Below are 41,479 nucleotides of genomic sequence, written 5' to 3'. Positions count from 1 at the left end.
CTGGTGCGATGGGCGCGACGGAGGTTCAAACGGCTCAGGTCGTTCAAAAGGGCCCAGCGATGGTGGAAAGACCTGGTGCAACGTCAACCAGGCATGTTCGCCCACTGGGCGTGGATGACCGAGTTCTAAACGGACTGGATGAGAAGAGCGGAGTGACGGGAGACTGTCACGCTCCGTTCTGTGGGAGCCCCGGGGTGAGACCCCCCGGGGCCACCCGGCGATTCCTTCGGTGCTCGTCCCGCGGCCGGTATGCGGCTAGACCTGTCGGCGCGTGATTGTATGCACCACCCGGCTTGAGAATCACGGATGCGTTCACATCGGCCCGGCCAAGCCCGGTGTCCAAGGACCCGGGGGAGCCGGGCATTACGGCCCTAGCAGGGCCAACGTCGAGCTGGTGGACTCGACTGCGGATTCGTTCAGCTGTATCGGGCCCTGCTGTGGTGGACGTCGAAAGTATCGGCAAGCGATAGGATTTTCGAGGTGGTTGGCGATACGGCAGCTGCGGGCGGCCGGTGGCTGTCGCGAGTTCGCCGACTGATCGAACCGGCACTGGTGGTGTCGACCGTCGGTCTGTTGGCCGCCGGTGGGATCGGCTGGTTGCTCGGTGAACGCGGCGTGGCCGAGGGCACCTGGATCGCGGGTACGGTACTGGCCGTCGTGCCGGCCTCGGTCTGGGTAGTGGCCGCGTTGCGCCGGGGCCGGATCGGCGTCGACGTCATCGCGGTGTTGTCACTGATCGGTACCCTGCTGGTGGGCGAATACGTGGCCGGCGCATTGATCGCGGTGATGCTGGCAAGTGGTCGTGCCCTCGATGCGGCCGCTGAACGCCGCGCGTCGCGCGACCTGCGGTCGCTGCTCGAGCGTGCGCCGCGGTTTGCGCGGCGACGTGCCGGCACGCAGGTGAGCGTTATTCCGTTGGCGGACGTGGTCGTCGACGACATTGTCGTCGTCGGCCCGGGCGAGGTGGTCCCCGTGGACGGGCGCATCGTCGACGTGGTGGCCGTCCTGGACGAGTCCGCGCTTACCGGCGAGCCGCTGCAGGTGGAACGTGCGGTCGGCGAACCGGTCCGCAGCGGTGTGGTCAACGCCGGCAGCGCTTTTGAGCTGCGCGCCACCGCAACCGCCGACGAGAGCACCTATGCCGGCATTGTCCGAATGGCGCAGCAGGCGGGTGCGGAGACCGCGCCGATCGTGCGGTTGGCCGACCGCTACGCGGCATGGTTCCTGCCGCTGTCGTTGCTGCTGGCCGCGGCTGCCTGGCTGGCGAGCGGGTCGGCCGTCCGCGCCGTGGCGGTTCTGGTGGTGGCAACCCCCTGTCCGCTGCTGCTGGCCGCGCCGGTGGCGATCGTCTCCGGCCTGTCCCGGGCATCCCGGGCGGGGGTGGTGATCCGCAGCGGAGTCGCGTTGGAAAACCTCGGGCACGCAACGACTTTGGTGATGGACAAAACCGGCACGCTGACGATGGGACGTCCTGCTGTGGTCGACGTGGTGGCCGCCCCCGGCCGGGACGCCACCGAGACGCTGCGGCTGGCCGCCTCGGTGGATCAGCTTTCCCCGCACGTCCTGGCCGAGGCCATTGTCACCGAAGCGCTCAGCCGGGGTCTGCGCTTGTCACTTCCCACCGATGTCGTCGAAGAGCCGGGCCGCGGTGTCACCGCCAACATCGACGGGCATCGCGTCACCGTCGGCAAGTCGGCCGCCGACGCCCTGACCGGCGCCTGGGTGCGAGCCGCGGTCAACCGGGCCCGGTTGGACAGCGCGGCGATCGCCTGGGTCTGCGTCGACGGTGACCTGGCCGGGGCGGTGTTGCTGCGCGACCCGTTGCGCCGGCAGGCGCCGCGCACCGTGCGCCGATTGCGCGAGGCCGGGCTGACCCGGCTGATCCTGCTCACCGGCGACCGGGCCGAACCGACGCGGGAGGTCGCCGCGATTCTGGGCCTGGACGAGGTCTACGCCGACCAGAGCCCGGCCGACAAGTTCGCCGCGGTGCGCGCCGAATCCGAACGCGCGGTGACGGTGATGGTCGGCGACGGCGTCAACGACGCCCCCGCGCTGGCGGCGGCCACGGTCGGGGTGGCGATGGGCGCCCGCGGAGCCACCGCGTCTTCGGAGGCCGCCGACATCGTCTTGACCACCGATCGGCTCGACCGGCTCGCCGATGCGATGGACATCGCGCGCTGGTCCCGGCGGATCGCCGTGCAGAGCGCGGTCGTCGGTATGAGCCTGTCACTGCTGGCCATGGCGATCGCGGCGCTGGGCTGGCTGCCGCCCGCGGCCGGTGCATTGTTGCAAGAGGGTATCGATATCGCGGTGATCGGCAACGCGCTGCGGGCGTTGCGCGGTAACCCGGACACCGAGCTGCACTTGGCCGCGGGTACCGAGCAGCTGCTGCACCGCTTCGCTGACGAACACGACCAGCTGCGTGACACCATCGGGCTGCTGCGCACCGCCGCCAACCGGGTGGTCGCCGGACCCGATGCCGCGGCGCTGGCATCGTTGGCCGCGGCGCATACCTTGCTGACCGAGCAGATCCTGCCGCACGAACAGGCGGAGGAGGCCCAGCTTTACCCGGCGCTGGCGCGCCCGCTGGGCAGCGGTGAAGCCACCGCCACCATGAGCCGCACCCATGCCGAAATCCAGCGGCTTTCCGATCGGATCGCGACCCACCTGGCGCTGGCGCAGTCGGCCGGGGCTATCCAGCACGACCAGGTCGATGACCTGCTGGCCTGCTTGTACGGCCTGTATGCGCTGTTGCGGCTGCACTTCGTGCAGGAAGAGGAAAGCTACTTCACCCTCGCCGAGGACGACGCCGGGGCCGGCCCGCCACCGCGGCCTACCGCCGCGCAAGCACACAAATCCTGATCACGGTTCGCCGGCGTGGCGCCGAGAGGACGTTCGCCGATTCGGCAATGGCACAAAGTCCTTCGCTACAGGGACGCCGTGCTCTCGTCCGGCCGATGTGATTGCGCGATCGTTGATACGACGAGCCCGCCGACCGAAAGGAATAACGGCTATGAATGCGCAATTTCCAGATGCCGGCACGGTCCGCACGGTCCTGACGCTGGCCTCTCGGGCGCCATCTGTGCACAACACGCAGCCGTGGTGGTGGCGGGTGGGGGAAGCTTCCCTGCATCTGTACGCCGACACGAGCCTGCAGTTGCCCAACACCGACCCGGAAGGGCGCGACCTGATCCTGAGTTGCGGTGCGGCACTGAACCACTGCGTCATCGCCCTGGCCGCGACGGGTTGGCAAGCCAAAGTGTGTAGGCTGCCCAATCCGGCGGATCCGAGTCATCTTGCCTCGATCGAAGTGTCTCGTCAGAACGCCGACCAGCTGGATATCATGCTGGCCGCGGCGATACCGCGGCGGCGAACCGATCGGCGGCACTACAGTTTCTGGCCGGTGCCGGTCAGCGACATTGCGTTGATGGCTGCGCGAGCCGCCCGCAACGGGGTGACGCTACACCAGGTCGACGCCATGGACAAGCTGAATGCCGTTGTAGCGAAATCGGTTTGGGACCACGAATCCGATGCCGACTCTCTCGCCGAGCTCACGGAGTGGAGCGGCCGGCACGCCTCGGCGGTCGGCGTTCCCGCCCGCAATACGCCCATCCCTGACCCCGCGGCGGCGATACCCAGCCGGCGTTTCGCCGGCCCGGCGCTGGCCATGCCGCCGGACGTCTCACCCGCCGACGACAACGCGGTGATGCTGGCCTTGGGGACGCGCACCGAGGACCGGCTGGCTCAGCTACGCGCCGGTGAGGCCACCAGCGTCGTGCTGTTGAGCGCGACGGCGATGGGACTGGCCAGTTGCCCGGTCACCGAACCGCTGGAAATCGCCGAAACACGTGCGGCGGTTCGTGCCGATGTCTTCGGCGATAGCCAGTATCCGCAGATGCTGCTGCGGGTGGGCTGGGCACCCATCAATGCCGATCCGTTGCCGTCGACGCCACGACGTGACCTCTCGGAGATCGTCGAGTGGATTGCCGACGGCGAGATATCTGTCAACGGATAGGCGTCCGATAACCAATGCCCGCAAGAAGTTTCAGGAAGTTGCGATGGAGACGTTCACGATAGACCCGCGCTGCTGGCGGATTGCCCGCTTGGTCGGTCGCAATCCGCTGCTTCGGCGCACCGACCGTCTCGAAGCCCTGCTGCTGCTGGTCGCTCTGGTCGCGTCGCTTTTCCTGATACCTGCCGCCGCTGTCGTGGGCGCCGGGGTCTTCGACGCCCGGGATCGCCAGTACGCCGCGCAGGCGCAGGCACGGCACCCGGTGACGGCCACGGTCACCGGTGCCACCCGTAACCCGAACTCCGGCGGGATTGTCGTGCACGTGCGCTGGCCGGCGGCGGCCGGTGAGCGCACCGGCTCGTTGGCGCACAGTGCTCCGCTCAGGGTGGGGCAGCGCGTCGAAATCTGGGTGGACCGGGACGGCGATCTGGTCAGGCCACCGACACCGAGGTGGCATGCGGGTGTGGACGCGGTCGTCACCTCGGTGCTGATCGTGCTGACATGCGGTGTCGCGATGGCGTCACTGGTCGCCTCGGTCCGCTCCCGGCTTGACCGGGCACGCGATGCCGGGTGGGAGCGTGACATCAGGTGCCTGCAGGACGACGGTGGTCGGAGGAATCGATATTGAACACCTATGCCGGGACAAGATTCAGATGCCGCAGCATTCGCCAGCGCTCGTGAAATAGGCTGATGACGTGTCGATGACCAGACATGGGGAAGACTCCGATGCTGTATTGCTGGACACCGTCGGGTTGCACCGCCTGGTCGAGGTACTGATTCAGCGGGGCTATCGCGTCATTGGTCCGACGTTGCGTGACAACGCGATTGTGCTCGCCGAACTCGACTCGGCCGACGATCTCCCGTGCGGCTGGGGCGTCGACGTGGCGCCGGGGCACTATCGGGTGCGCCGGCGCGACGACGACGCGCTGTTCGGGCATTCGGCCGGGCCGCAGTCGTGGAAACAGTTCCTGCACCCGCCGCGGCAGCGGTTGTGGGCCGGCACCCGGGACGGTTTCGGCGCCACCGAATCCGAGGATGTTCCGCGGTATGCGTTCCTCGGCGTGCGCGGCTGCGATCTGGCCGCGATCGGGACGCTCGACCGGGTGCTGGGCGGTGCGGCATATGCCGACAGCACCTTCGTCGGCCGCCGGCGGCGGGCTTTCGTGGTCGCGGTGAATTGCACCGAACCGGGCGGGTTGTGTTTCTGTGCCTCGATGGGCACCGGACCGGCGGTCGGCCCCGGTTACGACTTGGCGTTGACCGAGCGCGTCGGCACCGAGGGGGTGACCTACCTGGTGGACGTGGGCAGCCAAGACGGCGCCGACGTGCTTGCGGCGGTGCCGCACCGGCCGGCCGGCGGCGACGAAATCGATTGCGCGCGTGCCGATGTCGAGGCCGCGTCGCATCGGATGGGACGGCAGATGCCGGACACGGATCTGCGTGAGCTACTCGTCCGGTCGCGCGAGTCGCCGCAGTGGGAAGAGGTGGCCAGCCGCTGTCTGACCTGTGGCAACTGCACGATGGTGTGCCCGACCTGCTACTGCACCAGCACCGAAGACGTCACCGATCTGACCGGCGAGCACGCCGAACGCTGGCAGCACTGGGCGTCCTGCTACGAATTCGACTTCACCTATGTCCACGGCGGCGGCAGTGTGCGCCGATCCGGCGCGTCGCGGTACCGGCACTGGCTCACCCACAAACTGGGTACCTGGCACGACCAGTTCGACATGTCGGGCTGCGTCGGCTGCGGGCGATGCATCGCCTGGTGTCCCACCGGCATCGACATCACCGAGGAAATGAACAAGATGGCCCGCGATGACTGAGGGAGCTGACCGGGTGACCAGCACCGCGCCGTCGGCTGCGATGGCGCCGGTCCCGTACCGGGTGCGCAGCCGGGTGGTGGAAAGCCCGGATGCGGCGACGTTGTGTCTGGAGCCGCTCGATGCGGTACTTCCCGCGCCGCAGCCCGGTGAATTCATGATGCTCTACGCATTCGGCGTCGGCGAAGCGGCGATATCCATCAGCGGCGATCCCACCGTCACCGACGGCTCGATTACCCACACCATCCGCGCGGTCGGGGCGGTCAGCCGGGCCCTGCACGGTGCCCAGCCGGGCACCCTTATCGGTGTGCGCGGGCCGTTCGGCACCACCTGGGGACTCGACGAGGCGGCCGAACGGGATTTGGTGATGGTGGCCGGCGGTGTGGGACTGTGCCCGCTGCGTCCGGCAATCCTTGGCGCGTTGGCGAACCGCACCCGCTACGGCCGGCTGATGCTGGTCGTGGGTGCCCGCTCCAAGGCCGACTTTCTGTTCGCCGCACAACTGGAAAAGTGGGCGGACGACCCGCACATCGAACTCCACCTGACCGTCGACGTGCCCGTCCAGGACTGGCGCGGTGAAGTCGGTCTGGTGACCGAACCGTTGCGCCGGCTCGCGCTGCGGCCCGACCGCACCACCGCGTTCCTGTGCGGGCCCGAGCCCATGCTCCGGTTCGGGGCAGCCGCCCTGCTCGCCAAAGGCGTTGCGGCCCGCGATATTCGGGTATCGCTGGAGCGCAACATGCAGTGCGGTGTCGGTTGGTGCGGCCACTGCCAGCTGGGACCATTGCTGGTGTGCCGGGACGGACCGGTCGTCGGTTACGACGTCGCCGGCCCGCTACTACGGGTCAAGGAGCTGTAGATGAGTCCCAGTCTGGCGGTGTGGAAATTCGCCTCGTGTGACGGTTGCCAGCTGACCTTGCTCGACTGCGAGGACGAGCTGCTCACTCTTGCCGACCAGGTGCAGATCGCCACGTTCGCCGAGGCCTCCAGCGCGATGGTCGGCGGGCCGTACGACATATCCCTGGTCGAGGGCTCCGTCACCACCCGCCACGACGAGCAGCGCATCCGCGAGATCCGGGACCAGTCGAAGATACTGGTCACCATCGGCGCGTGCGCGACCGCCGGCGGAGTGCAGGCGCTGCGCAACTTCGCCGACGTCGGCGAGTTCACCTCGCTGGTCTATGCGAACCCGGAATACATTGACACCCTGGCGACTTCGACACCGGCGGCCGCGCATGTCAAGGTCGACTACCAGCTGCACGGCTGCCCGATCGACCGCGGACAGCTGCTGGACACCCTCGCCGCGCTGCTGGTCGGGCGCAAACCGCGGCTGCCGGCCAAGACGGTGTGCACCGAATGCAAACTGCGTGGGACGACGTGTGTCGTTGTCGCCGAAGGCATTCCGTGCCTGGGACCGGTCACCCACGCCGGCTGCGGCGCCTTGTGTCCCAGCCATCATCGCGGCTGCTACGGCTGTTTCGGTCCGTCCGCGGCACCGCAAACCGTCACGCTGATCCCGCTACTGCGCCGCGACGGGATGTCCGACGGGGATGTCGACCGGGTGTTCTCGACGTTCAACGTCACCGCGTTCGCCGCTGAACGAGCCAGCGTGCGGGGCGACCAGTGACCCCGCAAGACCGGACGCTCAGCGTCGGCACCCTGACCCGCGTCGAAGGGGAAGGGGCGCTGCACGTCACGCTGAAGGACGGCGCGCTGGACAGCGTGCAGCTCAACATCTACGAACCGCCAAGGTTTTTCGAAGCATTCCTGCGGGGGCGGGCCTACACCGAGCCGCCGGACCTGACCGCGCGGATCTGCGGCATCTGCCCGGTCGCCTATCAGGTCAGTGCCTGCAACGCGATCGAACAGGCCTGCAGCGTCGAGGTGGATCCGGAGCTCGTGGCACTGCGCCGGCTGTTGTACTGCGGCGAATGGATCCACAGCCACGTCCTGCATGTCTACCTGCTGCACGCGCCGGACTTCCTCGGCTGTCCGGACGTGATCGCCCTGGCCCGCGACCAGCGTGCGGCGGTCGAGCGCGGGCTGCGGCTGAAGAAGGCCGGCAACAAGCTGATGGACTTCATCGGCGGACGGTCGATACACCCCATCAACGTGCGCCTGGGCGGGTTCTACTCGGTGCCCGACCGGTCACAGCTGGCGCCGCTGGCCGAGCTGTTGCGCCGGGCGCTCGACGACGCGTCGGCGACGGTGGAGTGGGTGTCCGGGTTCGACTTTCCCGACCTCGAGCTCGACCACGAGATGCTGGCGTTGAGCCAGCCGGGTCAGTACGCGATCGAGAACGGCGCCATCGCCCGCAGCGCCGGCCCGTCGTTCCCGGTGGCCGATTTCACCGGGCACGTGCACGAGTCGCAGGTGCCGCATTCGACCGCGCTGCATGCCACCCTTGACGGTGGCCGCTACCTGACCGGGCCACTGGCGCGGTATTGCCTCAATTCGTCGGCGCTGTCGCCGATCGCCGCCGAGGCCGCCGCAGCGGCAGGACTGTCCGGTGAATGCCGAAATCCCTTCCGCAGCATCGTTGTTCGTGCCGTCGAGGTGGTCTACGCGATCGAGGAGGCGTTGCGCATCATCGACGGATACCAGCGGCCGTCACGACCATTCGTGGAGGTTCCGGTCCGTCCGGGGGTCGGGCACGGCGTCAGTGAGGCGCCCCGCGGCCTGCTGTACCACCGATACGAAATCGATGACGACGGGCTGATTTCGGCGGCGACGATCATCCCGCCCACCTCGCAGAACCAGGCGGCCATCGAGGACGACCTGGCTCGTGTGGTTTCGGCGAACCTCGCCCTCGATGATGCCGAGTTGACCACCCTGTGCGAACGGGTGATCCGCAACTACGACCCGTGTATCTCCTGCTCGGCGCATTTCCTGACGCTGACGGTGCAGCGCGGATGACCGCGGGTGCGGTTGTCGTCGTCGGGCTGGGCAATCGCTACCGCCGCGATGACGGCGTGGGCGTTGTCGCCGCCGCCGCGCTCGACGAACTGGGGTTGCCCGATATCCGGGTGGTGACCGACATTGTGGAGCCGATGGGCCTGCTGGAGGCGTGGTCGGGCGCTGGGCTGGCCATCGTGATCGATGCCGCGGTCGCGACGCCGCCCATGCCGGGCCGGGTAAGTCGTTGTTCCTTAAGCGATTTAGCTGCACATCAGGCAATGAGTTCGCACCGTGTCGATCTCGCCGCCACCTATGCACTCGGTAAGGTCCTTGACCGGATACCCGACAAGCTGGCGGTGCTCACCGTCGAAGTGGCCGACACCGGTCATGGCGTGGGTTTGACACCACAGGTGGCAGCCGCGGTGCCGGCGACGGTGCGCATGGCCGTCGATCTGGCCACGGCTGTGCACCACGGCGATGCCGAGGTACGCCCGTTGGTTGCCGGGCAAGAGGGTGACTGGTCACATCAGTCACACGGGTCACCCGGAGATGGGGGTGCCCGTTCTGCCCACCTGTGAGCGACAAATCGTTGCGCGCCTTGAGTTGTCGCTGAGTTGTCGCTCTGAGGCGGGCAAACCGCGTACCGGCCCCATCCGGGTGACGCGTGTGGTAGCTGTGATCGCCGTGGCCAAGGACACCGCCGGAACGATAACTGGACCAGCGCCCCGCGCGCAGTCGATCAGGGTTTGCCCTTCAATGAGGTTCTTGAGATACAGAGCCCGTAGGGGTATGTCAGCGCCGGCTGCAGCTCAACGGCGGGGCTGAAGTCCCCGCAGCGCGACGGCATGGTGCCGAGCTCACTGAGCCGGCTCTGACGGGCGCGGCACGTCGAACCGGAACCGCCGGCCGGTGACCAGGTCCGGAAGTATCCGCACATAGTGCTTTTTCTCGGTTGCGATCCAGGTCAAGAGCTGGGCGCGGTCGGCCTCCTCGATCTCCTCGTCGCTACGAAGTGAGCGTGCCCTGCCTTGGATGATCACGCTCCAGCCCTCGACGGCAGTGTGATCGTCGACTTCGAACAGCACCTGATTGTTCATCGCGGCGCTGACCAGCTTGGTGCCTTCCGCGGTGCGGAACAGGATGGTGCGGCGCTGGACGACGAAGTTCACCGGGAAGATCTGCGGACGGCCGTCCACGCTGGTGACCAGCCGCCCCAAGGTCACGCTTTTCAGCAGTTCCCAGCATTCGCTCACGGGCAGGATGGTGATCACTTCACCGGTTCCCGACATCAGCCAACCCCTCTCATCTGTTCGATCACCAGCACAGGCTATTGGAGTCGGCCTCGTAAAGCGGCGAGCGGGCCACCACCGTTCAAGCCGTTTTGGCCGCGTGCTTGTCGACGTAGTTCACCACGTCGGTGAGGGTGCGAAGCGACGCGTAGTCCGACTCGGGGATGTCGACGTGCATCCGTTTGTGGATCCCGAGAAGGAAGTTCAGCCAGTCCATGGAATCGAGGTCGACTTGATCGCGCAGCAGCACGTCGTCGCGGATGTCGTCGGCGTCGACTTCAGGCGCGATGGTGGTCAACACGGACAGCACCGCGTCACGAGTGTTCTGTTGGGTCGTCATGTGTGCATCACTTTTCCAAGAGGTCGGGTTGCTGGAGGAGTTCATTGATGGCGCTCAGGAACAGGGCGCCGCGGTGACCGTCGCTGGCCCGGTGGTCGGCGGCGAGGGTGCCCTGCACGGTGGAGACGACGCGAATGCCGCCGTCGATGACGCAGACCCGCTGGCTCGGCTTGCCGAAGCCGACGATGGCGACCTGCGGTGGGTAGATCACCCCGAAGACCGTGTCGACGCCCTGGTCGCCGAGGTTGGTCACCGTGATGGTCGGGTCCGACATCTCCGAGCTCCGCAACGAAAAGGAACGTGCCCGCGCCACCAGATCGGTGAGGTCGCCCATCAACTCGTCGAGCTTCTTGTCGGGAACGTCGTGGATGGCCGGCGCGACCAGGCCACCGCCGCGCAGCGAAATCCCCACGCCGACATGAATACCCGTCGCGGGCTGGAACCCGTCATCGCGCCAAAATCCGTTGAACTCGCGGTACCGTTGGGCGGCGAGGCCGACGGCCTTCAACAGCAAGACGGCCGGCAGCACCCGCTCGGTGATGGATCGCTGGGCGTTTCGCGCGGTCAGCCAGGTCAGCGACTTTTCCATGATGATTTCGTCGGCAAGGTAGTAGTGCGGAATCTCGCGCTTGGACCGGCTCATCGCCGCCGCGATGGATTTCCGCATCAGCGCGGCGCGGTCGGCCGCGGTCGGCTTGATGGGGACCTTGGCCTTCGGCTTTTCGGCCGGTTTGGCCGCCGCCGCATGCTCGACGTCGTTGATGGTGACCGCTGCCTGGGGACCGGTGCCGGTGACGGTGTCGAGATCGACGTGCAGCGACTGCGCCAGTCGGCGGGCGGCGGGGGAGACCCAGCGGCGATGCGGCGGCGGCCCGGGCGGGGCCACCGGCGCGTGCCCGGCACCCGACGGTGCCGGGGTGGCCGCTGCGCCGGCCGCGATCGGGGGCCGGGCCCGCTTGCGCGGTTGTTTGGTTGCGCGCTCACCCGGTTCCAGCAACGTGGCCAACGGGGTTCCCACTTCGACGGTTTCGCCCACCGGCACGAGCAACTCGTTGACGGTGCCCTCCTGCCAGCACTCGATTTCCACTGCGGCCTTGGTGGTTTCGATGATTGCCACGATCTGTCCGCGGGTCACCTGGTCGCCGGGTTTGACCAGCCATTCATTCAGGGTGCCCTCGTCCATGTCGGAACCGAGCGCGGGCATGGTGAACTCGATCATGATTGGTCACCGAACATGTCGTGGACCGCGGCGACGATCTTGGCGGGCTGCGGCAGCGCCGCCTCCTCCAAGTGTTTGGCATAGGGAATGGGAACTTCCGCGCTGCACACCCGCGCAACCGGTGCATCGAGGTCGTAGAACGCCCCCTCCATGATTTGCGCCGAGACTTCCCCTGCCAGACTGCCGCTGCGCCAGGCTTCGTCGATCACCACTGCGCGATGCGTCTTGCGGACCGATTCCAGGATGGTGTCGGTGTCCAGCGGTCGCAGCACCCGCAGATCGATGACCTCGCAGTCGATTCCGGCCAGCGACAACTCGTTCGCCGCGTCGAGCGCCTTGGCCAGGCAGCCGCCGTAGGCAATCAGCGTCACGTCGGTGCCGTTGCGGCGCACCGCCGCCCGACAGATATCGGTCGGCTTGAGCACATCGACATCTGCCGAAGTGTTGTAGAGCTGAACGTGCTCGAAAATGATCACCGGGTCGGGGTCGGCCAAGGCGGGGGCGAGCATGCCGTAGGCATCCTCGATGGTTGCCGGCGCCACCACCTTGATGCCCGGAATGTGGGCGTACCAAGGCTCGAGGCTATGTGAGTGTTGCGCGGCGAGCTGACGTCCGGCCCCGGTCGCCATCCGGACGACGATCGGCACCGAGAACTGCCCACCGGACATGTGTCGCAGCGCCGCAGCGGTATTGACGATCTGGTCCAGCGCCAGCAGGCTGAAGTTCACCGTCATGACTTCGATTATCGGGCGTAATCCGTTGAGGGCCGCCCCGATCCCGATACCGACGAAACCCAGCTCGGACAGCGGGGTGTCACGCACCCGGTCGGGGCCGAATTCCTCCAGCAGGCCCTTGGACGCGGCGTACGTGCCGCCGTAGCGTCCGACATCCTCGCCCATCAGCACGACGTGCGGGTCGTTGCTCAAGGCGTCGCGAATGCCGTCGTGAACCGCGGTCCGGTAGCTGGTCTTCATCGTGTCGGCTCCCAAGTCGATTCGTCGGTCGCGGTGCCGTCCCCGACCGGCGTCAGCACATCCCGCGCGAGGTCGGCCGGGTCTTCCCACGTCCCGGCTTCGGCGTAGGCCACCGCGGCCTCGATCTCGGCGGCGGCCCCATCTTCGATCTCCCGCACGTCGTCGTCGGTGATCGTGCCGTTGTCCAGGCACTGTTGGGTGAACAGCCGGATCGGGTCACGCTCACGCCACCGCTGGACTTCGGACTTGTCGCGGTACAGTTCCGGGTCGAACATCGAATGCGCGCGGAACCGGTAGGTACGGAACTCGATGAAGAACGGGCCGCCGGTGTTGCGGACGTGGTCGACGCCTTGTTGGGTGGCGTTGAGGCACGCCTCGACGTCCATCCCGTCCACGGCCAGCGTCGGAACCCGGTACGACGCCGCCTTGACGGTGAGGTCGGTCTGCGACTGCGCCCGGTCCAACGCGGTACCCATGGCGTAAAGGTTGTTCTCGCACAAGAACAACACCGGCAGATTCCACAGGGCGGCCATGTTCAACGACTCGTGAAAGGCGCCCTCGGCGACCGCGCCGTCGCCGAAGTAGCACGCGGTGACCCGGTTGCGCTTGAGCATCGCGTCGGCGAGCGCGACACCCACCGCCAGCGGCAGCCCGCCGGCCACGATCGCGTTGCCGCCGTAGAACCGCCTGGACTTGTCGAACAGGTGCATCGACCCGCCGCGGCCGCGCGAGCAGCCCTCCTGCTTGCCGAACATCTCGGCCATGATCGAGGTCATCGGGATGCCGCGCAGCAGCGCATGCGCATGCTCGCGATAGGTGGCCACCACCGCGTCGTCCTCGGCCAGGGCGCGCAGCGAGCCGGCGGCCACGGCCTCCTCTCCGACGTAGAGGTGCAGGAAACCCCGAATCTTGGCTGCGCTGTAGAGCTCTGCGCACTTTTCCTCCATCCGGCGCACCCGGACCATGTCCGCCAGCAGTTCCTGCGCCAGCTTCGTATCGGTCACTGCGACACCTCCTGGGGCTCCTGGGGCCGTTGAGCGGTCAAGTTCTCCACGGTGGACGTATCGCCTTCGGGCAGCCCGAGTTCGCGAGCCTTCAGCAGCCGCCGCATGATCTTGCCGCTGCTGGTGTGCGGCAACGAATCGACGAACTGAATCTCCTTGGGCGCCACGGCAGCTCCAAGCCGCTTGCGGGCGTGGCCCAGCAGCTGCAGCCGCAGGTCGTCGTCGGCGACGAAACCGTCCTTGAGGGTGACAAAGGCTTTGACCACTGCCCCGACGGTCGGATCCGGCTTTCCGATGACGGCCGCCTCGGCCACCGCCGGATGGTCGGTCAGCGCGCTTTCCACCTCGAACGGCCCGATCAGGTGGCCGGCGGATTTGATCACGTCGTCTTTGCGGCCGACGAACCAGAAGTAGCCGTCGGCATCCTTTTTGGCCAGATCGCCGGTGAGATAAAGCCCGTCGCTGAAGCACTTTCGATAGCGGTCCTCGGCGTGCAGATAACCGCGGAACATCGACGGCCAGCCCGGCTTGAGGGCCAGCTCACCCTCCACGTCGGGCTCCTCGATCACCGACGTGCTGCCGTCGTCGTTCTGGCGCACGATGTAGGCGTCCACGCCGGGCAACGGCCGACCCATCGAGCCGGGCTTGATGTCGAATGCCGGCGTGTTGGCGATCATGATCCCGCCGGTCTCGGTCTGCCACCAGTTGTCGTGAATTGGCAAGCCCAGCACCCGTTTTCCCCACCAGACCGCCTCGGGATTGAGTGGTTCACCCACACTGGCGATGAAACGCAGCTGCGGGAACCGGTATTGCGCCGGCAGCTCGGGCCCCGCCTTGATCAGCATCCTGATGCCGGTCGGTGCGGTGTACCAGACCGACACACTTTGGTCCTGCAGAATCCGGTACCACCGCTCGGCGTCGAACTCCGCTTCGTCGACGATGGAAGTCACCCCGTGCAGCAGCGGGCTGATGATGCCGTACGACGTTCCGGTGACCCACCCGGGATCGGCTGTGCACCAGTAGATGTCGTCGGGATGAAGATCGAGTGCGTACCGGCCGGTGACATAGTGCATCGCGACGGCGCCGTGAACATGGATGGCGCCTTTGGGGGTGCCGGTGGTGCCGCTGGTGAAGTGCAGCAGTGCCGGGTCCTCGGCGGTGGTGGGTTCGACCGGCGTGTTCTCCTCGGCTGCGTTCATCCAATCCCAGAAGTTGAGCGTTCCGGCTAGCTGCTCGCCCGTTTTGTCGTCGTCTACGACGAGCACGTGTCGTACCGACGTCAACCGGTCGCGGATCTTGGCGATTTTGCGTTGGTAGATCGCCTTCGTGGTGACCAGCACGTCGGCTTGCCCGATGGCGACTCTGGTGGCGATGGGCTCCGGCCCGAAAGCCGAGAACAACGGCGACACGATGCTGCCGTTGCGAAGCGCACCCAGCATCGTGATGTAGAGCTCGGGGATGCGGCCCATGATCGTGAACACGCGGTAGCCCTTGTCGATGCCCAGCGCGCGCAACACGCCGGTGAATCGCGCCGCGAGCCGGCTCAGCTCCGCATAGCTCAGATCCCGGGTGGACATCGCGCCGTCCCAGCTCTTGTCGGTGATGAACCGCAACGCGGTGTGGTTCGCGGCCGGGCCGGCCGCGTGCCGGACGTGTCGGTCCAGGGCGGCGTAGCCGATGTTGCAGCTGCCGTCGCCCATGCCCGCACACAGCGCCGGCACATCGGACCACTTGAACTGGGCGCGTGCCTGCTCGTAGTCGGTGAGATTGGGCAGAACGCGGTAGTCGTGGGGCGTTTTGTGAATGACATCCATCAATCGTCCTAACGATTCGACGCGGCTTATACCCAGCGCGAAGCCGTGGCCCCTTCATCGTTTTCGCGGGCCTGGCCACCCGATAGAGAAGAAAGTCATCAAGTCCATTGCCGGTTGTCCTTCGACTCGGAACTCAGCGGGCAGGGCAGGGCGGTGACGGCCCTTCAAGGTCCTTCAAGGCCCTTGAAGGTCCAATGGGCCGCCGCCCCGGGGACCAAGGACTCTGGCGCGGAATCCCGGCTGCGACGAAAGTCGAAGGCAGCTAACAAGGCAGGTGAATGCGATGACTCAAGCGACGGTCGACACCGGGGTAATCACGAAAGCCGTGGAGTTGGCGTGCCATGCTCCCTCGCTGCACAACAGCCAGCCGTGGCGGTGGTCGGCCGGCAGCACAGCCGTCGACTTGTTCCTCGATCCGCACCGATTGGTCACCGCGGCAGACAGCTCGGGTCGCGAAGCGGTGATCAGTTGCGGTGCCCTGCTCGATCACTTTCAGGTCGCCATGGCCGCCGCCGGCTGGAACGCAGCCGTCGACCAATTTCCCAACCCCAACGATCTGGACCACCTCGCCTCGATCGACTTCGCCCCGATGGACTATGTCACCCAACCCCGGCGTGACCGGGCCGAGGCGATATTGCTTCGCCGAACCGACCGGCGTCCGTTCCGGGCGCCCAACGAATGGGCGTCATTGGAATCCGTGCTGGGCAGCTCGTTCGAAAACGACGGGATCGAACTCGCGGTATTGGCCGACGAGGCGCGGCCCCGACTCGCCGAGGCATCGCGGCTCACCGAGGCCCTGCGCCGCTACGACGACTCATACCATCATGAATTAGCGTGGTGGACAGCACCTTCCAGGGAATCGGAAGGGATACCCGAAAGCGCGCTAGCGTCCGGGTCGGCGGCTCGGGCAGTGGCTGTGAATCGCCGGTTTCCCGCTGACTGGCATAGCGAGCGCAGTTCGGCCAGCAGGCCGGATCAAGCCAGAATCGTGGTGCTGTCGACGCCCGGGGACACGCGTGCCGACGCCCTCGATTGCGGCCGGGCGCTGTCGGCCGTATTGCTGGAGTGCACCCTTGCCGGTTTGGCGACCTGCCCGGTCACCCATCTCACCGAGATTGCAGCCAGCCGCGCCATCGTCGGCGATCTCACCGGCAGCCCGGCAGTACCTCAGGTGTTGATCCGGGTCGGTGTGGCACCTTCCGGCGAGGTTCCGCCGCCCACACCGCGGCGACCGTTGCGCGACGTGCTGGAGTTTCACCGCTGAACCATGGCGATCGGGCCCGGCTGGTCAGGCCGCACCGATTACCGATCACAGGTGACTTCCGGCCCTATGCGCCGGCCGAAAAGCGCCGAATCATTGGGCCAGCCCGGCGAATCGACGAAAGCCGCGTGCACACACAAAGGAAATACAAAGGAAATTGGTATGGGTTCTCCGCTGGGAAACGCCCCGCTATTGACAGATTCCGATCTCGATGCGCTGGCGGTGCAGTTCCTCAACTCGGCATATGCCGACCACAGCAAATATTCCGAGTGGCCGCTGGATCGGCGGATCGAGGGTTTTCTGCTTCACCGGGGACTTGTCCGTCTCGCCGAAGACGGCGACGCATATGGCCTGATCCTGGACCGTGTCATGGCCTACCTGGGGGCAGCCCATCGTCGAGGTCCCGGCACCGGCCCCAGAGCCGACCAACGGCCCCGCCGGCCCGGGACTTCGGTCCCTATCGGCGGCCGGGATTGACTGGTCGGATAGAAACCGCCATCACGACGAGTCGAAAAACAAGGAGATAATCATGACTTCTTTCTCCGTGCAGCGCCGGCCCAGGTCACTGTTCCCGGACTTTTCCGAACTGCTCGCCGGCTTTCCGTCGTTTGCCGGCCCGCGTGTCACAGTCGAAAGCCGGCTGATGCCGCTCGAGGACGAGTTGACGGACGGCCGCTATGAGGTGCGCGCCGAAATCCCGGGTGTCGACCCGGCAACGGACATCGACATCACCGTGCACGACGGGCGGCTGACCATCAAGGCCGAACGAACCGAGAAAAAAGAATTCGACGGCCGGTCGGAATTCTCCTACGGCTCATTCGTTCGAACCGTCGCGTTGCCGGCCGGCGCCGACGAAGACAGCATCGAGGCCACCTACAACAAGGGCATCCTCACCGTCTCCGTTGCCGTGTCGGACGCCAAACCCGCCGAGCGCCGGATTCCGATCCAGCGCGCGAACTGACTCAGCGCCGAACGCCATGACCAGCTCAGCGAAGACCACCCGGCACGCGCCGCGGCGGGTATTCCGCGACCGCGGCGAGGCCGGCCGGGTGCTGGCAAGTCTGTTGAGTGCCTACCGCGACCACGGGGACGTGATCGTGTTGGGCCTCGCGCGGGGTGGCATACCCGTCGCCTGGGAGGTGGCGGCGGCGCTGCACGCTCCGCTGGACGCCCTCATCGTCCGCAAGCTCGGCGTTCCCGGCCACGAAGAGTTTGCCCTGGGCGCACTGGCAAGCGGTGGCCGCGTCGTCGTCAACGACGATGTGGTGCGGGGGTTGCGGATCACGCCGCAGCAACTGCGCGACATCGCCGAGCGCGAAGGGCGCGAGTTGGTCCGCCGCGAGGCCATTTATCGCGCGGGCCGCCCGCCGCTCGACGTCGCCGGCAAGAGGGTGATCCTGGTCGACGATGGGTTGGCCACCGGCGCAAGCATGTTCGCGGCGGTGCAGGCGCTGCGCGAAGCCGAGCCCGAACAGATCGTGATTGCGGTTCCGGCCGCCCCGGAATCCACCTGCCGGGAGTTCGCCGGCGTCGTCGACGACGTCGTATGCGCCTCCATGCCCACCCCGTTTCTGGCGGTCGGCGAGTCGTTCTGGGACTTTCGCCAGGTCACCGACGAGGAGGTCCGCCGGCTGTTGGCCACCCCGACCTCGGGCATCTCGGTGATCAGACCCGCGGCGCCGACAGCCGCCGAGGTGATCAACAGCGTGGCCATCGACGCTCCCGGTGGCGTTCCACCATCTGAAACCCTGGAAGAGCTCATCGGCGACGCGCGGATCGTGTTGATCGGCGAAAGCTCGCACGGCACCCACGAGTTCTACGCGGCGCGGGCCGCCATCACGAAATGGCTGATCGAGGAGAAGGGCTTCTGCGCCGTTGCCGCCGAGGCGGACTGGCCCGACGCCTACCGGGTGAATCGGTACGTGCGCGGCCAGGGCGAGGACCGCAGCGCTGCGGCAGCGTTGAGCGGCTTCGAGCGCTTTCCGGCCTGGATGTGGCGCAACGTCGTGGTCCGCGACTTTGTCGACTGGCTGCGCGCGCGCAACCGGCGGCACCAATCGAATGGTCGACGGCAAGCCGGTTTCTATGGCCTGGATCTGTACAGCCTGCACCGCTCGACGCACGAAGTGATCAGCTTCCTCGAGAAGGTCGACCCCACCGCGGCGGCGCGGGCACGCGCCCGTTACGCGTGCTTTGACCACACCTCCGCCGACGACGGTCAGGCCTACGGATATGCGGCGGCATTCGGCGCCGGTCCCTCGTGCGAACGTCAAGCCATCGAGCAATTGGTCGACCTGCAGCGCCACCTGCTCAGCTATGCGCGCCGGGACGGAATGCTCGCCGAGGACGAAGCGTTCTACGCCCAACAAAATGCGCAGACGGTACGCAACGCGGAGGTGTACTACCGCGCGATGTTCAGCGGGCGGGTCACCTCATGGAATTTGCGCGATCAGCACATGGCACAGACCCTGGACGCGCTGCTGAAACACCTCGACCGCCACGACGATGTCCCGCCGGCCCGAATAGTGGTGTGGGCACACAATTCTCACGTCGGGGACGCGCGGGCCACCGAAGTATGGGCCGACGGACAGCTCACCCTCGGTCAACTTGTTCGACAACGATACGGCGACGAGTCGCGTCTGATCGGGCTGTGCACCTACTCCGGCACGGTGACCGCCGCCAGCGAATGGGGCGGCATCGCCGAACGCAAGGTGGTTCGACCCGCACTCAACGGAAGCATCGAGCAACTACTTCACGAGACCGGACGCAACGCCTTCCTGGTGTCACCGCAGATAACCCCGGAAGCCGCGGACCCGCTCAGTGTCGTGCGGCTGGGACGCGCCATCGGGGTGATCTACCTGCCTTCGACGGAACGGCAAAGCCACTACTTCCATGTCCGCCCCGCCGATCAGTTCGACGCGATGATCCACATCGACAAGACGCGCGCCCTCGAACCTCTCGAGACCACCAATTTGTGGATCGCCGGCGAGACACCGGAAACCTACCCGAGTGGCCTGTAGCCGCCGGTGCGAGCCGAGTCAACGGACATGAAAACGGCGGCCCAGCCAGCCGCGGCCGGACCGCGGATCGTCACGTTGACCATGAATCCGGCGCTCGACATCACGACCTGCGTCGACGTCGTCCGGCCGACCGAGAAACTGCGCTGCTCGGCAACCCGTTACGACCCGGGCGGCGGCGGGATCAACGTCGCCCGGATCGCGCAGGTCCTCGGCGGGTCGGTGTTTGCGGTGTTTCCCGCGGGCGGATCGCACGGCGGGCTTCTGGTGCGGCTGCTCAGCGAGGAGAGATTGCCGTGTGCACACATCCCGATCGCCGCGTCGACGCGGGAAAGCTTCACCGTCAACGAGACCAGCACCGGGCGGCAGTACCGGTTCGTGCTTCCGGGACCTCAACTGACATCGGCGGACCAGCAGCGATGTCTTCAGGAATTGCGGTTTGCCGCGCGTTCCGCCGAATTCGTGGTGGCTAGCGGCAGTCTGCCGCCGGGGGTACCCGCTGATTACTACCAGCGGGTTGCCGATGTCTGCGGCCAGCTCGGTGCCAGGTTCGTGCTGGACACCTCCGGTGGCGGCCTGCGGCACATCTCCCGCGGGGTCTTCCTGCTCAAGGCAAGCGTGCGAGAACTCCAGGAGTGCGCCGGACGGGAGCTGGTCACCGAGTCCGCGCAATTCGGTGCCGCACACGAGCTGATCGACCGCGGTCTTGCGCAAGCCGTGGTGGTGTCGCTGGGATCGCACGGCGCGCTGCTGGCCACACGCGACACCAGTGAGCGGTTTTCGGCGGTTCCGATGGGACACGGAAGCGGCGTCGGGGCCGGCGACGCCATGGTTGCCGCGATCACGGTCGGCCGGTGCCGCGGCTGGTCGCTGGCCGAGTCGGTTCGGTTGGGGATTGCGGCGGGAGCGGCAATGCTGCTGACACCTGGTACGGCGGCTTGCGAGCGCGCGGATGTGGAGAGGTTGTTCGAACAGGTTGGCCAACCTTCGGAAGTCACCGACGTGGCCGCCGGCGCGATGTGACCCTGAGGGTGCGACGTGGGATGCTCGGCAGAACCCGCCGGGGACGAACGACATTCCAGGTAAGGCCGAACGGCCCCTGCCCACGGAGCCAATTTCGCAATAGCCTGACATTGAGCGGGTCGAAGTAGTCAGGAGCCGAGATGTCGCAGCCGGACCCGAAGTCGGTGGTCGTGGCCGTCAATGGCTCACAAGCCGCGGTTAACGCTGCCAAGTGGGCGATCGAAGAGGCAGGGGGCCGGCAGCTGCCGCTTCGCCTGGTGTATGTCATTCCCGCCCCTGATGTGCAGGGCGGGTCGGCGCAGAACTCCGAGTGGGAGCTCGAACGCGCCGAGCGGGCGCTGTACCAGGCGGACGGGGCCATCCAGGGCGAAGGACGACCGGTCGAGACCGAAACCGCAATCCGATCCGGCGATCCGGCACAGGTGTTGATCGGTGAATCGCAGGACGCCGCGCTGATCTGCGTCGGCACCGCGCGGCGGGGCAGGGCGGCCGACGGGTTGTTGGGTCCGACCGCTGCCGCGTTGGTCACGGGCGCACACTGCCCGGTCGCGATAGTGCGGACCAATCCCGACGGCTCGCCGACCAAGCTGGGTGTGATCGCCGTCGTCCTCAACGACGAAGCCGACAACGACGAAGTCGTGCACCAGGCGATGGAGGAAGGGCGGCGCCGGCATGCCACGGTGCGCCAGATCGATCGCCGGCTCAACAGCTGGGTCCGCCGCTATCCGGACGTGCCCGTCCAAATCGTTGCCGCGGGCACCGGCGCGAAGGCCGCCGAGCGCCACGGCAGCGCGATCGACCTGGCCGTTGTCGGCGAGACCGACGCCGAGCAGCTCCCGGAACTGGCCACTCTCAATTGCCATCCGATTCTGGGCTATCCCGACTGCTCGATCCTGGTGGTTCGTCACTGAAATCGGGCCCGAGGGCGCGCCGGGGCATTTTCGGTCAGTTGCGGTGCGAAGTGCGACAAACCCACGATTTTCTTGCCGCGCCAACCGGTTTGGGCTCGAGCCGGTGAGTGGAAAACGCTTCGATCGTCTCGCCTCGGGCAGCGGTAGCGGCGCGACGCCGGGGTGACGGGTACGCGCCGAACGTGTCCAGGTCGGCATGCAGGGCGCAGGGTGTACGAGGGACACGAAAGAGATGCCCACCGACATCGCTATCCAACATCGGCAATAGTGGTCAATAGTGGGGAATGGTTGGGAGTTAGTGCGGTCGGGTGAAAGGACTCGCAATGGTTAGGGTTTTCTTGGTCGATGACCATGAAGTAGTCCGTCGCGGACTGACCGATCTGCTCGCATCCGACCCTGACCTCGAGATCGTCGGCGAAGCGGGCTCGGTGTCCGAAGCGATGGCGAAGATCCCGGCGTTGAAGCCGGATGTCGCCGTGCTCGACGTGCGCCTGCCCGACGGCAACGGCATCGAATTGTGCCGTGACCTGCTGTCCGATCAGCCCGAATTGCGGTGTCTGATGCTGACGTCGTTCACCTCCGATGAAGCGATGCTGGAGGCGATTCTGGCCGGCGCCAGCGGCTTCGTCGTCAAAGACATCAAGGGTATGGAGCTAGCCCGGGCGATCAAGGATGTCGGCGCCGGCAAATCGCTGCTGGACAACAGGGCGGCCGCAGCGCTGATGGCAAAGCTGCGGGGCGGGGCGGAGCATCACGATCCGCTGTCCGGATTGACCGAGCAGGAGCGGACGCTGCTGGGACACCTCAGTGAGGGATTGACCAACCGGCAGATCGCCGCCCGGATGTTTCTGGCCGAGAAGACCGTGAAGAACTACGTGTCGCGCCTGCTGGCCAAACTCGGCATGGAACGGCGAACCCAGGCAGCGGTGTTCGCCTCGAAGTTGGGCCAAGGGTCTGCGCCGCCAGCGCCCGGCGACTGACGCGTCCTGCAACGCGCCGGCCGGAATCATTTGCTGGACAGCGCCGCCGGCCAACCGTTGGCCGGCGGTCGATGGCTGCCCGGCCGCGAGGTGGTTAAGCTGGTCAGCGGCATCCGGGTGTTGCCGGCGCAGCACCGGCTGTCGTAAGCCGGAAGGCGTGGAAGGTTTCAAATCAGGTGGCCAGTGACGAAAGCGGCTCACCATTTGCGGGGTTGGGTCAGCCCGGATTAGTGGGCAGGATGCACGCGCAGCTCGACGAGCTGCTGGCGGCGCGCGACCAAATGGAGCAGTTGCTGCGGGTGATCGTCGAGATCGGATCTGATCTCGACCTCGACGGAACTCTGCGGCGGATCGTCGCCGCAGCCAGGAAGTTGTCCTCGGCCCCCTACGGCGCCCTGGCGGTCCGTGATCCCGAGGGAACGTTGCTCTCGTTCATCCACGAGGGGATAGATGCCGAGATGGCGCGACGGATCGGGCATCTGCCGGTCGGCAAGGGAGTGCTGGGTGTCTCGCTCGTCGAAACGCCGGCGCTGCGCCTGGATGATCTGACCGCGCACCCGGCCGCTTGCGGCTTCCCCGAGCACCATCCACCCATGCGCGCTTTTCTTGGCGTCCCGATCATGATCCGCGGAAGGGCATTCGGCCACCTCTACCTCACCCATGTCGACCCAGACCGGGTTTTCTCCGAATCCGATGAGTTCGCGGCGCGTGCGCTGGCGTTCGCGGCCGGGGTCGCCATCGACAATGCGCAGGTATTCGAGCGCGAGCGCACGGCGGTGAAGTGGATGGAGGCCAGCCGCGAGATCACGACCGCACTGTTGACCAGCGCCGAACCGCAACGCCGTCCGTTGCGGTTGATCGCGGAAAAGGCATGCGCGCTAACCGACGCCGAACAGGCGATTGTGCTGATTCCGATCGATGCCGACCAGCCGGCTGAGGAGATCGACACGCTGGTTGTTTCCGCCGCGGTAGGGCGGCATGCCGCCGAGGTCGTCGGCCAGCGGGTCCCGGTGGACGGCTCGACCACGGGCACCGTTTTTCGGTCCGGCCAACCGCTGATCACCGAGGCGTTCAACCACCGGATTCCCGCGTTCACCGACGTCGCACAGCGCTCCGCGATTCTGATGCCACTTCGCGCCCACGACCACGTCGCCGGGGTGATCGCCATTGCCCGCGGCGCCGACAAGCCGCCCTTCGACGCCAGCTATGTGGATTTGGTGCGCGATTTCGCCACCCACGCCACGATCGCGCTGATGCTCGCCTCCGGCCGTGAGGATGCGCGGCAGCTGACCATCCTGGCTGAACGCGAGCGCATCGCTCATGACCTGCATGACCACGTCATCCAGCGGCTATTCGCCACCGGGATGGATCTGCAGGGCACGCTGGCCCGGGCGCGTTCACCCGAGGTGATCGGCCGGCTCAGTCGCACGCTCGATGATCTGCAGACCATCATCGAGGAGATCCGCACCGCCATCTTCCAGCTGAAGGCTCCGCTGGAGCGCGACGGCGGCTTCCGGCACCGCATTCAGGCAGCGGTTGCCGACCTGACCGAGCATCGTGACATCGTCACTACCGTGCACATCGATGGCCCGATGGCCGCCGTCGGCGGCGAACTGGCCGATCACGCCGAAGCGGTCACCATCGAGGCCGTCAGCAACGCCCTGCGCCACTCGGGCGCCACCCTGCTGATCGTCGAGGTCGGCGTCGCCGACATGTTCAGCCTCGACATCGTCGACAACGGGTGTGGCTTGCCCGCCGACATTTCACGTCGCAGCGGCCTGGCCAACATGAAGCACCGGGCCGAACAACTCGGCGGCAGCTGCGAGATCAGCAGTCCGTCCGACGGCGGCACCCGGGTCCACTGGACCGCTCCGCTGGGCGACGACTGACGACGGCTGGTTGGCGGGTGGCGTTGTCACGTCACGGTCGGCCCGCCGCTATTCCGGAGCCGTCACTTCGGCACCACGAGCACCGAATGCCCATCGCGGCGTGGCATGTGGAATGTCACCGGTCCGACCATCCGCGCGACGTCGCCGGCGTCGTCGCTGCCCACGACGGCCAATTGGATCGGTTCCTCGGTCCTGCCGAGAAATTCGGCGACCCCGTGCCGAGCGGCTGCCGGTTGGACGTGGAGGTCGCGGTACTGACCAACCCAGCGGTCGAGCCGGTGATTCAGCTGCTCGTAGCGAATCTCACCCAAGCCCCACCGCCACACACCCAGCGCCAGAATCGGCGCCCCGCGAAGGTGCGCTTCCCGGAAGCCCTGCTCGAGTACCGCGTCGTTGGCAGGTGAATCGTCGACGACAACAGCGATCCAGGCCGAATCCGACACGACGTCGTTATGGCCGGTGCGGATGACCGCTGTCGGGCAGTGAGCCTTTCGCGCCACCGCCTCGGCGGTCGAGCCCAGCAGCTTGCGAGCGACCCGCCCTATCCCCACCGACCCCACGCAAACCATTGCCGCCGAACGTGATTCGTCGATCAGGGTGCCGCCGGGTGATCCGTAGACAATCTCGGTCTCGACTTTGACTGCCTCGTCCACGGCATGCAGTGCGGCGGCGGCGCCGTGGAGGGCCATTTCGGCGTATTCGACGTCCAGGCTGTCGTCCCCGGCGGGCGCATCGGCGCTACGGGGGATCGCATGGATCAACCTGAGCGGGATGTCGCGGCTGACCGCCTCGGTAACTGCCCACTTGGCGGCGTTGATCGCGGCGTCCGACCCGTCGATACCCACAACGATTCGCGATTGCGGATGATTCATCGCATCCTCCCGATCAGACGGCCCGCCCGACACCGGCCAACCCCTCACTCTGCGAGGTTATTGCGCATCGCCGGTTGTCGGCAGGGTCGTTTGGCCCCTCCTCGCGAGGCGTTCGTCCCTGGTGGAGCGGCGAAGGTCTGACGGCCACCCGGTTGGGGACTTAAGCCTCACGACCTACGGCGGCGCCGCTACTACCGTTGTGGTGCTGAGGGAGAAGGGAATGTCGGCAACCATGAAACGTCTTGGCATCGTCGTCGGCGTCGACGGATCGGCCGCATCGAATGCGGCAGTGTCGTGGGCAGCACAGGACGCCGCGCTGCGCCATCTTCCACTGACCTTGGTTCACATGGTGAATGCGGCCGTGCCGATGTGGCCCGAGATGCCGATGTCGATGGGCATGGCCGCGTGGCAGGAAGAAGACGGCCGCCAGGTCCTCGAACAGGCGGTCAAGATCGCCGAGCAGGCCGTGCAGGCCCACCGGGAGATCACGATCCACAGCGAGCTGAGATGGTCGCCGCCGGTGCCCACGCTGGTAGAGCTGTCCGCCGAAGCAGAGTTGGTGGTGGTGGGCAGCTACGGGCGGGCAGCGGTGGCCCGGGCGGTCTTGGGCTCGGTCGGTTCGGCGCTGCTGCGCCGCGCGAACTGTCCGGTGGCGGTCGTCCGAGACCAAGACCCGGCCGCCGATCCAACGCATCTTGCTCATCTCCAGCAAGCGCCCGTCGTGGTCGGAATCGATGGCTCGCCGGTCTCGGAGCTGGCGACGGCCGTTGCCTTCGACGAGGCGTCGCGCCGCGGTGTGGAGTTGAAGGCGGTGCACGCCTGGAGCGACCTGGAAGTGGTTGACCTGCCGGGTTTGGACTGGTCGACCGTCAAGGCCGAAGCGGAGCAGACCGTGGCCGAACGCCTGGCCGGCTGGCAGGAGCGGTATCCCGACGTCACGGTTCATCGGCTCGTGGTGTGCGACCGGCCGGCCCGCGAGCTGATCGACCAAGCGCAAACCGCCCAACTCGTCGTGCTGGGCAGCCACGGCCGAGGGGGATTCACCGGCATGCTGCTGGGTTCGGTCAGCAATGCGGTGGTTCACTCGGTTCGGACACCGGTGATCGTGGCTCGTCCGTCCTGAGCCGTTCTGGCCGCAGCGCCGAGATGTCCGCGTCAATCGGCAACGAGCCTATGGGAGGCCGTGATCAACGCCGACAGAGGTACTGCCGACGCAGCGACGACCGCTGGGGTTCCCTACCTCGATGTGCACGAAACCCACACCGGCGTCGTGGTGCTCGCCGGCGACCGGGCTTATAAGGCGAAGAAGCCGGTGTTGACCGACTTCCTGGATTTCCGGACACCTGCGCAACGCGAACGCGCCTGTCTGCGCGAAGTCGAGCTGAACAGCCGGCTGTCGCCCGACAGCTATCTCGGCATCGCGCACCTCTCCGACCCCGCCGGCGGCCCCGCTGAACCGGTCGTGGTGATGCGGCGTTACCGCGACATCGACCGGTTGGCGTGGCTGGCCGAGCACGGCGGGTCCGAGGCGTCCGTTCGGGAGCTACTGGACACCATCGCCGCAGTGCTAACCCGATTTCACGAGCATGCCGAGCGAAGTCCACTGATCGACGCCCAGGGCGAGGCCGGCGCGATCAATCGGCGCTGGACTGAGAACCTGACCGAACTTCACCGCTATGCGGGTACGGTGTTCTCCGACGAGTCGATCGGGCGGATCGAGCAGCTGGTTGCCGAATTCGTCTGCGGCCGTGGCGTTCTGTTCAGCCGCCGGATCGGCGAAGGCTGCATTGTCGACGGCCACGGCGATCTGCTTGCCGACGACATCTTCTGCGTGGACGACGGGCCGGCCCTGCTCGATTGCCTCGAGTTCGACGACGAACTTCGCTACGTCGACCGTATCGATGACGCAGCCTTCCTGGCCATGGATCTGGAGTTTTTGGGCCGCAACGACCTAGGCGAATACTTTCTCGATCGGTACCTGGCCCACTCCGGTGATACCTCGCCGAAGCCGCTGCATGACTTCTACATCGCCTATCGCGCGGTAGTGCGGGCCAAGGTCGACTGTGTCCGGCTGTCGCAGGGCAAGCCGGCGGCCGCGGCGGACGCTGCCCGGCATCTGGCCATAGCGATCCGGCATCTGCGCCAAGGCGCGGTTCGGCTGGCGCTCGTCGGCGGCAACCCGGGCACCGGAAAATCCACGCTGGCCCGGGCGTTGGCGGAACGCGTTGGGGCTCAGGTCATCTCCACCGACGATGTACGCCGGCAGCTGCTTGAGTGGGGCGCCATCGCCGGAGAGCCCGGCGTGTTGGATGCCGGGCTATACAGCCCCCGAAACGTCACGGCCGTCTACCAGGTAGCCCTGCGCCGAGCGCGTCTGAGTCTTGCGAATGGGCGGCCGGTGATCCTCGACGGGACCTGGCGCGATCCGCGGCTGCGGGCCCAAGCGCATCGCCTTGCCGCCGAAGCGCATTCGGCGCTGGTGGAACTGCTGTGCACGGTGCCGGTCGACACGGCGGCCGACCGGGTCAGGACCCGGCAGCCGGGCAATTCCGATGCGACGCCGCGGATCGCGGCGACCCTGGCCGCTCAGCACAACGGCTGGGACACCGCGCACCCGGTCGACACCTCTCGGGCGCTCGAGTTCTCGGTGCGGGAAGCCCACGATGTCTGGCTCACTGCCCCCGGAGTCGGCGCGGCGGAATAACACGGCGGTCGTCGTCGCAGTCCGCTCCCGGCCACAAAGAGCCGAGCCCAAGGCCCCTCTCGTCGAGGACCAACGGCCCTGTCCGCGCGCGGCGCAAGTTCATAGCGTTGACGTCACAGGCGAAGGGTGATGCTCATGACGGCGGCGACGGTACCCGATGTACCCGATGCGGTGGTGATCCGCGAAGCGGTGATGCTGGCATGTCATGCCCCGTCGTTGCACAACAGCCAGCCGTGGCGGTGGGTTGCGGTGGGTCCGGCGTTGCAGCTGTGGGCCGACTCGAGCCGGTCGATGCCGGCTACCGACCACACCGGCCGGGAACTGTTGCTGAGCTGTGGTGCGGTGCTGGATCACCTGCGCGTCGCCATGTCGGTCGCCGGCTGGGACACGACCACCGAACGGTTTCCCGACCCGGCAAGCCAGGACCAGCTGGCGACACTGCGATTTCGTCGCGCGGAAACCGTCAGTGCAGAGCAGCAGCGCCGGGCGCAGGCAATCCTGCGGCGCCGCACCGACCGACTGCCGTTCGACCCGCCCGCGCGGTGGACGGCTGCGGAGTCCGTGCTGCGCCGCGTGGTCGCACCCTATGACGTCCAACTGGACGTGGTGGCCGACGAGCAGCGTTCGGCCCTGGCCGAGGCGTCCCGGCTCACCGAGATGCTGCGCCGTTACGACACCACCTACCTCTCCGAATTACGTTGGTGGACATCGCCGTTCACAACAGACCCCAGTCACGCGCCGGAAGGCGCCCTGGTGTCCACCGCGGAAGCGGCCCGGGTCGACATCGCACGGGCTTTTCCGCCGGCCGGCGGAGGGCGGCGTCGCCCGGGCATCGATCATGACCAGTCCAAGATCGTGGTGTTGTCCACGGATAGCGATGACCCGTTGGACGTGTTGCGCTGCGGCGAGGCGATGTCGGCCGTGCTGCTCGAATGCACCACGGCGGGCATGGCCACCTGCACGCTGACGCATATGACCGAAATCGCGATGAGCCGCAACATCATCGCCCAGATCACCGGGACTGCGGGCCGGCCACAGCTGCTCATCCGACTCGGCCGATCACCGGCCAACGACCAGCACGTGGAGCGCACCGCGCGGCGGCCCGTGACGGAAGTACTCGAGTTTCGGCGTTGACCGGCGCCACCGGGAAGGAGGTTCAGCCCATGACGCGGCACTGGCTGGTAATGGAGACGGCGAACGGACCGCAGGCGCCGTTCGTCACCCGGGTGGCCGGCGCCGGCCGGCATCTGCCCGAAACCCATCTCACCACGGACGAATTGATGGCGACCACTCGTCATCACACCCACATCGACCTGGAAAGGCTGACCGGAATCCACGAGCGCCGGGTCTCGGTGGGTGATGAGGATTCCTACTCCCTGGCCACGTCGGCGGCACTGAACGCACTGGCAGCGGCGCGGCAGGACCCGGCATCGTTGGATGTGGTGATCAACTGCAGCATCACCAAGTTCCGCGGCGGCCTCACCCAATGGCTGGAACCGACCATGAGCAGCGCCATTGCCCGCGCCATCGGGGCGCGCCGGGCGATGACGTTCGATGTATCCAACGCGTGTGCCGGAATGCTCACCGGCGTAACCATTTTGAACAACTGGATCCGCCAGGGCGTGGTCGAGCGCGGACTGGTCGTCAGCGGCGAGTACATCTCGCAGCTCAGCCGCAACGCGGCCCGCCACATCCGCAACATCATGAGCAAGGAGTTGGCCTCGTTGACCCTCGGCGATGCCGGGGCGGCCCTGCTGCTGGAGCGGGCACCCGTCGGCTCGGCGGGAATCGCTTTGGCCGGGTTCACCACCGTCGCCGACTACAGCCGGCTGTGTCTGGCCTACCCGCGCGGGGACGATCCGGGCGCGCGGATGTTCACCAAAGCCCGCGCCATCCACCAGGCCGCGATGGCCAACACGCCGCTGCTGTTACAGGAAGTCCTTGATACGGCCGGCATTTCGATTCACGACATCGACCACGTGATCACCCATCAGACGTCGGCGCGGGCAATCCGCAAGGGCATGGCCCGAATGTCGCAGTCGTTCGGCGACAAGCCCCGCCATGACGCGGTGATCACCGTTGACCGGTACGGCAACACGGCATCGACCACCCACACGGTGGCGCTCGTCGAGGAACTCGAGGCCGGACACGTCGCGCCCGGGGAACGGATCGCGCTGATCGCTCTCGCTTCGGGGCTCGAAATTGGGATCGTCTTACTGACCCTGGATGAGGACATGGTGAGCCGGTATGGGCACAGTCATTGACCGAGTCGACCTCACGCACCCGGGCCTGCTGCACCGGCACAGCGCGCTGCACCTGGCCGTCACCGCGGCCAAGGATTGCCTGCAGCGAGCGGGATGCGATCCAGGCGAGCTGGATCTCGTGGTCAACGCAGGGATTTATCGCGACCGGAATCTGGGCGAACCCGCGCTGGCAGCGCTGATCCAGGACGACATCGGGGCCAACCCCGAGGATCCGCATGCCGGTGGTCACGGCACGTTCTCGTTCGACATCGCCAACGGCGCCTGCGGTGTGTTGACCGCGCTGCAGATCGTCGACGGTTTTCTGCGGACCCACAGCATCAATCGCGCGCTGATCGTGGCCAGCGACGCCGATCCGGGACACGGGATGAGCGAGCACTTTCCCTTCTCGGCCGCCGGAGCCGCGTTGCTGTGCGGCTGGACCAATGACGATTACGGTTTGAGCCGCGTCTCGTGGGCGAACCTGGACGACGGGGCAACCGACGAGACATTCTGTGCCACAGTTGGTTTCGCCGACGCCCGTAATGTTCTCCGGTTCAGCGAGTCGGCCGACATCGATGATCAGTTCGCCGCCGCCGCAGTCGAGGCGGTGGCGGCCTGCCTGGCGGCGCATTCCGTGCGGCTTTCGGCCATCGACATGATCGTCGCTGCCCCGGCACGGCAGGGGTTCCGTGCGGCGCTGGGCAACCGGCTCGGGGTGCCGGCCGACCTGATCCGCGTGGCCGATGACGAGCGCATGCATACGGCGGCGCTGGCGGCAGCCTTCGAGGGGCAGGTGGAGAGCCTGCCCGCGGGCACCCAGGTGCTGTTCGTCGCCGCGGGTGCCGGCGTCACGGCGGGCGCCGCGCTCTATCGTCAGCCGCCCCGCGTCGTCGGGTGAACATGTAGACCCGGCGTCCGGGGCAGTGCCACGATACCGCGGTGGACGTCGGTCGAACCGTCGCAGCGGACGCGGCCTGCCGAACGTGTGGCAGCGTGGTGACCGCCACCGCGAAGTTCTGCAGCGAATGCGGTGAGCCACTGACCCGCAGCGCCCGATCAGCGGAGTACAAGCAAGTCATCGTCTTGTTCGCCGACGTCGTCCGCTCGATGGACATGGCTGCCTTGCTGGGCGCCGAGCGGCTGCGCGAGATCATGGCTGAGGTGTTCAACCGCTCGTCAACCGCGGTGCGGCGTTACGGCGGCACGGTCGACAAGTTCACCGGCGACGGCATTATGGCGGTATTCGGGGCACCGGCCGCGCTCGAAGATCACGCGTTGCGAGCGTGTCTGGCGGCGGTGGCCATTCAACGCGAAATCCAGCCACTTGCCGACGATGTCGAACGCGACGACGGGTGGCGTTGCGGTTGCGGGTCGGGCTCAATTCGGGTCAGGTGATTGCCGGTGAAATCGATTCCGGCCCAGCGGGTTACACAGCGATAGGCGAACAGCTCGGGATGGCGCAACGCATGGAATCCGCCGCCCCGCCCGGCGGTGTGATGATCAGCGAATCGACCGCGCGCCTGGTCGAAAATGCCGCTGTCCTGGGTGATTCCGAGCTGGTGCAGATCAAGGGCACTGACGTGGCCGTGCCGGCGCCCCGGCTGCTGGCCGTGGGCGACGGGCGCACCCAACGTCAGCGACGGGAGCCGACACTGGTGGGCCGGACCTGGGAGCTGAGCACCCTGGCCGGAATTCTGGACCAGGCCATCGACGGCCACGGCTGCGTGGCCGGAGTGCTCGCTGGTCCTGGTGACCTATCGCCCCGAGTACCGAGGGCCGTTGTCGCACACGCCGGGTGGCCAAAAGATCGCCCTTGCGCCGTTGAACGCAGACCAGACCCGTACACTTGCCGGCGAGTTGCTGGGCGGCCACCCCTCGGTGGCCGGACTGAGCGTGCAGATCATCGAGCAAGCGCCGCGACACCGTGATCTCGCATCGGCCCGAACCAGCTGGCAGCGCGCGCGAATTGCGGCCGACGGCCTGCCCACTACCGATCCGGCCCGGGTGAGGTTGCAGATTCAGTCGCAAACTCTGTTGTGCGCCAGCGCGTTTCTCGCCGCGCCCAATGCCGCTGATACCGGCTTCGAGGAACTGCGCGAACTGTGCACGGCGGCCGGCGACGGGATTTCGCTGGCGATCGGTATGTCCGGGATCATCATGGCGCTCGCGGTCAACGGCCGTGCTCGCGATGCGGCACACCTGGCCGGCGAGTTCACCGAACTGGTCGAATCGATCGCAGATCCGACGCTCACCGTCGCTCTGTTCGATGCGGGGTGCTACGCGAAACTGGAGGCCGGCGAGGTCCGGGAGGCCTGGCGGCTGGCGCAGCGGGCTGTCGATCTGGCCGCCGGAGATCCGACGAAAGGCAGTCTCATCTTCGGTTCACCGCTGGCAATGGCAACGGGCCTCAAAGGTTTCGTCGGAATCTGCCTTGGCTGCCGACACGACCGCCTTGGCGGACGCCGCCGAGGCACTACGTATTGCCGAGCAGACCGGCGACGAGCTGGTTCTGGGGTTCGCCCGACTTGCGCACGGCTTGACGCAAATCCATCATGGCGGCGCCCACCGCGACGATGGCCTCGCGCTGCTGGTCGAGGCGCGGCAGTCAGCGGTGAGGCAGCGTTTTGTCAGCTTGGCGATCGCCGTCGTCGACCCCGAGATAGCCAGACACAAAGTGCGACAAGGAGATCTCGACGGCGCCATCGAACTGGCGCGTTCGGCCGTCGACGACAGCTTCGCCTCCGGTGAGATGATATGGCGCTGGCCGGCCGTCACCGCTATGGTCGAATCCCTGCTTGCTCGTGGCACCGACGCCGACCTCAAGGAAGCCCAATCCGCGATCGACCGGTTGGCCGCGGTACCCACCGACCCGGGGTTCGTCCTTCACGAATTGCCGCTGCTGCGGGTTCGCGGTCTGGTTGCCCTGGCGCACGGCGACGCGGCCGGCCATGACGAATTCATGGCGCTTCTTCGGGCCAGGGCCGCTGCGCTGGGCTTCGAACCTCTGGCTGCCGCAACCACTTCGGTTCATTCCTGAGGCGCCGGCAGACACGGCCCCGGTGTGGGAATTAACTGTTGCGGCTGTTTTTGAGTGCGGTGGTGATCATCGGAAGCTGCAACGGCAGCCGCGCCAGCGCGATGATCCGCATCGGCCAGGGCTTGTCCCACCACAGCCGGACCATGTTCAGATTGCCCGGAAAGACCGCTACGAAAAGCCCCGCGGCCGCCAGCGCGGCCAATCGCCGGGTGCGTCGCGGCAGCAACAGCGCTCCGATGACCAACTCGGCGACACCCGATACGTAGGTATAGAGCCGCGGGTTTCCGGGTAGTTCGGCGGGGATGATGTCGTCGAACGGTTTGGGCGCCACGAAGTGGACGGTGCCCACGCCGATCAGCAGCGCGGCGATCCGATACGCCGCGATCTGGTTGCGGTCACGCCGCGCACCGGCAGGCTCGGTCACCGATGAGGTCGAATTCTGCCCGGGACTCATCGCCGTGCCTGCTGCCAGGAAATGATGCGTTCGGCCAGCTCCGGTCCGCTGTCCTCCTGGATGAAGTGGTTGGCGTTGATTCGGGCATGCGGCTGGCCCGCCGCGCCCGGGATGTGGTTGATCAACGGACGGTCGGCTCGGCCCAGGATCGGGTCCCGTTTCCCGAAGATCGCAAGGAATGGCTTCTCCCACCGGCCAAGTGCGTCCCAGGCGGCCCGGTTGGCCGCAATGGCGGGGTCGTCGGCCGAGGTCGGTACCAACTGGGGAAAAGCGCGGGCGCCTGCTTGGTACCGCTTGTCGGGGAACGGAGCGTCGTAGCCGGCCCGCACCTCGGCCGGGACCTTGTGCACGGTGCCGGTGTCGACGATGCGGCCCGCAGGCAGCACGGGGGAGTAGCGCGCGAAAGCCCGCCAGATGTAGAAGGCGGGCGGGGTGCGCTGCTGCGCGGCGGGAAGGAAGCCGTTTGCCACCACCAGCGCCGCTATCCGGGCATCCAGTTCCGCGGCGATACGCAGGCCGATCAGCGATCCCCAGTCTTGCACGAAGAGCGTGACGTCGTGCAGGTCGAGATTCTCGAACCACGACGTCACCCATTCGACATGACGCAGGTAGGTGTAATCCTCGATGCGCGTTGGCTTGTCGGAGCGGCCGAAGCCGATCAGATCGGGTGCCAGGACCCGGTGGCCGGCCTTGGCGAGCGGCGGGATCATCGTCCGGTACAGGTAGCTCCAGGTGGGCTCGCCATGCAGCAGCACGATCGGCGGCCCGTCGGTGGGGCCCTCGTCGAGGTAGTGCATGCGCAACGTCTGGGTGTCGGTTGCCGCCACATCGACGTAGTGCGGTGCGAACGGGTAGCCGACCAGGTTTTCGAACCGGGCATCCGGTGTTCTCAGGACATCCATGAGTCAGCTCCTTCGGGGCGGCACGGTGAACTCGTCTGCTACGGCAAGCCTGCCATGCCGCTGCGCCGGGCAGGTGGACCGCCCGGTCCAGCCGGCCCACCGCGACAGCTGATCACCGCGACACCCCGAACCACGCACCCCGGACACCGAAACACCGTGCCGCAGTTGGTCTCTCGCGGCCCGCAGCCACGCCGGCGATGAGCGTGGCATTGGCGCCGCGGAGCCGACAGCTGCTTGGGCGCGGCGGGACGCGACGCTCATCCGACCATGGTGCCGGTGCTGCGCGGGCGCTTGCCGGGCGGGATTTCTGCGGCGTCTAGCATGTGCGGGAGTACGCGGCTGCGGCCAGACAGGAGATCTCATGGTCGAGATTCACGTGGAGCGGACCATTGCTGCGCCCGTGGAAAAGGTCTTCGACTGGCTGGCCGACCCGCACGCGTTGACCGCCGCGCCGTTGGTGCTCCGGGCCGGTTACACCAAGGACTCGTCGCCGCCGGGGCCGGGCGCGGTGCGTGAAGTGGTGGCGCTCGGCACGTGGTTTCGCGAGCAGATCACGGCCTTTGATCGGCCGCACAGCTACACCTACCTCATCCTGCGCTCATTTCCGCCGTTCAATCATGAGGGCGGCACCTTGACGTTCACTCCCGCGGGAAACGGTACCCACGTCGATTGGCTGACCACCTATACCCATCCGGCTCGGGCCGGAGGCAACCTGCTGGCCGCGGTCACCCGCCCGCTGTTGCGCTCGAGTTTCCTGGCGATCCTGGCCGCCTGCGCGAAGACGCTCGAAGGCTAGCGGTGCCGACGAATCGGCTCGCGGTTGCGCGCCACCGACGTCCACCGGGGACCGGCCGTGGTCCGCGCTGAACGTGCCCGGGCGCGCACGTTCGTCGTGACCGGTGCAGGCTCGGGCATCGGCTTGGCGACCGCCCGCCGCCTGCTGGACGAAGGTGGCTCGGTCGTCGGCGCCGACCTCGTCGCCCCGCACCAGGATCTCGGCGGGCGATTCACGTTCGTGGCGGCCGACGTGACCGACGAAGCCGCCGTCGCCGCCGTCTTGGACGCCGTGCCCGGCCGCCTGGACGGGGTCGTTCACTGCGCCGGGGTCGCCGGCGGCGGCCCGGTCCACCTGCTGCCGCGGACCGAGTGGGACCGGGTGATCGGGATCAACCTCACCGCGACGTTCCTGGTGGCCAAGGCCGCGCTGGCCAGGATGATCGAGCAACCCCGCGTCGACGGCGAGCGCGGCTCGATCGTCACCCTGGCCAGCATCGAAGGTCTGGAAGGCACCGCCGGCGGTAGCTCCTACAACGCCGCCAAGGGCGGTGTCGTGTTGTTGACCAAAAACATTGCACTCGACTACGGGCCGAGCGGCATCCGCGCGAACGCCATCTGCCCGGGCTTCATCGCCACGCCGATGACCGAAAGCGTCTTCGGGATGCCGGGCATGGAGGGCCCGCAGGCCTCGATCATCGCCGAGCATGCCCTGCGGCGGCTGGGCCGCCCGGAGGAGGTCGCGGCCATGGCCGCCTTTCTCGTGTCGCCGGAGGCATCCTTCGTCACGGGTCAGGCCATTGCCGTCGACGGCGGCTACACGGCCGGACGCGACCACGGCGTTGTCCGGCTCTTCGGCTTTCCGGAGTGAGACGAATGATAGGAACCCCCATGACGTCGACAGCCGAAACGAGCGGGCGGGTCGTCGCATTGGCCCGCGGGATGCGGGAGCTGGTGCGGGCCGAGGCCGCCGAGTCCGAGCGCAAGCGCACGCTGACCGATCCGATCGTCGATGAGATGTGGGCCACCGGGCTGATGTCTGCGCTCAGTCCCGTCGCCGCCGGCGGGGTCGAGCCGCCGTTGGTCGACATGATCGAGATGTGGATCGAAATGGCTTGGCAGGATGGGTCTTTCGGCTGGATCGGGATTGCGAACCTACCGTCGCGGTTCGCCGCCGCGACCTATCTGCCCGACGACGGCTTCGCCGAGGTGTTCAGTGCGCACGACAACCATGTCACGATGGGCGGCCAGTTCTTCCCCAACGGGCAGGGGACCGCCGTCGACGGCGGCTACCGGTTGAGCGGATCATGGAGCTTCGGCTCGGGCATCGGCCATTCGCAGTACATCGCCGCCGGGTTTTTCCCGATGGACAACGGCGAGATGCGCTGGATCGGCGAAGGCATCCCCGACATGCGGGTGGCCGTGGTTCCGCGCGACGACATCCAGTTCAACGACGGCTGGTACGTGCAGGGGCTCAAGGGAACCGGGTCTTATGACTACAGCGCCCAGGATGTCTTCGTGCCGCACAGCCGGACGTTTCCGCTGTTCACCCGTGAGCCGTACCGGGGGAGCTCGCCGGCCACCCGCATGGGCCTGATGCCGGTGACCGCCGCCGGACACGCATCGTGGGCGCTCGGGGTCGCCAAGAGCATGCTCGACGACGTCGCTGACCTGGCGGCCACGAAGTACCGGATGAGCGACATGGCGCCATTGGCCAGTCGCCCGACCTTCCAGAAAGGGCTCGCGCACCACGTCGCGGCGTGGCGGGCCGCCCGCCTTCTGGTAATCGACGCGTTCACCACCGCCGAAGCCGCGGTCGCCGCCGGTGACGACCTGACCCCGATGTTGCGGGCGGATCTGCGCGCGGCCGCGGTCTTCGCCACCGATACGGCACGAAGCTGCGCGGAGTGGGCGCACCTGGTCGCCGGAACGAGCTCGATCCGCGAAGGCAGTCGTCTCGAGCGCGCGTTCCGTGACATGTACACCGGGACTCAGCACGCCTTCATCAGCGAGAAGGTGGCCATCGATTGCGCCCAGGTGTGGCTGGGCATCATCGACGACCAGTTCGGCCTCTGAAGCTTTGCGTCCGCTTTGCCATGGCGATCCGGCTCGCCGGGACGGCGATCAGCCGATCTCGGGTGCGGTAAGTTGGCAAAGAATTGCCAACCCATCCGGAAAACGGTTCGCCATGGATGACCACGCTCTTGCCGCACGGCTGGCCACCGAGGCCGGACAGCTTCTGCTCCAAGTCCGGCAGGAATTCGCCGACGCCGCGGCGAGCGAGCGAAAGTCGATGGGGGACAAGCGATCTCATGACTTTCTGATGCAAGCACTGGCCATCCAGCGTCCCGCCGATGCGGTGCTGTCCGAGGAGGGCGTCGACGACCCGGTGCGGTTGCGCTCGGCGCGGGTGTGGATCATCGATCCGCTCGACGGTACCCGGGAGTTCTCCGAACTCGGACGTGAGGACTGGGCGGTTCACGTCGCGCTGTGGCAGACCGATGAGCTTGTTGCCGGTGCCGTGGCACTGCCGGCGCAGGGCATCACCCTGGCGACACCGTACGTTCAGCCGCCGCCCGCCGCATCCGGCCGACCACGCATCGTGGTGTCGCGCACCCGTGCGCCCGCGATCGCGCTGGCCGTGCGCGACGCGTTGCACGGCACACTGGTCGAGATGGGCTCGGCCGGCGCCAAGGTGGCAGCGGTGGTGCAGGGGTCGGCCGATGTGTACGTGCACGCCGGAGGCCAGTACGAATGGGACTCCGCTGCGCCGGTGGCGGTGGCCCGGTCCGCCGGTATGCATGCCTCCCGCATCGACGGATCCCCCCTGGTGTACAACCGGGCGGATCCGAGGCTTCCGGACCTGGTGGTATGCCGCCCCGAGCTGGCCGAAGCCGTATTGACCGCCACCGGCGTCGCGGACCGGCGGCTCAATACCGGCGATACGGAAAAGCGAATTGTGTAAAGCCGAGAAGCTGTTTCCCGTCGCCGCCCAATGACTTTCGCGAGCTCCTCCGCCGATCGGGGCCGGGGACCCGTCGCCAACGCTGGCGCTCAATGACACGGTAGCGCAGCTCCGCAGGTCGGGGGCGGCCGTCATCTCCTTCGGCGCCGGTGCCGCTACCATTCCGCCGCCGGACACGACATTCGGCGCGTTGGCCGCCTTCGACGTCAAGAACGCGTCGGGCTACGGCAGTAGTAGCGGGGAGCCTGCGCTCCTGACGGCGCTAAGTGACTGGTACGCAGCCGAATTCGGCCGATCGACCACTGCGGCACATCATGTCGTCACCAACGGCGCCAAGCAGGCGATCATGATCGCACTTTTGGCGCTGTGCGACGTGCGCGACGAAATAGCGATTCCGGCCCCGTGCTGGCCGAGTTACCTTGATATCGACCGCCTTTCGGGCCTGACGACAAGAGTGCTGCCGTACCTGTCCGGCTCGCCTGATATCGGCGCGTGGATCGATCATGTCGGCGATCAGACCAAGGCGATCGTCTACTCCAGCCCGTCCAACCCGACCGGGTCGGTATTGCCGGCAACGGACGTGCGGGCCCTCAGCGAATGGGCAAAAGCAACGGGTCGCTGGCTGATAGCCGACGAAATATACCAGTTTCAATACTATGCGGAGGACGGTCCCGCTCCGTCGGTCCTGCACTTACCCGAAGGGGAATCCGAACACGTCGTCCATATCTCCAGCGCATCCAAGACATTCGCACTGATGGGCCATCGGATTGGCTGGATCACCGCGCACCCCAGCGTGATTGCCCGGTGCTCGGGAATCGCGTCGAACATGGCCGGCAATGTGAACACCGCCGGGCAAGCGTTGGTGACCCGCGCCTTGTCAACGCCCCGCGACGAGTTAGGGCACCGCTCGGCACAACTCAAACGGCAACGCGATGTCCTCTGCGCCGCGCTGCGTGATTGTGTCCCGTGGCTGCGCTGGTCGACGCCCGACGGTGGTCTGTTCTACTTCTTGTCCGCGGCGAAGAGTTTCACCATGAGGCCGGATGCCACGCTGCCGACCACGATCAGCGCTACACCCACCGCGAAATCCACGGAGTCGGTGACCAGGCCCGCGATCCCGGTGACCACGACGAATGTGGGCAACCACTCGACGAGCCCGATGGTCGACGGCAACCGGGCCGGTTCGTCATTGGCCAGGTCGAACTTGGCCGAGGCGTAATCCGGGTAGAACTCGGTGACCGCCACCGCGAAGAAGATGGCCGCCAGCTGCAGGATCCAGCCCGTCCAGAAGTTGCTGGGGTCGTGAAAGGCATAATCACCGACGAAGCCGACCGCTGCTGCGAACGTGAATGCGCCTGCCCACACGACGGTGAGCACCGCATTGATTCGCTGGAATAGCGGGCTGTCCCAATACTCTTGTGGTGTCGTGTCTTTGGCGTAGGCCATGGTGAACGGCTTGCAGATCAGCAGGGTGAGCCAGGCGAAACCGGCCAGGGAGATGTTGGTCAGCTCGCCGGACCACAGTTCCAGCCAACGGATCACGTTGTCGGTCGCGACCAATCCGATGACGGCCAGCGCCGCGAAGAACAGCGCACCGAAGACCTCCAGCGTGTGAACCCTGATGCCCCGGATGAGACCGGCAACCATGACGAGCAACGAGAACCCCAGCGCGGCGACTACCGCTTCCTCGAAGCGGCCCGGTCCGGACAGGATTGACAGCAACGCCCACGGCGCGATTCCGGCGAAGGGCGACTTCAGAAACGAGTCGATCACGCCTGCCCTGCGGTTTGCCTCCGGCCGGCCCTTCGACGGCTGAGCGTCGTTGTCGTTACCGGAAGGGGCCGGCAGGTTAGGGCGGGGGGTGTGACTCATCTGGAACTCCTCGCGGTATCGACCGTCCAATTATGACATGTGAATAGTGGCATGTCGTTAGTGACATGTCAATGATGGACGGTTACTATGAGCTGGTGAGCTTGCGACATGCCGCGCTGGGGTTGCTTTCCCAGGAGCCAGGTAGTGGATATGACTTGCTGAAACGGTTCAAGTTGTCGATGGACAATGTCTGGCCGGCTACCCAGAGTCAGCTCTACGGCGAGCTCAACAAGCTCGCTGCCGCCGGGCTGATCAAGGCATCCGACACGGGGCCGCGGGGGCGCAAAGAGTACGCGATCACCGATGCGGGCATTGCGGAGCTCAATCGCTGGATCACTTCTCCGCAGGAGGATCCGCCCATTCGCAACGCTGCGTTGCTGCGGGTGTTTCTGCTCGGCCACCTGCCTCCCGGCCAGGCGCGTAAGTATTTGGAATCACTGTTGTCGCTGGCCGAGGAGGAGCACGCGCACTACCAGCAGATCCGCGACGCCTACGACTGGTCCGACGATGACGACAGCTTCTTTGCCCGCGCCGTTCTCGAGCAGGGATTACGGTGGACTCGCCACGAGATCGACTGGGCCACCTGGGTCATCGAGGGCCTGGATCGGCGCGGCGCCCACGGCAATGACTAAACCCGGAACTTTCAGTAAGGCGTGGACGTGGGGTGGCAATCAGCATGTCTCCGGTATGCGGCACATGCGTTGGGGGTCGGCCGGCGTGCAGGTCCGCGTCCCGGCAGCGGCTGTGGCCCTTGGCCTCACTGCAGTGTCGGTTTACATTTTCTGTCTACCGCTAGAGCCCGCCTAGTAGCGACAAATCCGTTGCGCTGTGGGAGTTGTCGCTACTAGGCGGGCACTTCGGGTATCGGGTCTGTCGTGTGACTGGTGTGGTGGTCGCGGCAAATCCGGTGCGATGTTCGCTGTGAGTGAAATGTGAATTCGGTTGTTGGGCGGGCACTTTCTGCCCGGTTTTTGTCGGTGCCCGCCGATAGGTTGGGTTCATGGATTGGCAGGCGATCGCGGCGGCCTTCGACGGGTTGGATGCGGCGCTGGATGCGGTGATGGGTCTGAACTTTGATGCGTTGAGCACCGCGCAGTGGTTGACGCTGCTGGGGCGCTGCGAAAAAGCGCGCCGCCGCCTACCGGTGCCCGAGCATCAGCTGATCAACCACCTGGCCCGCCAAGCCAGCGCCGCAGAACTGGGCG

At 66.8% G+C, this 41,479-nt stretch carries 37 protein-coding genes and 3 pseudogenes; 30 read left to right on the top strand and 10 right to left on the bottom strand.

Annotation, left to right across the window (positions count from 1 at the left end; translation table 11 throughout):
* The first annotated feature begins 480 nt into the window (after window positions 1–480).
* The 8 genes from EET03_RS17260 to EET03_RS17225 all read left to right on the top strand — a co-directional run bounded on the left by EET03_RS17260 (window position 481) and on the right by EET03_RS17225 (window position 9,308).
* On the top strand, window positions 481–2,862 hold the full coding sequence (locus EET03_RS17260) for a heavy metal translocating P-type ATPase (protein ID WP_099193618.1): 2,382 nt from the start codon (window positions 481–483) through the stop codon (window positions 2,860–2,862).
* Window positions 2,863–3,013: 151 nt separating this feature from the next.
* Window positions 3,014–4,015: an Acg family FMN-binding oxidoreductase gene (locus EET03_RS17255; RefSeq protein ID WP_099193617.1), complete on the top strand. Its 1,002-nt coding sequence runs from the start codon at window positions 3,014–3,016 to the stop codon at window positions 4,013–4,015.
* A 43-nt stretch (window positions 4,016–4,058) separates the two neighbouring features.
* Window positions 4,059–4,640 carry an Rv1733c family protein gene (locus tag EET03_RS17250; RefSeq protein ID WP_075543510.1) on the top strand — a complete coding sequence of 194 codons (582 nt, stop codon included), beginning with the start codon at window positions 4,059–4,061 and terminating at the stop codon, window positions 4,638–4,640.
* Between the two features lie 73 nt (window positions 4,641–4,713).
* Complete coding sequence (locus tag EET03_RS17245) at window positions 4,714–5,835, top strand: 4Fe-4S dicluster domain-containing protein (protein WP_075543509.1); 1,122 nt, start codon at window positions 4,714–4,716, stop codon at window positions 5,833–5,835.
* The gene (locus EET03_RS17240; protein ID WP_075543508.1) at window positions 5,828–6,691 is read left to right on the top strand and encodes an FAD/NAD(P)-binding protein; all 864 of its coding nucleotides are present in this window, start codon (window positions 5,828–5,830) and stop codon (window positions 6,689–6,691) included. Before EET03_RS17245 ends, EET03_RS17240 begins: the two co-directional genes overlap by 8 nt.
* Complete coding sequence (locus EET03_RS17235) at window positions 6,692–7,459, top strand: NADH-quinone oxidoreductase subunit B family protein (protein ID WP_075543507.1); 768 nt, start codon at window positions 6,692–6,694, stop codon at window positions 7,457–7,459.
* Complete coding sequence (locus EET03_RS17230; RefSeq protein ID WP_075543506.1) at window positions 7,456–8,748, top strand: Ni/Fe hydrogenase subunit alpha; 1,293 nt, start codon at window positions 7,456–7,458, stop codon at window positions 8,746–8,748. Before EET03_RS17235 ends, EET03_RS17230 begins: the two co-directional genes overlap by 4 nt.
* Window positions 8,745–9,308, top strand: a complete 564-nt coding sequence (locus EET03_RS17225; RefSeq protein ID WP_075543505.1) for a hydrogenase maturation protease — start codon at window positions 8,745–8,747, stop codon at window positions 9,306–9,308. The genes EET03_RS17230 and EET03_RS17225 overlap by 4 nt, the downstream gene beginning before the upstream one ends.
* A 279-nt stretch (window positions 9,309–9,587) precedes the next feature.
* Here the strand turns inward: EET03_RS17225 and EET03_RS17220 are convergent, their stop codons facing one another.
* The 6 genes from EET03_RS17220 to acsA all read right to left on the bottom strand — a co-directional run bounded on the left by EET03_RS17220 (window position 9,588) and on the right by acsA (window position 15,370).
* Window positions 9,588–10,019, bottom strand: coding sequence for a pyridoxamine 5'-phosphate oxidase family protein (locus tag EET03_RS17220; protein WP_063471674.1), 432 nt, complete (start codon window positions 10,017–10,019; stop codon window positions 9,588–9,590).
* An 82-nt stretch (window positions 10,020–10,101) separates the two neighbouring features.
* On the bottom strand, window positions 10,102–10,359 hold the full coding sequence (locus tag EET03_RS17215; RefSeq protein ID WP_023365419.1) for an acyl carrier protein: 258 nt from the start codon (window positions 10,357–10,359) through the stop codon (window positions 10,102–10,104).
* A gap of 7 nt (window positions 10,360–10,366) precedes the next feature.
* Window positions 10,367–11,578: a dihydrolipoamide acetyltransferase family protein gene (locus EET03_RS17210; protein ID WP_075543504.1), complete on the bottom strand. Its 1,212-nt coding sequence runs from the start codon at window positions 11,576–11,578 to the stop codon at window positions 10,367–10,369.
* Entirely contained in the window at window positions 11,575–12,552 is a 978-nt protein-coding gene (locus EET03_RS17205) for an alpha-ketoacid dehydrogenase subunit beta (RefSeq protein ID WP_075543503.1), read from the bottom strand. The genes EET03_RS17210 and EET03_RS17205 overlap by 4 nt, the downstream gene beginning before the upstream one ends.
* Window positions 12,549–13,556, bottom strand: a complete 1,008-nt coding sequence (pdhA, locus tag EET03_RS17200) for a pyruvate dehydrogenase (acetyl-transferring) E1 component subunit alpha (RefSeq protein ID WP_075543502.1) — start codon at window positions 13,554–13,556, stop codon at window positions 12,549–12,551. Before pdhA ends, EET03_RS17205 begins: the two co-directional genes overlap by 4 nt.
* Entirely contained in the window at window positions 13,553–15,370 is a 1,818-nt protein-coding gene (acsA, locus tag EET03_RS17195; protein WP_075543501.1) for an acetate--CoA ligase, read from the bottom strand. Before acsA ends, pdhA begins: the two co-directional genes overlap by 4 nt.
* Before the next feature lie 283 nt (window positions 15,371–15,653).
* On the opposite strand from acsA, the gene EET03_RS17190 reads away from it, so the two are divergent.
* From EET03_RS17190 to EET03_RS17155, 8 genes are all read left to right on the top strand, one after another.
* Window positions 15,654–16,634, top strand: coding sequence for an Acg family FMN-binding oxidoreductase (locus EET03_RS17190; RefSeq protein ID WP_075543500.1), 981 nt, complete (start codon window positions 15,654–15,656; stop codon window positions 16,632–16,634).
* Window positions 16,635–16,793: 159 nt separating this feature from the next.
* Entirely contained in the window at window positions 16,794–17,108 is a 315-nt protein-coding gene (locus EET03_RS17185; protein WP_244232413.1) for a hypothetical protein, read from the top strand.
* Between the two features lie 52 nt (window positions 17,109–17,160).
* Window positions 17,161–17,592, top strand: coding sequence for an Hsp20/alpha crystallin family protein (locus tag EET03_RS17180; RefSeq protein WP_075543499.1), 432 nt, complete (start codon window positions 17,161–17,163; stop codon window positions 17,590–17,592).
* Window positions 17,593–17,608: 16 nt separating this feature from the next.
* Entirely contained in the window at window positions 17,609–19,651 is a 2,043-nt protein-coding gene (locus EET03_RS17175; protein ID WP_099193616.1) for an erythromycin esterase family protein, read from the top strand.
* Window positions 19,652–19,678: 27 nt separating this feature from the next.
* Window positions 19,679–20,671, top strand: a complete 993-nt coding sequence (locus EET03_RS17170) for a 1-phosphofructokinase family hexose kinase (protein WP_075543497.1) — start codon at window positions 19,679–19,681, stop codon at window positions 20,669–20,671.
* Window positions 20,672–20,811: 140 nt separating this feature from the next.
* Window positions 20,812–21,582 (top strand): universal stress protein, encoded by a 771-nt coding sequence (locus EET03_RS17165; RefSeq protein WP_075543496.1) that lies wholly within the window; start codon window positions 20,812–20,814, stop codon window positions 21,580–21,582.
* 323 nt (window positions 21,583–21,905) lie between these two features.
* Window positions 21,906–22,562: a hypoxia response regulator transcription factor DosR/DevR gene (dosR, locus tag EET03_RS17160; RefSeq protein WP_075543495.1), complete on the top strand. Its 657-nt coding sequence runs from the start codon at window positions 21,906–21,908 to the stop codon at window positions 22,560–22,562.
* Window positions 22,563–22,801: 239 nt separating this feature from the next.
* Window positions 22,802–24,451, top strand: coding sequence for a GAF domain-containing sensor histidine kinase (locus EET03_RS17155; protein WP_208649077.1), 1,650 nt, complete (start codon window positions 22,802–22,804; stop codon window positions 24,449–24,451).
* Window positions 24,452–24,513: 62 nt separating this feature from the next.
* Here the strand turns inward: EET03_RS17155 and EET03_RS17150 are convergent, their stop codons facing one another.
* Entirely contained in the window at window positions 24,514–25,323 is an 810-nt protein-coding gene (locus EET03_RS17150) for a universal stress protein (RefSeq protein ID WP_075543493.1), read from the bottom strand.
* Between the two features lie 220 nt (window positions 25,324–25,543).
* Here EET03_RS17150 and EET03_RS17145 point away from each other — a divergent pair, with 220 nt between their 5' ends.
* The 7 genes and pseudogenes from EET03_RS17145 (at window position 25,544) to EET03_RS31665 (ending at window position 33,307) form a co-directional block, all read left to right on the top strand.
* A complete protein-coding gene (locus tag EET03_RS17145; RefSeq protein WP_075543492.1) occupies window positions 25,544–26,446 on the top strand; it encodes a universal stress protein in 903 nt (300 codons plus the stop codon).
* A gap of 63 nt (window positions 26,447–26,509) precedes the next feature.
* On the top strand, window positions 26,510–28,027 hold the full coding sequence (locus EET03_RS17140; RefSeq protein WP_244232415.1) for a bifunctional aminoglycoside phosphotransferase/ATP-binding protein: 1,518 nt from the start codon (window positions 26,510–26,512) through the stop codon (window positions 28,025–28,027).
* Between the two features lie 135 nt (window positions 28,028–28,162).
* Complete coding sequence (locus EET03_RS17135) at window positions 28,163–29,161, top strand: Acg family FMN-binding oxidoreductase (protein ID WP_099194217.1); 999 nt, start codon at window positions 28,163–28,165, stop codon at window positions 29,159–29,161.
* Between the two features lie 29 nt (window positions 29,162–29,190).
* On the top strand, window positions 29,191–30,291 hold the full coding sequence (locus EET03_RS17130) for a 3-oxoacyl-ACP synthase III family protein (protein WP_075543517.1): 1,101 nt from the start codon (window positions 29,191–29,193) through the stop codon (window positions 30,289–30,291).
* Window positions 30,275–31,168: a beta-ketoacyl-[acyl-carrier-protein] synthase family protein gene (locus EET03_RS17125; RefSeq protein WP_099193615.1), complete on the top strand. Its 894-nt coding sequence runs from the start codon at window positions 30,275–30,277 to the stop codon at window positions 31,166–31,168. Before EET03_RS17130 ends, EET03_RS17125 begins: the two co-directional genes overlap by 17 nt.
* A 209-nt stretch (window positions 31,169–31,377) precedes the next feature.
* Window positions 31,378–32,027: pseudogene (locus EET03_RS31670) on the top strand (adenylate/guanylate cyclase domain-containing protein); the annotation flags it as partial.
* Window positions 32,028–32,701: 674 nt separating this feature from the next.
* Window positions 32,702–33,307, top strand: a complete 606-nt coding sequence (locus EET03_RS31665; RefSeq protein WP_075543487.1) for a hypothetical protein — start codon at window positions 32,702–32,704, stop codon at window positions 33,305–33,307.
* Between the two features lie 31 nt (window positions 33,308–33,338).
* Here EET03_RS31665 and EET03_RS17105 read toward each other — a convergent pair whose 3' ends face one another.
* Window positions 33,339–33,761 carry a DoxX family protein gene (locus EET03_RS17105; protein ID WP_425271533.1) on the bottom strand — a complete coding sequence of 141 codons (423 nt, stop codon included), beginning with the start codon at window positions 33,759–33,761 and terminating at the stop codon, window positions 33,339–33,341.
* Window positions 33,758–34,663 carry a haloalkane dehalogenase gene (locus EET03_RS17100; RefSeq protein WP_075543486.1) on the bottom strand — a complete coding sequence of 302 codons (906 nt, stop codon included), beginning with the start codon at window positions 34,661–34,663 and terminating at the stop codon, window positions 33,758–33,760. The genes EET03_RS17105 and EET03_RS17100 overlap by 4 nt, the downstream gene beginning before the upstream one ends.
* A 361-nt stretch (window positions 34,664–35,024) precedes the next feature.
* Here EET03_RS17100 and EET03_RS17095 point away from each other — a divergent pair, with 361 nt between their 5' ends.
* The 5 genes and pseudogenes from EET03_RS17095 to EET03_RS33065 all read left to right on the top strand — a co-directional run.
* Complete coding sequence (locus EET03_RS17095) at window positions 35,025–35,459, top strand: SRPBCC family protein (RefSeq protein ID WP_075543485.1); 435 nt, start codon at window positions 35,025–35,027, stop codon at window positions 35,457–35,459.
* A 57-nt stretch (window positions 35,460–35,516) separates the two neighbouring features.
* Window positions 35,517–36,308, top strand: a complete 792-nt coding sequence (locus EET03_RS17090) for an SDR family NAD(P)-dependent oxidoreductase (protein WP_075543515.1) — start codon at window positions 35,517–35,519, stop codon at window positions 36,306–36,308.
* A 20-nt stretch (window positions 36,309–36,328) separates the two neighbouring features.
* On the top strand, window positions 36,329–37,513 hold the full coding sequence (locus tag EET03_RS17085) for an acyl-CoA dehydrogenase family protein (RefSeq protein WP_075543484.1): 1,185 nt from the start codon (window positions 36,329–36,331) through the stop codon (window positions 37,511–37,513).
* A 112-nt stretch (window positions 37,514–37,625) separates the two neighbouring features.
* Window positions 37,626–38,402: a 3'(2'),5'-bisphosphate nucleotidase CysQ gene (locus tag EET03_RS17080; RefSeq protein ID WP_075543483.1), complete on the top strand. Its 777-nt coding sequence runs from the start codon at window positions 37,626–37,628 to the stop codon at window positions 38,400–38,402.
* A 190-nt stretch (window positions 38,403–38,592) separates the two neighbouring features.
* A pseudogene (locus EET03_RS33065) lies at window positions 38,593–39,366 on the top strand (pyridoxal phosphate-dependent aminotransferase); the annotation flags it as partial.
* Between the two features lie 38 nt (window positions 39,367–39,404).
* On the opposite strand, the gene EET03_RS31660 reads toward EET03_RS33065, so the two are convergent.
* Window positions 39,405–40,274, bottom strand: a complete 870-nt coding sequence (locus EET03_RS31660) for a DUF3159 domain-containing protein (protein WP_075543482.1) — start codon at window positions 40,272–40,274, stop codon at window positions 39,405–39,407.
* A gap of 95 nt (window positions 40,275–40,369) precedes the next feature.
* Here EET03_RS31660 and EET03_RS17070 point away from each other — a divergent pair, with 95 nt between their 5' ends.
* On the top strand, window positions 40,370–40,906 hold the full coding sequence (locus EET03_RS17070) for a PadR family transcriptional regulator (protein WP_075543514.1): 537 nt from the start codon (window positions 40,370–40,372) through the stop codon (window positions 40,904–40,906).
* A gap of 368 nt (window positions 40,907–41,274) precedes the next feature.
* Window positions 41,275–41,479, top strand: a pseudogene (locus EET03_RS17065) (13E12 repeat family protein); the annotation flags it as partial.

This window comes from Mycobacterium innocens (assembly GCF_900566055.1).
In the GTDB taxonomy this organism is placed as follows: Bacteria; Actinomycetota; Actinomycetes; order Mycobacteriales; family Mycobacteriaceae; genus Mycobacterium; species Mycobacterium innocens.
This window is presented reverse-complemented; position numbering and strand designations above follow the sequence as displayed.

Bases quoted from the DNA above. Each gene is read 5' to 3' on its own strand.
- EET03_RS17105 (WP_425271533.1), bottom strand. From the start codon at position 33,761: ATGAGTCCCGGGCAGAATTCGACCTCATCGGTGACCGAGCCTGCCGGT.
- EET03_RS17225 (WP_075543505.1), top strand. From the start codon at position 8,745: ATGACCGCGGGTGCGGTTGTCGTCGTCGGGCTGGGCAATCGCTACCGC.
- EET03_RS17215 (WP_023365419.1), bottom strand. From the start codon at position 10,359: ATGACGACCCAACAGAACACTCGTGACGCGGTGCTGTCCGTGTTGACC.
- EET03_RS17175 (WP_099193616.1), top strand. From the start codon at position 17,609: ATGACCAGCTCAGCGAAGACCACCCGGCACGCGCCGCGGCGGGTATTC.
- EET03_RS17240 (WP_075543508.1), top strand. From the start codon at position 5,828: ATGACTGAGGGAGCTGACCGGGTGACCAGCACCGCGCCGTCGGCTGCG.
- EET03_RS17205 (WP_075543503.1), bottom strand. From the start codon at position 12,552: ATGAAGACCAGCTACCGGACCGCGGTTCACGACGGCATTCGCGACGCC.
- EET03_RS17150 (WP_075543493.1), bottom strand. From the start codon at position 25,323: ATGAATCATCCGCAATCGCGAATCGTTGTGGGTATCGACGGGTCGGAC.
- EET03_RS17185 (WP_244232413.1), top strand. From the start codon at position 16,794: ATGGGTTCTCCGCTGGGAAACGCCCCGCTATTGACAGATTCCGATCTC.
- EET03_RS17085 (WP_075543484.1), top strand. From the start codon at position 36,329: ATGACGTCGACAGCCGAAACGAGCGGGCGGGTCGTCGCATTGGCCCGC.
- EET03_RS17135 (WP_099194217.1), top strand. From the start codon at position 28,163: ATGACGGCGGCGACGGTACCCGATGTACCCGATGCGGTGGTGATCCGC.
- EET03_RS17125 (WP_099193615.1), top strand. From the start codon at position 30,275: ATGGGCACAGTCATTGACCGAGTCGACCTCACGCACCCGGGCCTGCTG.
- EET03_RS17220 (WP_063471674.1), bottom strand. From the start codon at position 10,019: ATGTCGGGAACCGGTGAAGTGATCACCATCCTGCCCGTGAGCGAATGC.
- dosR (WP_075543495.1), top strand. From the start codon at position 21,906: ATGGTTAGGGTTTTCTTGGTCGATGACCATGAAGTAGTCCGTCGCGGA.
- EET03_RS17155 (WP_208649077.1), top strand. From the start codon at position 22,802: ATGCACGCGCAGCTCGACGAGCTGCTGGCGGCGCGCGACCAAATGGAG.
- EET03_RS17235 (WP_075543507.1), top strand. From the start codon at position 6,692: ATGAGTCCCAGTCTGGCGGTGTGGAAATTCGCCTCGTGTGACGGTTGC.
- EET03_RS17255 (WP_099193617.1), top strand. From the start codon at position 3,014: ATGAATGCGCAATTTCCAGATGCCGGCACGGTCCGCACGGTCCTGACG.
- EET03_RS17165 (WP_075543496.1), top strand. From the start codon at position 20,812: ATGTCGCAGCCGGACCCGAAGTCGGTGGTCGTGGCCGTCAATGGCTCA.
- EET03_RS17145 (WP_075543492.1), top strand. From the start codon at position 25,544: ATGTCGGCAACCATGAAACGTCTTGGCATCGTCGTCGGCGTCGACGGA.
- EET03_RS17190 (WP_075543500.1), top strand. From the start codon at position 15,654: ATGACTCAAGCGACGGTCGACACCGGGGTAATCACGAAAGCCGTGGAG.
- EET03_RS17095 (WP_075543485.1), top strand. From the start codon at position 35,025: ATGGTCGAGATTCACGTGGAGCGGACCATTGCTGCGCCCGTGGAAAAG.
- EET03_RS17100 (WP_075543486.1), bottom strand. From the start codon at position 34,663: ATGGATGTCCTGAGAACACCGGATGCCCGGTTCGAAAACCTGGTCGGC.
- EET03_RS17250 (WP_075543510.1), top strand. From the start codon at position 4,059: ATGGAGACGTTCACGATAGACCCGCGCTGCTGGCGGATTGCCCGCTTG.
- EET03_RS31660 (WP_075543482.1), bottom strand. From the start codon at position 40,274: ATGAGTCACACCCCCCGCCCTAACCTGCCGGCCCCTTCCGGTAACGAC.
- EET03_RS17180 (WP_075543499.1), top strand. From the start codon at position 17,161: ATGACTTCTTTCTCCGTGCAGCGCCGGCCCAGGTCACTGTTCCCGGAC.
- EET03_RS17080 (WP_075543483.1), top strand. From the start codon at position 37,626: ATGGATGACCACGCTCTTGCCGCACGGCTGGCCACCGAGGCCGGACAG.
- EET03_RS17170 (WP_075543497.1), top strand. From the start codon at position 19,679: ATGAAAACGGCGGCCCAGCCAGCCGCGGCCGGACCGCGGATCGTCACG.
- EET03_RS17210 (WP_075543504.1), bottom strand. From the start codon at position 11,578: ATGATCGAGTTCACCATGCCCGCGCTCGGTTCCGACATGGACGAGGGC.
- EET03_RS17245 (WP_075543509.1), top strand. From the start codon at position 4,714: ATGACCAGACATGGGGAAGACTCCGATGCTGTATTGCTGGACACCGTC.
- acsA (WP_075543501.1), bottom strand. From the start codon at position 15,370: ATGGATGTCATTCACAAAACGCCCCACGACTACCGCGTTCTGCCCAAT.
- EET03_RS17130 (WP_075543517.1), top strand. From the start codon at position 29,191: ATGACGCGGCACTGGCTGGTAATGGAGACGGCGAACGGACCGCAGGCG.